This window comes from Methanoculleus sp. DTU007 (assembly GCF_001512385.1).
GTDB lineage: Archaea > Halobacteriota > Methanomicrobia > Methanomicrobiales > Methanoculleaceae > Methanoculleus > Methanoculleus thermophilus.
In genome coordinates this window covers 1-49,641 of record NZ_LFRO01000032.1, presented here as the reverse complement: position 1 = coordinate 49,641, position 49,641 = coordinate 1, and the positions used below count along the sequence as shown (strand labels likewise).

The 49,641-nt window shown below is 60.3% G+C and carries 52 protein-coding genes; 26 read left to right on the top strand and 26 right to left on the bottom strand.

Annotated features, from left to right (window positions below):
* Window positions 1–56: 56 nt before the first annotated feature.
* Complete coding sequence (locus ACI94_RS03435) at window positions 57–1,148, bottom strand: SufD family Fe-S cluster assembly protein (protein ID WP_066955889.1); 1,092 nt, start codon at window positions 1,146–1,148, stop codon at window positions 57–59.
* Between the two features lie 5 nt (window positions 1,149–1,153).
* Entirely contained in the window at window positions 1,154–1,885 is a 732-nt protein-coding gene (locus tag ACI94_RS03430) for an ABC transporter ATP-binding protein (protein WP_066955892.1), read from the bottom strand.
* 290 nt (window positions 1,886–2,175) lie between these two features.
* Here ACI94_RS03430 and ACI94_RS03425 point away from each other — a divergent pair, with 290 nt between their 5' ends.
* Window positions 2,176–2,331: a hypothetical protein gene (locus ACI94_RS03425; protein WP_161937569.1), complete on the top strand. Its 156-nt coding sequence runs from the start codon at window positions 2,176–2,178 to the stop codon at window positions 2,329–2,331.
* 40 nt (window positions 2,332–2,371) lie between these two features.
* Window positions 2,372–3,277, top strand: a complete 906-nt coding sequence (locus tag ACI94_RS03420) for a site-specific DNA-methyltransferase (protein WP_066955895.1) — start codon at window positions 2,372–2,374, stop codon at window positions 3,275–3,277.
* Here the strand turns inward: ACI94_RS03420 and ACI94_RS03415 are convergent.
* Complete coding sequence (locus ACI94_RS03415) at window positions 3,250–4,398, bottom strand: hypothetical protein (protein ID WP_286681096.1); 1,149 nt, start codon at window positions 4,396–4,398, stop codon at window positions 3,250–3,252. The genes ACI94_RS03420 and ACI94_RS03415 overlap by 28 nt on opposite strands.
* A gap of 5 nt (window positions 4,399–4,403) precedes the next feature.
* The gene (locus ACI94_RS03410; protein ID WP_066955899.1) at window positions 4,404–5,168 is read right to left on the bottom strand and encodes a TIGR01458 family HAD-type hydrolase; all 765 of its coding nucleotides are present in this window, start codon (window positions 5,166–5,168) and stop codon (window positions 4,404–4,406) included.
* Window positions 5,169–5,361: 193 nt separating this feature from the next.
* On the opposite strand from ACI94_RS03410, the gene ACI94_RS03405 reads away from it, so the two are divergent.
* The 3 genes from ACI94_RS03405 to ACI94_RS03395 are packed head-to-tail and all read left to right on the top strand — an operon-like array spanning window position 5,362 to window position 9,295.
* Complete coding sequence (locus ACI94_RS03405; RefSeq protein WP_286681095.1) at window positions 5,362–6,441, top strand: ribonuclease H-like domain-containing protein; 1,080 nt, start codon at window positions 5,362–5,364, stop codon at window positions 6,439–6,441.
* Entirely contained in the window at window positions 6,422–8,671 is a 2,250-nt protein-coding gene (locus tag ACI94_RS03400; RefSeq protein ID WP_066955902.1) for a DEAD/DEAH box helicase, read from the top strand. Before ACI94_RS03405 ends, ACI94_RS03400 begins: the two co-directional genes overlap by 20 nt.
* A gap of 54 nt (window positions 8,672–8,725) precedes the next feature.
* A complete protein-coding gene (locus ACI94_RS03395) occupies window positions 8,726–9,295 on the top strand; it encodes an archaemetzincin family Zn-dependent metalloprotease (protein ID WP_066955904.1) in 570 nt (189 codons plus the stop codon).
* Window positions 9,296–9,683: 388 nt separating this feature from the next.
* Here the strand turns inward: ACI94_RS03395 and ACI94_RS03390 are convergent, their stop codons facing one another.
* Window positions 9,684–9,890, bottom strand: coding sequence for a helix-turn-helix transcriptional regulator (locus ACI94_RS03390; protein ID WP_066955906.1), 207 nt, complete (start codon window positions 9,888–9,890; stop codon window positions 9,684–9,686).
* Window positions 9,891–9,939: 49 nt separating this feature from the next.
* The gene (locus ACI94_RS03385; RefSeq protein ID WP_066955908.1) at window positions 9,940–10,326 is read right to left on the bottom strand and encodes a hypothetical protein; all 387 of its coding nucleotides are present in this window, start codon (window positions 10,324–10,326) and stop codon (window positions 9,940–9,942) included.
* Between the two features lie 325 nt (window positions 10,327–10,651).
* On the opposite strand from ACI94_RS03385, the gene ACI94_RS03380 reads away from it, so the two are divergent.
* A complete protein-coding gene (locus ACI94_RS03380; RefSeq protein WP_066955910.1) occupies window positions 10,652–12,910 on the top strand; it encodes a bifunctional alpha,alpha-trehalose-phosphate synthase (UDP-forming)/trehalose-phosphatase in 2,259 nt (752 codons plus the stop codon).
* Here ACI94_RS03380 and sepS read toward each other — a convergent pair.
* The 8 genes from sepS to ACI94_RS03340 all read right to left on the bottom strand — a co-directional run bounded on the left by sepS (window position 12,885) and on the right by ACI94_RS03340 (window position 20,567).
* Window positions 12,885–14,480 carry an O-phosphoserine--tRNA ligase gene (sepS, locus tag ACI94_RS03375; protein ID WP_286681094.1) on the bottom strand — a complete coding sequence of 532 codons (1,596 nt, stop codon included), beginning with the start codon at window positions 14,478–14,480 and terminating at the stop codon, window positions 12,885–12,887. The two genes, ACI94_RS03380 and sepS, sit on opposite strands and share 26 nt — an antisense overlap.
* Window positions 14,477–15,370 (bottom strand): 4-demethylwyosine synthase TYW1, encoded by an 894-nt coding sequence (gene twy1 / locus ACI94_RS03370; protein ID WP_066955920.1) that lies wholly within the window; start codon window positions 15,368–15,370, stop codon window positions 14,477–14,479. The genes sepS and twy1 overlap by 4 nt, the downstream gene beginning before the upstream one ends.
* Window positions 15,351–17,015 carry an arginine--tRNA ligase gene (gene argS, locus ACI94_RS03365; protein ID WP_066956912.1) on the bottom strand — a complete coding sequence of 555 codons (1,665 nt, stop codon included), beginning with the start codon at window positions 17,013–17,015 and terminating at the stop codon, window positions 15,351–15,353. The genes twy1 and argS overlap by 20 nt, the downstream gene beginning before the upstream one ends.
* Window positions 17,016–17,017: 2 nt before the next feature.
* Complete coding sequence (gene prf1, locus ACI94_RS03360) at window positions 17,018–18,289, bottom strand: peptide chain release factor aRF-1 (protein WP_066955923.1); 1,272 nt, start codon at window positions 18,287–18,289, stop codon at window positions 17,018–17,020.
* A gap of 107 nt (window positions 18,290–18,396) precedes the next feature.
* Window positions 18,397–18,894, bottom strand: a complete 498-nt coding sequence (locus ACI94_RS03355; protein ID WP_318010067.1) for an NUDIX hydrolase — start codon at window positions 18,892–18,894, stop codon at window positions 18,397–18,399.
* Window positions 18,894–19,562, bottom strand: coding sequence for a 7-cyano-7-deazaguanine synthase QueC (queC, locus tag ACI94_RS03350; protein ID WP_066955929.1), 669 nt, complete (start codon window positions 19,560–19,562; stop codon window positions 18,894–18,896). Before queC ends, ACI94_RS03355 begins: the two co-directional genes overlap by 1 nt.
* Window positions 19,559–20,167: a radical SAM protein gene (locus ACI94_RS03345; RefSeq protein ID WP_066955931.1), complete on the bottom strand. Its 609-nt coding sequence runs from the start codon at window positions 20,165–20,167 to the stop codon at window positions 19,559–19,561. The genes queC and ACI94_RS03345 overlap by 4 nt, the downstream gene beginning before the upstream one ends.
* Window positions 20,154–20,567, bottom strand: coding sequence for a 6-carboxytetrahydropterin synthase (locus tag ACI94_RS03340; RefSeq protein ID WP_066956915.1), 414 nt, complete (start codon window positions 20,565–20,567; stop codon window positions 20,154–20,156). The genes ACI94_RS03345 and ACI94_RS03340 overlap by 14 nt, the downstream gene beginning before the upstream one ends.
* Window positions 20,568–20,740: 173 nt before the next feature.
* On the opposite strand from ACI94_RS03340, the gene ACI94_RS03335 reads away from it, so the two are divergent.
* The 3 genes from ACI94_RS03335 to ACI94_RS03325 are packed head-to-tail and all read left to right on the top strand — an operon-like array spanning window position 20,741 to window position 23,979.
* On the top strand, window positions 20,741–21,169 hold the full coding sequence (locus ACI94_RS03335) for a 30S ribosomal protein S12 (RefSeq protein ID WP_273258735.1): 429 nt from the start codon (window positions 20,741–20,743) through the stop codon (window positions 21,167–21,169).
* Window positions 21,170–21,174: 5 nt separating this feature from the next.
* Window positions 21,175–21,762, top strand: coding sequence for a 30S ribosomal protein S7 (locus ACI94_RS03330; RefSeq protein WP_066955936.1), 588 nt, complete (start codon window positions 21,175–21,177; stop codon window positions 21,760–21,762).
* 24 nt (window positions 21,763–21,786) lie between these two features.
* On the top strand, window positions 21,787–23,979 hold the full coding sequence (locus ACI94_RS03325) for an elongation factor EF-2 (RefSeq protein ID WP_286681093.1): 2,193 nt from the start codon (window positions 21,787–21,789) through the stop codon (window positions 23,977–23,979).
* Between the two features lie 87 nt (window positions 23,980–24,066).
* Here the strand turns inward: ACI94_RS03325 and ACI94_RS03320 are convergent, their stop codons facing one another.
* From ACI94_RS03320 to ACI94_RS03310, 3 genes are all read right to left on the bottom strand, one after another.
* Entirely contained in the window at window positions 24,067–24,837 is a 771-nt protein-coding gene (locus ACI94_RS03320) for a hypothetical protein (RefSeq protein ID WP_286681092.1), read from the bottom strand.
* A gap of 305 nt (window positions 24,838–25,142) precedes the next feature.
* Window positions 25,143–25,703, bottom strand: a complete 561-nt coding sequence (locus ACI94_RS03315; RefSeq protein WP_286681091.1) for a hypothetical protein — start codon at window positions 25,701–25,703, stop codon at window positions 25,143–25,145.
* Between the two features lie 163 nt (window positions 25,704–25,866).
* Window positions 25,867–26,313 (bottom strand): protease inhibitor I42 family protein, encoded by a 447-nt coding sequence (locus ACI94_RS03310; protein ID WP_066955944.1) that lies wholly within the window; start codon window positions 26,311–26,313, stop codon window positions 25,867–25,869.
* Between the two features lie 218 nt (window positions 26,314–26,531).
* Between ACI94_RS03310 and ACI94_RS03305 the strand changes: the two genes are divergently transcribed.
* On the top strand, window positions 26,532–27,131 hold the full coding sequence (locus ACI94_RS03305; protein ID WP_286681090.1) for a hypothetical protein: 600 nt from the start codon (window positions 26,532–26,534) through the stop codon (window positions 27,129–27,131).
* 3 nt (window positions 27,132–27,134) lie between these two features.
* Here ACI94_RS03305 and ACI94_RS03300 read toward each other — a convergent pair whose 3' ends face one another.
* From ACI94_RS03300 to ACI94_RS03280, 5 genes are all read right to left on the bottom strand, one after another.
* Entirely contained in the window at window positions 27,135–27,710 is a 576-nt protein-coding gene (locus ACI94_RS03300; RefSeq protein WP_273258734.1) for a class I SAM-dependent methyltransferase, read from the bottom strand.
* 90 nt (window positions 27,711–27,800) lie between these two features.
* Complete coding sequence (locus tag ACI94_RS03295; protein WP_286681100.1) at window positions 27,801–27,977, bottom strand: DUF1059 domain-containing protein; 177 nt, start codon at window positions 27,975–27,977, stop codon at window positions 27,801–27,803.
* A gap of 102 nt (window positions 27,978–28,079) precedes the next feature.
* Entirely contained in the window at window positions 28,080–28,760 is a 681-nt protein-coding gene (locus tag ACI94_RS03290) for an ABC transporter ATP-binding protein (protein ID WP_066955952.1), read from the bottom strand.
* A 4-nt stretch (window positions 28,761–28,764) separates the two neighbouring features.
* A complete protein-coding gene (locus ACI94_RS03285; RefSeq protein WP_066955955.1) occupies window positions 28,765–29,967 on the bottom strand; it encodes an ABC transporter permease in 1,203 nt (400 codons plus the stop codon).
* Window positions 29,968–29,973: 6 nt separating this feature from the next.
* Complete coding sequence (locus ACI94_RS03280; RefSeq protein ID WP_066955958.1) at window positions 29,974–31,236, bottom strand: COG1361 S-layer family protein; 1,263 nt, start codon at window positions 31,234–31,236, stop codon at window positions 29,974–29,976.
* Window positions 31,237–31,670: 434 nt separating this feature from the next.
* Between ACI94_RS03280 and ACI94_RS03275 the strand changes: the two genes are divergently transcribed.
* Both ACI94_RS03275 and ACI94_RS03270 read left to right on the top strand, forming a co-directional pair.
* On the top strand, window positions 31,671–31,892 hold the full coding sequence (locus tag ACI94_RS03275) for a hypothetical protein (protein WP_066955961.1): 222 nt from the start codon (window positions 31,671–31,673) through the stop codon (window positions 31,890–31,892).
* Window positions 31,893–31,984: 92 nt separating this feature from the next.
* On the top strand, window positions 31,985–32,662 hold the full coding sequence (locus ACI94_RS03270; RefSeq protein ID WP_066955964.1) for a hypothetical protein: 678 nt from the start codon (window positions 31,985–31,987) through the stop codon (window positions 32,660–32,662).
* Here the strand turns inward: ACI94_RS03270 and ACI94_RS03265 are convergent.
* The gene (locus ACI94_RS03265; protein WP_066955966.1) at window positions 32,657–33,043 is read right to left on the bottom strand and encodes a hypothetical protein; all 387 of its coding nucleotides are present in this window, start codon (window positions 33,041–33,043) and stop codon (window positions 32,657–32,659) included. The genes ACI94_RS03270 and ACI94_RS03265 overlap by 6 nt on opposite strands.
* On the opposite strand from ACI94_RS03265, the gene ACI94_RS03260 reads away from it, so the two are divergent.
* The 5 genes from ACI94_RS03260 (at window position 33,042) to ACI94_RS03240 (ending at window position 37,087) form a co-directional block, all read left to right on the top strand.
* Window positions 33,042–33,395, top strand: a complete 354-nt coding sequence (locus ACI94_RS03260; RefSeq protein ID WP_066955973.1) for a hypothetical protein — start codon at window positions 33,042–33,044, stop codon at window positions 33,393–33,395. The genes ACI94_RS03265 and ACI94_RS03260 overlap by 2 nt on opposite strands.
* Entirely contained in the window at window positions 33,392–35,005 is a 1,614-nt protein-coding gene (locus tag ACI94_RS03255) for a methyl-accepting chemotaxis protein (RefSeq protein WP_066955976.1), read from the top strand. Before ACI94_RS03260 ends, ACI94_RS03255 begins: the two co-directional genes overlap by 4 nt.
* Before the next feature lie 12 nt (window positions 35,006–35,017).
* Window positions 35,018–35,491, top strand: a complete 474-nt coding sequence (locus tag ACI94_RS03250; RefSeq protein ID WP_066955979.1) for a chemotaxis protein CheW — start codon at window positions 35,018–35,020, stop codon at window positions 35,489–35,491.
* 189 nt (window positions 35,492–35,680) lie between these two features.
* A complete protein-coding gene (locus tag ACI94_RS03245; RefSeq protein ID WP_224732714.1) occupies window positions 35,681–36,175 on the top strand; it encodes an SRPBCC domain-containing protein in 495 nt (164 codons plus the stop codon).
* Window positions 36,176–36,241: 66 nt separating this feature from the next.
* Complete coding sequence (locus tag ACI94_RS03240; protein ID WP_286681089.1) at window positions 36,242–37,087, top strand: MBL fold metallo-hydrolase; 846 nt, start codon at window positions 36,242–36,244, stop codon at window positions 37,085–37,087.
* On the opposite strand, the gene ACI94_RS03235 is transcribed toward ACI94_RS03240, so the two are convergent.
* The 3 genes from ACI94_RS03235 to ACI94_RS03225 form a co-directional block, all read right to left on the bottom strand.
* Window positions 37,084–39,930, bottom strand: coding sequence for a M1 family metallopeptidase (locus ACI94_RS03235; protein ID WP_286681088.1), 2,847 nt, complete (start codon window positions 39,928–39,930; stop codon window positions 37,084–37,086). The genes ACI94_RS03240 and ACI94_RS03235 overlap by 4 nt on opposite strands.
* Window positions 39,930–40,460: a HEAT repeat domain-containing protein gene (locus ACI94_RS03230; RefSeq protein WP_066955988.1), complete on the bottom strand. Its 531-nt coding sequence runs from the start codon at window positions 40,458–40,460 to the stop codon at window positions 39,930–39,932. The genes ACI94_RS03235 and ACI94_RS03230 overlap by 1 nt, the downstream gene beginning before the upstream one ends.
* Before the next feature lie 109 nt (window positions 40,461–40,569).
* Entirely contained in the window at window positions 40,570–40,917 is a 348-nt protein-coding gene (locus ACI94_RS03225) for a hypothetical protein (RefSeq protein WP_066955991.1), read from the bottom strand.
* Window positions 40,918–41,156: 239 nt separating this feature from the next.
* Between ACI94_RS03225 and ACI94_RS03220 the strand changes: the two genes are divergently transcribed.
* From ACI94_RS03220 to speD, 9 genes are all read left to right on the top strand, one after another.
* On the top strand, window positions 41,157–41,642 hold the full coding sequence (locus ACI94_RS03220; protein WP_066955994.1) for an ATP/GTP-binding protein: 486 nt from the start codon (window positions 41,157–41,159) through the stop codon (window positions 41,640–41,642).
* Window positions 41,643–41,682: 40 nt separating this feature from the next.
* Window positions 41,683–42,507, top strand: coding sequence for a hypothetical protein (locus ACI94_RS03215; protein WP_273258733.1), 825 nt, complete (start codon window positions 41,683–41,685; stop codon window positions 42,505–42,507).
* 266 nt (window positions 42,508–42,773) lie between these two features.
* Window positions 42,774–43,715: a polyprenyl synthetase family protein gene (locus ACI94_RS03210; protein WP_066956005.1), complete on the top strand. Its 942-nt coding sequence runs from the start codon at window positions 42,774–42,776 to the stop codon at window positions 43,713–43,715.
* Between the two features lie 33 nt (window positions 43,716–43,748).
* On the top strand, window positions 43,749–43,934 hold the full coding sequence (locus tag ACI94_RS03205) for a 2-hydroxymuconate tautomerase (RefSeq protein ID WP_066956008.1): 186 nt from the start codon (window positions 43,749–43,751) through the stop codon (window positions 43,932–43,934).
* Window positions 43,935–43,976: 42 nt separating this feature from the next.
* Window positions 43,977–44,324 carry a hypothetical protein gene (locus ACI94_RS03200; protein WP_066956014.1) on the top strand — a complete coding sequence of 116 codons (348 nt, stop codon included), beginning with the start codon at window positions 43,977–43,979 and terminating at the stop codon, window positions 44,322–44,324.
* A gap of 49 nt (window positions 44,325–44,373) precedes the next feature.
* A complete protein-coding gene (locus tag ACI94_RS03195; protein ID WP_066956017.1) occupies window positions 44,374–44,856 on the top strand; it encodes a DUF2124 domain-containing protein in 483 nt (160 codons plus the stop codon).
* Between the two features lie 266 nt (window positions 44,857–45,122).
* On the top strand, window positions 45,123–47,450 hold the full coding sequence (locus tag ACI94_RS03190) for an ATP-binding protein (protein WP_066956019.1): 2,328 nt from the start codon (window positions 45,123–45,125) through the stop codon (window positions 47,448–47,450).
* A gap of 44 nt (window positions 47,451–47,494) precedes the next feature.
* Window positions 47,495–48,091 carry a DNA polymerase ligase N-terminal domain-containing protein gene (locus ACI94_RS03185; RefSeq protein WP_066956921.1) on the top strand — a complete coding sequence of 199 codons (597 nt, stop codon included), beginning with the start codon at window positions 47,495–47,497 and terminating at the stop codon, window positions 48,089–48,091.
* Window positions 48,092–48,765: 674 nt separating this feature from the next.
* Window positions 48,766–49,212: an S-adenosylmethionine decarboxylase gene (speD, locus tag ACI94_RS03180; RefSeq protein WP_066956022.1), complete on the top strand. Its 447-nt coding sequence runs from the start codon at window positions 48,766–48,768 to the stop codon at window positions 49,210–49,212.
* The last annotated feature ends 429 nt before the right edge of the window (window positions 49,213–49,641 follow it).

Below are 49,641 nucleotides of genomic sequence, written 5' to 3'. Positions count from 1 at the left end.
CCATCTCTTCGCGCTCACGCGCGTACGGGTCGGCCTCCATCACATCTTCTCCCGAATCAGAAGCCTGATTCTGCTTTATCGATCGCGGCATCGATCTGGGCCTGCAGGACTGCAGGCAGACCGCTGATCTTTACATCCAAAAACCCGCGTATAATGGTTGCGGTGGCCTCCTCTTCCGAGAGACCACGGGCCATGAGGTACTCGATCTCGTGGCGGGCGATCTTACCGACCGCGGCCTCGTGGGAGAGTTCCGTGCCGGTCAGCGTCCCCTCAATCTCGGGGATGGCGTGGATGACACCATCCTTTAAGATCAGGCCCTTGCACTCGATGTGGCCCCGGGTGTTGTCCTTCTCGCCGAGGACATGGCCCCGGGAGATGACCTTGCCGCCGGTGGTGATGGCACGGGTGACGAGTTCGGCGCTTGTATGCTCGGCGGCGAGGATGGCCCGGGAACCGAGGTCGAGGGTTGAGCCGGGCGTCGCGACGACGATGCTTGAGAACCGGGCTACGGCGTTCTTCCCGATAAGGCGCGCTGTCGGGTACATGTTGATCCGGTGGACCGGCTGCATGCAGACGTAGTTTGAGAGGAACGTACCATTCTCCTCGATGATAGTGGCGCTCCGGGGGAAGACGCTGATCCCCGGGTTCCAGTTGTGGATCATCGTGGACGTGACTTTGGCGCCTTTGCCGACGTAGATCTCGGTCACCCCGATATGAGCGCCGTGCTTCTTCTGCCAGGAACTCGCACAGCCGGAGATGATGTGGATCTCGGAGCCTTCCTGTGCGATGAATATGTTGTGCACATGCTGCGCCGGCTCTTCTCGTAGAAAGAGGCAGGCCTGGAGGGGCATCTCGACCTTCGCACCAGGATGGGCGATGACGACGAGACCCTGCGGGCTCTCCTGCCTTGCCACGAATTTAGTGAACTTGTCCTTTTCCTTCGGGACGGCGTTCCAGTAGTAGTCCTTCAACCAGTCGTACTTCTCGAGGGCGGCCTTGATGGGGAGCATCTCGATCCCTTCGGCCCCGCAGGTGGTCTGGACAACGTTCTGGTCGATCTGGAAGAAACTCCCGCACCTGTTCTGCATCCCTACCTCAAGTCCGGTCAGGGCGAGGCGTTTTTTGTCTTCCTCCGAGAGATGCTCCATGTCGGTTATATCTGTTTGCAACGCAGACACTCTCCGTATCCTTTATCTTTGACTACACGCAGAATCTCGCGGGGATTCCCGTGACACCGGATCTGGCCGTCGATTAAGACATGGCCCTGATCGGCATCGAGGTAATCGAGGATATACCCGGTGTGGGTGATGATGAGACCGCTTCGACGTCTGTTGACGATGCGGACATCCTTCTCGAGCAAGGTTGCGATCTCTCTCCCCATCAGGTTCATATTCTCAAGGTCGACGCCGCTCTCCGGTTCGTCCAGCATGATGAAGTCGGGCTGCTGGGCCTTTAATTGCAACACTTCGCTCCTCTTTATCTCGCCGCCGGAGAACCCGACATTGATGTCCCGGTTGAGGAAATGCTCCATGTTGACCGACTGCGCGAGTGCCTCTATTGCCTCCCCTCCGAGGGTTGATGTCGCGGCGAGCAGTTTTCCGAGTTTCAGTCCGGATATTGCAGGCGGATGCTGGAACATCATGCCGATTCCGAGGTGAGCCCGCTCGTGAATCGGCATCCTGGTGATATCCTTCCCTTTAAAGACGATCGATCCTTCCGTGATCGTATAGCCGCCAAACCCCATGATGGCTTTGAGCAGTGTGCTCTTTCCCGAGCCGTTTGGACCCATCAGGACATGAGTCTCCCCCTGCCCGATGTGGAGGTTGATATCGTGGAGAACTTCGGTATCATCCACGCTCACGTGTAAATTACTGATATCCAGCATACGGCACCCCGTTTATGTTTCTCCTTGGGGGTACATTAACACTTGCAATGCAACACCAACCCTTACGATTGGTGGAGGATTGGCGCCCTTTTTCGGCTTTTGCCGGGCGGACACCCGGCTGATCGACCCTGGTCCGGCCGGTAACCGCCGCCGTGTCAGACTGCGGAGCGGTCTTTTTTTGCGCTTTCCGCGTCTGAAGATGGGCCTGCATTCCCGACGGCAGCCGTGCCTCATCACTTTCACCCCGCGCACGGCCTATGGTTAAATAATGCCCTCACCCCGTCTCATGTATGGAGCGATCGACATTTTCCACATTCGCCTGCCTCGCGGAGCGGGCTGCCCGGTATCCGACCATCATCCGGCGGAGCCAGATGCGTAAGACTGTGTTCCTCGCCGCGACCACCCTGCCGTCGCACCCTTCTTGCAAGGCGAGGGGCTATACTTAACATCTCCCGGGGTATTGGCACCTTCCGGTGATCGGACCGGATGCGGCGGAAAGGCATACCGAACCGGAATGAGAAAGGGAAGGTCCGGCAGGGCACGGGGAACGCCAGGCATACCGTCCAGACCCCTGAGCCTCCTGCCATCCGGCAGTTCACGAACAGCGTCATCTGCGGCGACGCGATGGCGGTGCTCCCGGCGATCCCGGACCGGAGCATCGACCTCATCATAACATCCCCGCCCTACAACTTCGGCCACCACTACGCAAACGATTCCATGAGCGACACCCGCGAGTGGAACGACTACTTCCGGAAACTCGGCGCGGTCTGGAGCGAGTGTTACCGCATACTCAAGCCAGGAGGTCGGATCGCGATCAATATCCAGCCGCTCTTCTCCGACTACGTCCCGACACACCATGTCATCTCATCGCAACTCCTGGGTCTAGGGTTTCTCTGGAAGGCGGAGATCCTCTGGGAGAAGAACAACTACAATGCCCGGTACACCGCGTGGGGGAGCTGGAAGTCGCCGTCGATGCCCTACCTGAAGTATACCTGGGAGTTTATCGAGGTCTTTGCGAAGGAGACGCAGAAGAAGGCCGGGAAGAAAGAGATGATCGATATCACCGGCGACGAGTTCAAGGAGTGGGTCTTTGCCCGGTGGGTCTTTCCGGCGGAGATCCGGATGCGTGACTACCAGCACCCGGCGATGTTCCCGGAGGAACTCCCGAGAAGGCTGATCAAACTCTTCTCCTACCGGGGAGACCTGGTGCTCGACCCCTTCAACGGTGCGGGGACGACGACGCTTGTTGCCAACCGGCTCAACCGGCGCTTCATCGGGATCGATATCTCCCCGGAGTACTGCAAGACCGCCATGGCCCGACTCTTGGGGGAGGAGGCAAAGGACGGCACCCGTGCTCCTCCTCGCTACATCGTCTGGGACCGACTCTCCTGAACTGGATGCGCATCAGAGTTCCCTTCGAGGTATGCCCGGGCATGGAGGTATGATCCGGGCCGGTCGTGGGTGTGGGTGACAAGATGATTGTGGAGGTTGATGACAGCCTCCGACTCCTCAAGCAGGGCGTTGTACTTCTCTACCGCATCATTGTACTCGTGGGCCTTCTCGTTGTATCTCCAGACGAGGCGGTTGTACTCCTGAAACTTCCCCGACTGAGCGAGTTCTGCCAGCCGTGCGTCGAGGGACTTGAGGGTCTCTCTCTGAACCTCCAGATCGGAGAAGCACTCCACGAGTTCTGAAGAGAGGTCTTCTGCCCGGTCGCGTGAGGCGGCAAGAGCGCGCTCGATCATCTCGATCTCGCCTGACGCCGTATAGATCCTCTGACCGTCCCCGATCGGGATGACCAGCGGGTCTGTGGTGAGGATGGTCCCGTCCGCAAGTTTGTCGGGTGGAATCCCGACGTAACTTGCGTTCGTGGTCTCGATGTAGGCGTAGCCGGTCTCGCGGTAGAGGTTCCCGTTGCTCTTTACACCGACGGCCATGTGTGCCTCGTCCTCAAAGTAGAAGAGCGCAACAGCATACCCCTCCCTGGCCAGGAGCCCGGCAAGGAGGAGGCTTTTATCGTCGCAGTCGCCCAATCCGTCGACATACGTCTCGATCGGGAACTTCGGCTCAACGATGGAGGTATCGGTGCTGTAGGGTATGGACTGCACGAAGGCGGTGACGAGCTCGAGATACCGGTCGCCATCGAGCCCTTTGCGGTCCCGGATCTCGCGGAAGGCGGCAAGGAGGTCGGCATAGAAGGGTTCCAGGCAGGGATCGTCGATGAACGCCCGGTAGTAGATGGGGACCCACTCCTCTTTTGAGAGATTTATTGAGAGGTGGAGTTTCCGGTCGGCCTCTTTTGCGCCGGCATAGACCGCAGGGTCAGGATCTATTCCGATCCTCTCCTCTCCGTCCTCGAAAGGGAATGTGTAGACCGGCACCCGATCGAGGCTCGCCCCCTCGATCGGCGTGATTGCCGGCGGGACGATCGGGGGCTGCAGGAAGCCTCCCAGGCATCCGGCCCCGAGAACTGCGACGACGATGATGGGTATGATGAGGGCCTGTTTCCACATGGTATTCAGAGGTATTCAGGGAGATTTGCAAGCGAGTCGATGATAAGATCCGGCGTGATCCCCGACCGCAAGACTGCCTCTTCTCGATATTTGCCGGTCCTCGTCAGGATGCCCTGCATCCCGCAGGCCTGGGCGCCGCCGACATCGGTGACGATATCGTCGCCGACCATCGCCGCCTCGTCCGGGCGCGCCCCGATCTCCCGGAGCGCCCGGAGGAAGAACGCCGGGGAAGGTTTTCCGATCACCTCGGCCTTCTTTTCGGTGGCATACTCGAGCGCGACGACGAAGGGGCCCGCCGAGAGCATCAGCCCGTCCGGTCCCATCCAGTAGCGGTCTTTCTCGAGCGCGACGAGGTCCGCCCCGTTCATGAGCAGGCGAAACGCCCGGTTCATCGAGGCGTAGGTGATCCCGTCGGCCGCATCGGCGACCACGACCGCATCCGCTCCCTCCTCTACTGCCACAATCCCGGCCTCCTCAAAGTCCGTCCGGGCATCCGGGGTGGTGAGGAGGAAGCACCTGGCACGATCGCTCTCCTTGAGGTGCGCCGCGGCGGCCACCGGGGCGGTGATGATCCAGGACTCCGGGATGGCGTAACCGAGGTTCTGCAGCCGCCGGGCAACCGAACGGCGGGAGCGGCGAGTGGTGTTTGAGACGAACCGATAGGGTATGCCCCGCCGGTCAAGTTCCCGGAGCGCCTGGTCTGCTCCGTCGATGGCCCGGTCGCCGACGTAGAGGACGCCGTCGATGTCGATCAGGACTGCACTGACCATACTGCTCTCTGTTGTCCGGATGGATATTTATACAGTGTGTGCGGGCACGACACTTCATCCGCAGTCTTACAAAAATCTCAGGGGTTTTCACGCCCCGTCCCTCTTTTGGCGTGAGATGATCCGGGGAGTCATTCACTTTCACCCCGCAACGGCTACCTTGAATGCCGCGAGGCTCTAACCCTCTGCCGGGAGAATGGTTCACCCCTTTGATCAGGCGGGTAAGTTGTGGCGTGTCCGGATTGACCGGGCCGGGGAGTATGAGGTCGTCGACGAGAGCGAAAAGCACCTTCCCGGCCCATGGTCGACGTTCATCCGCCGCTCCGACTACGATGATGCCCGAAGGCTTCAAAACACCCTTGTTGCCGAGTACCGGGGGCGGAGATTTGAGGATGCTTTCCGCGGCCGGGAAGTTGTCTGCTCCGCCGGGAGGTGCTGTCTCCTCGAATCTCGCAGAACCATGGACCTCGATGCCCGCGACCCGGACCGGGCGACTGAGGCAATCCTATCGGATCTCACATTGGTCCACGGCATCGGCAGGGTGACCGAGCGGCGATTGAAGAGGCGGGGTTATCAGACGATCGCCGATCTCGTCCGGCACCCCTGCTACCGCCAGGAAGCCTCAAAGGTCCTGGAACTCGTGGCGGAGGGGAATACCCGTGACCTCATGGAGCAGATCGGGCGGCGACACCGCCGAAGCGACCCGCTCCTCCTTGAGGCCTGCCGGTTCCATGCCCCGGAGGACTTTCTCTTCCTGGATATCGAGACGCTGGGGCTCTTCTCTCGCCCGATCATCCTCATCGGTCTTGCCCGGGCCCGGGGAGGATCGATAACCATCAGCCAGTACCTGCTTAGATCAGTTGACGAGGAGGAGGCGGCGCTCACCTCCGTCCTCCCCGAACTGGAAACGGAGAGCACGGTCCTCGTCACCTTCAACGGCCGGGCGTTCGACCTCCCCTATATCCGTGAGCGGTTAGGATACTACGGCATCTTGGCTGACCTTGATATGCCGCATGTTGACGTCCTCCACTTCGCACGACGCCGCTGGGGTGAGACGCTATCTTCCTGCCGGCTCTCTGCGCTCGAGGCGGAGGTCCTCGGTCTTGCCCGAGAGAATGATCTCCCGGGAGCGCTGGTGCCGGAGTTCTACGACACCTACCAGCGCACCGGAAATCCCGGTCCGCTCATCCCGATCGTGGAGCATAACCGTCAGGATCTCGTCTCGCTTGTCCGGCTCTTTGCGCTTCTCCGGGGGGATGGCAACGACTGTGCGTGAATTCCTCGACCTGCTCGCGGCGGACCCAAACGTCGTGCATACCAGGACCACGCCGCCCCGGGCGGCCCGGTACGGAATCCTCTTCCGTCCCCTCCCGGAAGGCCTCCGTACCTACTGCGAGGGAAGAGGGATCCGGCTTTATACCCACCAGGCTGCGGCGATCGAGCATCTGCGCGCCGGAGAGAACGTCATCATCACCACGCCGACCGCGAGCGGAAAGACGCTCGCTTTCCTCCTCCCGGTCTTCGAGCGTCTGGCGCTCGACCCCGCCGCGACCGCCCTCTTCCTCTACCCGACAAAGGCGCTCGCAAACGATCAGGTAAAGACCATCCGGGAGATAGAGGACGTTTCGGGAATACGGGTGGATGCGGCCATCTACGACGGCGATACGCCCGCCGGAAAGCGGCCGGCGATCCGGGATCGGTCCCGGATCATCCTATCAAACCCCCACGAACTCCACCAGGTCCTCGCCTGGCACATGAAGTGGAGCCGTTTTTTCCGAAACCTCCGGTTCGTGGTGGTCGACGAGGCGCATCGCTATCGCGGGGTTGCGGGATCTCATATGGCCATGCTCCTCCGCCGCCTTGCCCGCATTGCGGAGTACTACGGTGCCCGGCCGCAGTTCGTCCTCTCCTCTGCCACCCTTGCAAACCCGACCGAGTTCGCCGCCCGCCTGACCGGCGAGGAGGCGATCCTTATCGAGGATGACGGATCGCCGGCGGGTGAAAAGACGTTCATCCTCTACAACCCCTCTGTTGGAGACGGCGGACGATCGGTCCATTCTGTGACGAAGGACCTCCTCCTCGCCTCGGTGGAGAGCGGGTGCCGGACACTCTGTTTCACCCTCACCCGGAGGCTTGCCGAAGTGATCGCGGCCCGGTCCCGGGAGGTTCCAGGGATAAGCGCCTACCGGGCCGGCTACCTCCCGACCGTCCGGCGTGCGATCGAGGACGCCGCGAAGGACGGCAGCCTTCGCGGCGTCGTGACGACGAACGCCCTCGAACTCGGGATCGATATCGGGTCGCTTGACGGTGTCATCATATCGGGGTATCCGGGGACGATGATCTCCTTCCGGCAGCAGGCGGGACGGGCTGGACGCCGTTTGGGGGAGTCTTTTGCCGTCCTGGTCGGGTTCGAGAACCCTCTCGACCAGTATTTCATGCGCCACCCGGAGGAGTTCTTCTCCCGGCCCTGCGAGCACGCCGTCGTGGACACGGAGAACCCCTACATCCTCTCGGGCCATCTCCTCTGTGCGGCATCGGAACTCCCGGTCGACCCAAAGCGCGATGCCCGCTGGTTCGGTCCCGATATCGCGGAGATGCTTGCTGCGCTCGAGCGTGTCTGCCTGCTCCGGAAGGCTTCGCGGGGCTGGATCTATGCCGGGCGGAGACGGGCGGCGGAGATGGTCGGGCTTGATTCCGTTACCTCCGATACCTTCCGGGTGATGTATGAGGGCAGGCTGCTCGAGACGATGGATCGTGAGCAGGCCTTCCGGGAGGCTCACCCGGGTGCAATCCTCCTCCATCGCGGGGAGACCTACGTGGTGACCGAGATGGACCTTGAGCAGCGCACGATTCAGGTGGAGGAGACCGATACCGATACCTACACCCAGCCCCTCGTCACCACCGATGTTGCGGTCGTGCAGGAACTCCGGCGCCGCGACATCGGCGGCGTGGGAGTCTCGTTTGGGGACGTTACAGTCAGTCGGCAGGTCATCGGGTACACGGTGCGGCACTATGATCGGGTCGTGAGCCACCACCGGCTGGACCTCCCGCCGCTCTCCCTCGCGACAAAGGCCTTCTGGCTCACCATACCGGACCGGACGTTGGATACGATCACCGCTAAAGGGTTGGACGTTGCCGGTGGGCTGCACGGTGCGGAGCATGCCCTGATCGCAGTCATGCCCTACCATGTCGTCTGCGACCGCCGCGATATCGGCGGTCTTTCGACCCCTCTTCACCCTGCAACCGGTGCTCCGACGATCTTCGTCTACGACGGCTATGAGGGCGGGATCGGGCTTGCCGAGAAGGCCTCCACTCTCCTCCCCGCGATCGCCGGGATGACGCACGAACTGGTCCGCGACTGCTCGTGCACCGCAGGGTGTCCGGCATGCATCTACTCGCCACAGTGCGGGAACCAGAACCAGCCCCTCGATAAAGAGGCGGCCATTCTTATCCTCGACGACCTCGCCCGACGACTTGCGACGGGTACTTCCACTCCGGACGCCTGACCGATACTCTCAAGTCTCCTTGAGAACGATTACGCGATCACCGGTCTGCCTGTCATGAATATTGTTCTGGTCCCTATCGGGGCGGTCGATCCGGCCGAGTTGCGGATGCTTGTGAACCCCTTACGAGCAGTCTTCTCCCGGGACGTCGTGATCGGCGAGGGGGTGCCCCTCCCAAAAGCCGCACGAAATGATCCCCGCAGTCAGCATGACGCGGAGATGGTGCTTGAGTCCCTTGCCCTCTCCGTGGAGATGGAGCGTCACGATCGGGTGCTGGGAGTCACGAACGCCGATCTCTACCTTCCCGGAATGAACTTCGTCTTCGGGATCGCAAGGGAGCGATGGGCAATAATATCCCTGCACCGGCTCAGAGAGTCGTTTTACGGTCTTCCTGATGATCCGGACCTCTTTCGCCGCCGGGCTGTTGTGGAGGCCGTGCATGAGCTGGGACACACCTTCGGGCTTGCTCACTGCAAACGATCCCGGTGCGTCATGTTCTTCTCGAACACCGTCGCCGAGACCGATCGGAAAGGGCCGGAGTTCTGCATGAGGTGTCGTCTCCATCTTGCTTCCGAAGGGCTCGGCGGTCGGGCTCTTGCCTGGGGAGGCGGCCCGGTCGAATCGTGACGGCTCCACCTGTTCCCCGGGGGTGCGGCGCCCGTCGAGGGCCGGGCGAGAGAGCGGGTCCGGTTTGGAAATGACCTACACCTCCCTCTGGGAAACTGAAATAATCGTTCCATCACTCCGCGCTCTTTGCGAACGTTTGGATCGCCTCGAAAAATTATATTTTACGGTGCATAAAATTGTATATCCTCAATAAAACGTTAAATTATGGATTATATGGTTATTTAAAGGATATTCTAACGAATAAAAAATCGTAATGTTTTTAAATTCAAACTCCGACCTTAGAAATGCCCCCAATATCTTTTTATGACTCTACCGTTCTTCTGTTGCAACTCTTTTATCAATTGCACCTCGCCGGGAGCGATGATCGTTCTGCTCGCCTTCTTCCCGGTCACGCCAGATCCTCGTCATCGAAGGTGAAGACCTCCTCGATGGTGGAATCAAGCGCCCGGGCCACCTTGTAGGCGAGTTTTAGGGAGGGGTTGTACTTCCCTTTCTCAAGGAAGACAATCGTCTCGCGCCGGACCCCTACCTGCTGTGCCAGTTCCTCCTGGGTGAGCCCGGTCTTTGCCCGGAGTTCCCGGATCCGGGTCTTCATCCCGCATCCCCCTTCCAGATCTGGCGCTGGCCTCCTGCCCACGTTCGCCTCACGCCACATCTCCCTGCCGGAAGAGGTACCACTGGAAGAGGCGGGCCGAGAGCCCCATCAACAGGATGGTTGAGAGCAGCACTCCCTCGACCGTGAGGGTGAGGACCCCGAGGTAGTTTGCCCAGAAGAGGAGTGCGAGGAAGATGAGCGTGACGAGCCACGAGTAGGAGATGCCGTACGCCCCGATCTTTTGTGTCCGCTCATCCCTCTCCAGTTCGTCCCGGAACCTCCAGTGCCGGACGGCGGCCACCGCAATGATCACCATACCGATCGTCACCAGGATCGAGGAGAGCGCCTCTGTTCCTTCTCCAAGGAACGGGAGAATGAGGCCTGCTGCCCCGATGACCGCTCCTGCGCCAATCTGCAGCGCATATCGTCGCTTCATTCGTTCACCTGTTATGTATATCTAACATAGTGTTAGAAATAGATAACTAATTCGGTTCTTCCGGGATGGTCAAAGCCCCCTTCTCGTTCTGCCATCTTGTTCCCGGATCTGCTCATATCGGCTGCTGTTTTGGCAGAAAACGCGACAATAACTCCGCGGTTGGGCAAGCGCAAGGTCGTGCGGTGCTTACCGGCGGTGAAACGGCCGGGCAGAAGTGCTGTCCGTCCAGGCGGCGATGTCTATAATTATTCAGTATTTCGCCAAAAACTTAATTTTGGTTGAGAATCTTTGGGTGCTGATCAATCCCTCCAAATTGGGTTAAACCATGAACCGATTACTGATAGTATCAAACAGACTTCCAATCAGCATCTCCCGGAAAAATGGCGATATTCACCTGCAAAGGAGCGTTGGCGGCCTTGCAACCGGTGTTGGCTCATTCTACAAATCCTACGAGAGCCTCTGGATCGGCTGGCCCGGCATCAACGTCCAGAAGAAGCAGGATGACGAGAGGGACCGAATCGTAGATGTACTCCAGAAGGAGCAGTGCCACCCGGTCTTTCTTTCCCCCTACGATATCAAGCACTACTACGATGGGTTCTGCAACAACACCCTCTGGCCGCTCCTTCATTACTTCAACCACTTTGCCGAGTACAACCCAAAGACATGGCAGGTTTACCAGCGGGTGAACGAGAAGTTCTGCGACGCCGTGATGGAGGTAGTCCGGCCCGATGATATCATCTGGGTCCATGACTACCACCTGATGCTTCTGCCGCAGATGCTCCGCGAGCGTCTCCCTGATGCGGAGATCGGCTACTTCCATCACATCCCCTTCCCCTCGTATGAGGTCTTTCGGCACCTGCCCTGGAGGAAGGAGATCCTCTCCGGCCTTCTTGGGGCGGACCTCATAGGCTTTCATACCTACGGTTACGTCCGCCACTTCCTCTCCAGTGTTCGGCGGCTTTTAGGCTACGAGCACTCGTTCGGAGAGGTTCGGACCGGGACCCGCGTGGTGCGGACCGATCTCTTCCCCATGGGGATCGACTACCAGCGGTTTGCCGACGCTGCAGGCAGCACCCCCGTCCAGAAGGAGATCGCCCGGATACGGCAGATGTACGGGAAACGCAAAATAATCCTCTCGTTCGACCGCCTGGACTACACGAAAGGGATCCCCCTCCGGCTTGAGGCCTTCGACGCACTCCTCGAGAAGAAACCCGAGTATCGGGGTGCCGTCTCCCTTGTCCTCGTCGCGGTCCCGTCCCGGACGGGCGTCGATAGTTACCAGGCGCTCAAGAAACAGATCGACGAACTCGTCGGGCGCATCAACGGGAAGTACGGGACGACCGACTGGACTCCGGTCAGTTACTTCTACAACTTCCTCCCGTTTGATACACTGGTGGCGTTCTACAGCGCTGCCGATGTCGCGTTGGTGACACCGCTCCGTGACGGGATGAACCTGATGGCGAAAGAGTACGTCGCCACGAGGACCGACGGCACCGGGGTGCTCATCCTCTCCGAGATGGCGGGAGCGGCCGAGGAACTCGGTGAGGCGATCATCGTCAATCCAAACGACCAGGACGCGGTGATCGAGGCGATTGAGGCTGCACTTGCCATGCCGGAGAAGGAGCAGATCGAGCGGAACCGGACGATGCAGAAGCGGCTGATGCGCTACGACATCGAGCACTGGGTCGGCGACTTCCTCACACGCCTCGGTGATGCCCGGGCTGTCCAGGTCGAGCGCTCCGAACAGATCATCACACCCGACATCAGGGAGGAACTGGTCGCAGATTACGCTACCGGAGAGGACCGGCTCCTCCTCCTCGACTACGACGGAACCCTGGTGCCTTTTGCCGCAAAACCACAGAAGGCGGTCCCCGACGATGCCACCCGAAAGTTACTCGAGGCCCTCTCCCGGGCTCCGGGAAACGAGGTCGTGGTAATCAGCGGCAGAGACCGGTATACCCTGGATGCCTGGTTCGGGGCGATGGATATTGGGCTCATTGCCGAGCACGGGGTCTGGATAAAAGAGCGGTCCGGAGAGTGGCGGATGTCTGAGGCGCTCTCGGATGAGTGGAAGGCGGAGATTTACCCGCTCCTTGAGCTCTACACGGACCGCACGCCCGGCGCCTTCATCGAGGAGAAGGACTACTCCCTCGTCTGGCACTACCGGAGGACGGAGCCGCTGCTCGGTGCACAGCGGGCAAAGGATCTCAAAGACGATCTCCTGCACCTGACCTCCAACCTGAATGTCGGCGTTATGGAAGGCAACAAGGTCATCGAGATCAAGAACAACGTCGTCAACAAAGGGAGAGCGGCGCTGAACTGGGTCACCCAGCGGGCCTGGGACTTTATCCTCGCCATCGGCGACGATCGGACCGATGAAGACCTCTTTGAGGTGCTGCCGCCCGAAGCCTACTCGATCAAGGTCGGGCTCGCCCCGAGCAGGGCACGCTTCAACCTGGTTGAGCAGCGGGACGTGCTGCCGTTGCTCTGGAGGTGCATCGAGTGCGACAGGGACGGCGTGACCACAAAAAAGAAGAGACAGGGGCGGGAAAAGAGCCTTATTGAGTCGGTTGCCCCAGGATGACGGACCTGACCGTCAAAAAGACCGGTCCACGGAGGTCCACCTTTCTGTTGTGGTCGGTGATATACCGCATCGCGTACTCCTCGATGCGCAGGTTGATGTCCGAGGGGAGTTTTGACATCTTCACCTGGATATGGGCCTCCTCTCCGCACCGTGCGGCCTCCTCGATCCGGGCGGCGGCGAGGTTTGCAACGGCATCGAGATACGTGATGCCGGTGGAGACGCCCTCTGCCCTGACCTTCGCCCACTTCTCGGTGTCCGGGACCCCGAGCACCGAGCCGTCGTGGACGTAGACCTCGTTTGCACAGGCAGGGCCGCAGAGTTTCGTGTTGGACTCGGGCTCCTCGACGATGACTTCGATCTCCCTTCCTGCAATCTCACCCTTCCACGCGGTAAACGCACACGGCCCGGGGGCCGTCGCGTGCTCGGCGGCCGTAGCCCGGATTGCCTCGGCCATCTGCTTTCCAAGAACGGATCTCGGCTCCTCGCGGAGGTGGATGGCGCCGGCGATATCCCGGTCCGAGACCTCCTGCGGGAAGAATTGCGGGAAGCTGAGCTGGCGGATATCGTTTGACTGGTAGACGATCATCGCTAGCCTCTCCACCCCAAGACCGAGGTTCATCACCGGCACGCCGATCCCGTACTCCGCGAGCGCCGAGGGGGAGTAGATGCCGAACGTGGCGACCTCGACCCACCCAAGGACAGGGTGGCGGGCGTAGACCTCCGTCTGGGTCCCGGGCATGTAGTACTTCGACCGCTTCTCGTCGGGCTGGAACCGGAACTCGGTAAACCCGAAGGCCGAGAGGAGGGCCTCGCTGACGGCTTTCCCCTCCTCGAGGGTGACGTCTTCGCCCGCGACGACGCAGGATGCCGAGTGGTAGGCCATCAGGCGGGTCGGCCCCTCCTCCTGCTCCCGCCTAAAACACCGGTCAACCGAGAAGAGCCGGATGGGGAGGCGGCGCTTCTCCCAGAGGGAGGAGAGTGTGAGGAACCAGCCGCTCGTCATGTGGCTGCGGAGGGTGTTTCGCGACGACTCAGGTGCGAGCGCCTTGAATTCGGGGAAGACGGCATCGAGGATGTGCACCACGGTTGCATCGTCCGCACCAAGGACGGTGGCGAGTTCGTGCGTCAGCTCGTCTCCGTCGATCGTTCCCTTCTTGTAGCCGTGGAGAGTCTCGCGGAGCCTCTCTTCGGTCTCGTTCGGGATTGTGCGACCAAGGATGGCCTCGATCTCCTCGACCTGCTTACGTGCAATCCCGACATTCGGACGGGGCAGCCCGCCGAGGTAGAAGACCCGGTCGAGGACGGCCATGGCTTCAGGCCCGAACTGTCGATAGATATCGGCTTCCTCGACGATGATGGGGTTCATCGCCTCGTCAAACCCCATCGAGAGGTAGGTCTCGCGGAGCCGCTGCGTGATCTCAAAGATCGGGTGGGCCGTAGCCCGGGTGTACTTCAGCCGGGGGTATCGCTCCTCAATCCCGGCCGGGGTCAGGACCGACGGCCCTTCGTGCCAGGCGTGTTCGAAGTCTTCTCTCGCTCTCTTTTTGAACTCTTCCACATCGAATCTCATATCTTCCGCTCCAGACAGACGACCCGGCTTGCCGGGCTCTCATCCTTGATGGTATAGTCGCAGTGCTCCGTTATTTTCTCGGCGAACGCCCGAATTTCGTGATGTTCCGGCATTCGGTCCCTCTCCAGTCGATTCCTACTGTACCCCAGATGCATATAACCCTTTACTTCGATGAACCTGGCCCCGGAGTCCTGGTAGATCGCCGCATACCGCTCGGGGGAGAAGTCGTTGTAGCCGCGCACCACGGTGGTCCGGATGGCGGATCGCCGGCCGGCAAGCCCGGCGAGACTCTCGAGGATATGGTCCCAGTAGTCCTCTCTCGGGCGACAGAGGGAGAGGTAGGTCTCCCGGTCGGGGGCATCGAGCGAGACGTAGGTCTGGTAGGGCCGGCACCGGGAGAGAACGTCCGGCCGGGTCCCGTTCGAGACGAGGAACGTTGTGTAGCCTTCGGCGTTGAGACCATCGATGAGTTCCGCAAGGCGCGAGTAGCAGGTCGGCTCTCCCGAGAGGGATATCGCGACCATCGTGGGAGCGAGGGCCTCGGCAAACCGCTCCGGCGCGACGTAGGGCGAGACCTTGTAGCCCGAGAGGGCTTTCTTCTGGAGGCGGCGGAGGTTCGCGATGATCGCTTCCGGCGGGCACTCCTCATCCTCCACAACCTCGTGCTCGAAAGACCGCCAGCAGAAGAGACAGTGCTGGTTGCACTTGAGGGTCGGGGTCATCTGGACGCAACGGTGGCTCTCGATCCCGTAGAACTGCGCCTTGTAGCACATCTCGCCGCCCTTGAGCGCCCGTTTGTTCCACATGCAGGGCTTGACGGCCGCCGAAGAGGCAGGGCTGACGAACTGGTAGCCCTGCCTCTTTAAGGCCTTACATGCTTCTGAGTGCATCGATACCGAGTATCTCTAACGACTCCTGCAGGGTGTTTCTGACTGCATCGACAAGCGTGAGACGGCTGTTGCGGGTCTCGCCTTCGCTCTTCAAGACCGGGTCGTAGTGGTAGAAGGCGTTGAAGAGGTCGGCGAGTTCGCGGGCGTAGTTGGCGAGGAGATGCGGCCGAAGTTCCTCCACGGTCTGCTCGATGACGGCCGGGAACCGGGCAAGGTGTCGGGCGAGCGCGACCTCGTGCTCGGTCTCATAGGTAAACATCGGCGTAAACTCTCCGGCCTTCTCGAGGATGCTGCAGGCCCGGGCGTGAGCGTACTGGATGTAGGGTCCGCTCTGCCGCTCGAAGTCCAGAGCCTCCTTCCAGTCGAAGACCGTGCTCTTCTCCGGGGAGACCTTCACGATGTCGTAGCGGATGGCGGCGATGGCGACCGACTTTGCGATCGAGCGCCGTTCCTCTTCGGAGAGTTCCGGCCGGCGGACGGTCACCTCCTCGTATGCCTTTGAGGTCACCTCCTCGATCAGTTCGTCTGCCGAGACGAATTTGCCTGCCCGGGTGCTCATGGAGCCCTCGGGGAGGGAGACGAACTCGAAGAAGACGATCTCGGGCGGCCGCTCGCCGAGCAGTTCCAGGGTGGCCTGGAGTTGGGCGCCGATCAACTTGTGATCTGCTCCGAGGACGTCGATCATCCGGTCGTAGTTGCGGGCCTTCCAGGTGTGGTAGGCGAGGTCGCGGGCGCTGTAGACCGATGTGCCGTCGCTGCGCCGGAGGATGTACTTCTTCTCAAAGCCTCTCTCCGAGAGATCGACCCAGAGGGTCTCGTCCTCATGGGTCTGAGGCAGGCGCCGGATCCGCTCAAAGATCCGATCCACATCCCCGATCCGGACAAAATCGCTCTCCCAGACGAACCGGTCGTGGTGGGCATTCATTGCGGCGAGGGTCGCCTTGATCCCTTCGGCACAGAGGGAGACGACTCTGCGGAACTTCGCGACGGTCTCCGCGTCGCCCTGCTCCACCTTCTGCATGAGGTGATCGATCTCCTTGGTTATCTCCGGGTTCTTCTCGATCTCACGGTTTGCCGCGACGTAGACCCGGGCGACGTAATGGTCCTCCTTCTCGCCCTCGCTCCGGGGGATATCGAGGCGGTCAAATCCCCATGAGACGATGGCGATCTGGCGGCCCATATCGTTTAAGTAATACTGCACCTCGAGTGGATACCCGGCTTTGCGGAATGCCCGGGCAAGGGTGTCGCCGATGACCGTGTTTCGGATATGCCCGACATGAAGGGGCCCATTCGGGTTTGCGCTCGTGTGCTCGAGTATGACCCGGACGGAGCGGCGGGAATGTTTCCCGTAGCCGGGCTCGAGCGCCTCTCTTACCGCCTCTCCGAGGAGTGACGGGCCGAACCGGAAGTTGATGTAGGGACCGGCGGCCTCAACCTGCACGTCGCCGAGTTCTGGGTCTTTGGAGAGTTTCTCCACGATATCGGCGGCGATCTTCTGGGGAGGGCGCTTCTCCTTCTTCGCAAGTTTGAACGCTATCGTCGAGGCGAGGTCGGCGTGATCCCCGCCTGTCGTGAGGAGGACATCCTCTTCACCGGTGCATGCGCGGAGCATGCGCTCAATCTGGTGGTACTTCTCCTGAAACATCATCAGTATCCGGTCCTGTAACGCAGGATTGCAGCAATCCCGCCGAATGCATTATAGAGCATCGAACCTTCTTCGAAATCATCGGAGATGATCTTGACATCTGTGCTGCTCTGGTCGGCGAGCGCGGTCAACTCGTCGATGATGTCGCTCTCCTCCGCCACATAGAGCTGCCCGCCGTCGTTTGGACAGGTGCCGAAGTCGAGATCCTTGATGTGCTTGCCGGGCTCGAGGCTGATCGTCCGCTCCTCGGTGTAGTCGCTGTTCGGACAGGCAAGTTTCACCCGTGCTCGCCGGAGCCGCTCGGAGAGGAGGAGCGTGTCGACGGCGCCGAGCTCCAGGTTCTTCCTGACGCTCTCCTCGCCGTAGGCTGCAGCCCCGTCGTCCTTGACCAGTTCCTGGAGAAACCGGTTCATCACGTTCTTCTCCTTGATGATATCAAGGCCTTTTAAGGCGTCCGAAGCGTTCTCAACAAGTTCGGCAAGCCCGGACTCGTTCGTATACGAGACGTCGAAGAGCCCGATGATCCGCTTCTGAAGTTCGTGGTGGAGGTAGCCGCCCGCCTCGAACTCCTCTTTGGTCGGGGTCGGGCCGCCGATCAGCACGCCCTTGAACCGCTCATAGAAGTCCTTCTCGGCGAGGAAGACCTCGGTTGCGAGATCCCCGACCTTCTTGTAGAACTCGTTGATGGCGATCAGCCGCAGCCGCTGGAAACGGACGCTCGACTGCCCGCCTTTCCGCTGCTTGCCCGGAACCGTCGAGGTGACGCCGCGGACCGGCTCGATCCGGTTGCCCCTAAGAAAGCCGACGTAGGCTTCGCGCCGGTCGATGACGATGAGGCCGTAGACCTCCTTCTCACCGAGCATCTGCTGGAGGGGTTCGAGTTCGAAGGAGGAACTGCACCGGTACATGTACGTATTGAGCGGTTCGGGCGGTTCGATGATCTCGCACTGAAGGTCGGTGCGGTCGCCTCCGATGTTGATCGTGCCGCAGAAGACGGCTATGCCGTTCTCCGGCGGGCGCTTGTAGTATTTGAGACGGGAGAGGATGGAGGATATGGCACTCTGAACGTTTGTCCGGGTCTGCTTGCTTTTGATGTTTGAGCACTGCCCGAACTCGTCACGGAGCTGGGCGGTCACGTCGGATATCTGCTTGTCCGGGGGTATATAGAGTGTGATCAGCTCGGTACCGCTCCCTTCCTTCTCCGCAAGTCTCTCAAGCGTCTTTTTAAATTCATAGCGCTTTCGCGCCATATCCATCTCTTGCGTCTCTTCCATGGAGTTCACCAAGCTATTTTAGTAATAGTGTTCATATCTCGAAGCTACTATGTGTTTCTCTGGAGAAAGCATAAATATGTGCACACCCCGGTTCTCTTCATCTCCCCTCACTGCAGGCACCGGCAGATGAGGCAGATCGTCTTCGCATCGACGATCCTGCCGTCGGTGATCATTTCCTGGAGATCTCCGATCGGGGTGCGGACGACCTCGATCACCTCATCATCGTCTTTCTCGTAGTCACTGCAGGGTGAGAGCCCCTCTGCGAGGTAGAGCCAGATCCGCTCGTCGGTGTAGCCGGGAGAGGGATAAATCCAGCCTTTCGGGGTGAATCTCTCCGCCTTCATCCCGGTCTCCTCGATCAGTTCCCGGTACGCGGTCTCATGCGGCTCCTCACCCTCGTTGATGGTTCCAGCCGGTGCCTCGAAGATGTAATCGTCGATGGCGAACCGATACTGCCGGATCAGGTAGCAGGTCTCCCCCTCGACCGGGAGGATTGCGACCGCTCCGCCGGGGTGGATGATCACGCGCTCTTTCTTCTCTCCGCTTGGAAGGGTTACCTCTTTCTTCTCAACCGTGAGCCGGCTACCCCTGTAGATCTCCATCATTACTCCTCGTATTCGATCGGGTCCTCGAGTCCGAGCTCTCTAAACGCCTCCCTCCGATAGTGGCAGGAGGAGCAGATGCCGCATGCCCGGTCGTTGGCCTGGTAGCAGGACCAGGTATGCTCGTAGGGCACGCCGAGGCGAAGCCCCTTCTCGATGATATCCACTTTCGACATCTGGACGAAGGGCGTCATCAGTCTGATCCGCGGTTTGGCTGCCGTCCCAAGATCGATCGCCCGCTGGAACGCCTCGATGAACTCCGGCCGGCAGTCGGGGTACCCGGGGTAGTCTCCGGTCTGGACGCCGATGAAGATCGCCTCCGCGTGGCGGGCCTCCGCGAGACTGGTCGCGATGGCGAGGAGGTTCGCGTTCCGGAACGGGACGTAAGTGTTTGGGATCCCCTCTTCTTCTCCGACATACTCCTCGACCGGGATGTTCTCGTCGGTCAGGCTCGAGGCCCCAATCTTCTTGAAGTGTTCAAGGCCGATCTCGACGAACTCCACCGCACCGAGCAGGCGAGCAATCTCTTTGGCGCACTTGCGTTCTTTTACCTCTGTCCGCTGGCCGTAGGTGAAGTGGAGCGCGATGATATCGTAGCCCATATCTTTTGCAACGTAGGCGAGGGTGGATGAGTCCATCCCGCCCGAGAGAAGGCATACCGCTTTCTTCATTTTATCCCCAGGATCTTGTGGAGTTGGACCTGGAACCTCACCGGGAGGTTCTCTTTTACAATCTGCTCTGCGATTGCGCGGCGGTCGGTCCCCTCCACCGGGGAGATGAAGACCTCGCCGCGAATCTCGCACCGGTTCATCACTGCCCGGGCGTAGAGGAGGTCGTCCTCGTCGGCCACCACGAACTTGACGGAGTCGCGGGGGGTGATGTGGGCGAGGAGCCGAAGATCGCTTCTTGCGCCGGACGAGGGGCATTTCACATCCATGCAGATGGAGGCATAGGGTTGCATCTCGCGGAAGTCGCGGGTGCCGTTTGTCTCGATCTCGACGGAATATCCATGAAGGCTGAGTTTCTTTAAGAGTTCGAGAACCTCGTCGTGCTGCAGGAGCGGCTCCCCGCCGGTGATACAGATATGCTTCCCGTTCTGCAGCCAGACCCGGTCGAGGACCTCCCCGACGCTCATATTGCGCCCCCCTTCCTGGGCATAGGAGGTGTCGCACCAGGCACACCGGAGGTTGCACCCTGCAAGCCTGATAAACGTGCAGGGCCGCCCCTGGTTTTTCCCCTCCCCCTGGAGGCTCCGAAAGATCTCACTGACGAACATAGGTGCGCTCTGCGTAACTGGATGCCGACTCCCAGACCCGGATCTTGGCCACGCGGGCGTCAGATCCCTGCTGTGCAGCCATAGCATCGATCATCTCTGCTATCAGCCCGGCAAGGAGTTCGCTCGTTGGATCGCCGGAGGTGGTGATAACCGGGTGGAACTTCTCGATGCATTCTGCCATCGGATCGGCCTCGTTCAGGATCACCTGGTGATCGAACCGGCCGACGACCTCCTTGATGGTGTTGTAGTCTAAGACGATCCCGGTGCGCTCGTCTGGTGTTCCCTCGATCCAGACCTCTACCCGCCACTGGTGGCCGTGCAACCGGAAGCACTTCCCCTGGTAATGGATCAGGCGATGGGTTGCCTCGAAAAAGACCTCCTTGTATATCCGGGTTGTCATCATTGAAGGTTGCCTGTCAGGATATAATATATATCAGCTCAGGATCAAATAACTAGGGCGAAAGATCGGCGTGCAGACGGGTTTCCACAATATATAAATCCGTAACGCGCGTTGTTTTATAGCACACCAGGAGTTACTCCTATCCACAAATTCAACCTATACGAGGGTATTCGATGGGAAATGGTAAATTTGCAGCCCGAAAGCTGAAGCGCGACTCAAAGAAAGGCCGGTGGCATGATCCAGTCTACGCCCGGCGCCAGCTCGGACTCGATGTAAAATCCGACCCTCTTGAGGGGGCACCGCAGGCGCGCGGGATCGTACTCGAGAAGATTGGTGTTGAGGCGAAGCAGCCGAACTCTGCAATCCGGAAGTGCGTCCGTGTGCAGTTGATCAAGAATGGTCGTCAGGTGAGCGCATTTGCCGTCGGCGACGGTGCTATCAACTTCATCGACGAGCACGACGAGGTCGTGATCGAGGGTATCGGCGGCAGACTGGGTCGGTCGATGGGTGATATCCCCGGCGTCCGGTACGTCGTGACCAAGGTCAACAACGTCAGCTTACACGAGATGGTCATCGGACGCAAGGAGAAGCCGCGGAGGTAAATTGTATGGAAGAAGCAGAAGCAGTGACTCAGCCGCAGCTCCTCTTTAACCGGTGGGACATGAGCGAGGTGGTGATCCAGGATCCAAGCCTTGCTCGTTACGTGAACCTGCATACGATGATCGTACCGCACTCCTGCGGCAAGCTCGCCGGCCAGCAGTTCAACAAGAGCAACATGCTGATCGTCGAGCGCCTGATCAACAAACTGATGCAGACCGAGCACAACACCGGCAAGAAGGAACTCGCCATCCGCATCGTCCGGGAGGCCTTCGAGATCATCAACAAGAAGACCAAGAAGAACCCGGTTCAGGTGCTGGTGGACGCAGTCGCCAACGCAGGCCCCCGTGAGGAGACCGTCCGGCTGAAGTACGGCGGCATCAACGTCCCGAAATCGGTCGATACCGCCCCCCAGCGGCGTGTCGACGTCGCCCTGCGGTTCATCACCGACGGTGTCCTGCAGGCGAGCCACAAGAAGAAGAAGAGCGTGAGCGAGGCGCTCGCTGAAGAACTGATTGCAGCCGCAAACGGCGATACCCGCTCATACGCCGTCTCAAAGAGAGAAGAGAGAGAGCGTATTGCAAAGGCTGCCCGTTGATACCCTATTATTTTTTGGTGAAGCATGACCCGACGAAAGAAGATGGTTGAGCGGGTAACGGAGCTGATGGACAAGCCGGAGCGGATCCGGAACATCGGTATCGTTGCCCACATTGATCACGGAAAGACTACACTCTCAGACAACCTGCTTGCAGGAGCAGGCATGATCAGCGAGGAGCTTGCGGGTAAGCAGCTCTTCATGGATTCCGACGAGGAGGAGCAGGCGCGCGGTATCACCATCGATGCAAGCAACGTCTCGATGGTCCACGAGTACGATGGCAAGGAGTACCTGATCAACATGATCGATACCCCCGGCCACGTGGACTTCGGCGGTGACGTGACCCGTGCCATGCGTGCGGTCGACGGGGCCGTCGTCGTGGTGGACGCGGTCGAGGGCACCATGCCTCAGACGGAGACGGTGCTCCGGCAGGCTCTCAAGGAGGGTGTCCGCCCGGTCCTCTTCATCAACAAAGTCGACCGGCTGATCAACGAACTGAAGGTGGACGAGCAGGAGATGCAGATCCGCCTCGGGAAGGTGATCGACAAGGTCAACAAGTTGATCAAGGGCATGAACGAGAAGATGTACAACGAGGGCTGGAAACTCGATGCCGCAAAGGGCACCGTTGCCTTCGGCTCCGCGCTCTACAACTGGGCCGTCTCCGTTCCCTTCATGAAGAAGAGCGGTGTCTCGTTCAAGGAAGTCTACCAGAAATGTAACGCCGGCGAAATGAAGTGGCTGGCAAAGAACAGCCCGCTGCACGCTGTCCTCCTCGATATGGTGGTCAAGCATCTCCCGAACCCCATCGAGGCCCAGGACCGGCGTATCCACATCATCTGGCACGGCGACTACAACTCCTCCGAAGGTAAGGCCATGATCAACTGCGACCCGAACGGGCCGGTCTGCCTGATGGTCACCGATATCTCGTTTGACCCGCACGCTGGCGAGGTCGCCACAGGCCGTCTCTTCTCGGGGACGCTGCGCCGCGGCACCGAGTGTTACATCATGGGTGCGGCAAAGCGTGTAAACCGCATCGCCCAGGTCGGTATCTTCATGGGTGCCGAGCGGATCGAGGTGGATGCGCTCCCGGCCGGCAACATCGCCGCCGTGACGGGCCTCAAGGATGCCATCGTCGGTTCGACCGTCACGACGCTCCTTGAGATGACCCCCTTCGAGTCGCTGAAGCACTACTCCGAGCCGGTCATGACCGTCGCTGTAGAGGCAAAGAACATGAAGGACCTCCCGAAACTCGTCGAGGTCCTCCGTCAGGTGGCGAAGGAAGACCCGACTGTGCAGGTCTCGATCAACGAGGAGACCGGCGAGCACCTGATCAGCGGCATGGGCGAACTCCACCTTGAGATCATCACCGGGCGCATCAAGCGTGACAAGGGTGTCGATATCATCACCTCCCCGCCGATTGTCGTCTACCGCGAGACGGTCACGGGCAGGGCCGGCCCGGTTGAAGGCAAATCGCCGAACCGCCACAACCGGTTCTATATCGAGCTCGAACCGATGGACCCCGCTATCGTGCAGCTGATTCAGGAGGGTAAGGTCTCGATGAACCAGCAGGCAATCGAGCGGCGTGACATCCTCGCTGAAGCCGGTATGGACAAGGAAGAAGCCAAGAACGTCAAGGCGATCGAGGGGACCAATATGTTCATCGATATGACGAAGGGTATCCAGTACCTCAACGAGACGATGGAACTGGTCCTCGAGGGCTGGCGTGAGGCGCTCCGCGGCGGTCCGCTTGCCGACGAACAGGTCCAGAACCTGAAGGTCCGGCTGGTGGATGTGAAACTCCACGAGGACGCCATCCACCGTGGTCCCGCTCAGGTCATCCCGGCGGTTCGGAGTGCCGTCAAGGCAGGCATGCTGATGGCCGGCGACTCACTCCTTGAGCCGACCCAGAAGATCCAGATCACGGTCCCGAGCGAGCAGATGGGCGCGGCAACCTCGCAGATCCAGGGTCGGCGCGGCCAGGTCTATGATATCCAGAGCGACGGCGATACGATGACGATCATCGGCAAGGCCCCGGTCGCCGAACTCTTCGGGTTTGCCGGGGATGTCCGATCCGCTACCGAAGGGCGTGCGATGTGGAGCACGGAGTTCGCCGGGTTCGAACTCGTTCCTGGTGGCCTGGTCGACGAAGTGGTCAAGGGTATCCGCCGGCGCAAGGGTCTGAAAGAACAGATCCCCCGGCCGGAAGACTACCTGGAGTAATCACCCCCGATACCCTCTATTTTTCGATCTCCGTTCTGGCGAGCGGACGCTGTGCGCTCTGCTACCTTACCCACCCAAACGGGCTGATCAGTGAAGGGGAGGAATGAACGGCGTCGGGGTTATGACGAAGACCGACGGATCGCTGATATCTCCGGGTCTTGATACTACTGGAATCGTTGGCGTGACCCGGGTCAATCCACCGCTCCTCGGTGTCCCGTCGTCTGATCCGGGCGTAGGTGTTGCCTCTTCCGGTGTCTGGGTGGCTGTCGGTGTCTCGCCGGGCGGCAGGGTCGTCGTTGCGTTCGTCGGAGATGGTATCTCTGGCACCGAAGTCACTCCCGGCGCGGGCGGAGCGGGAGGCTCGGCCGGTCCCGGCGCGGACGGCGCCGCCTCATCGGGCGTCCAGGCGTAGATATCCCAGTTGCCGTTCCGGTAGTCGTTCCAGACGATCATGCTCTCCGTGACGGCGGGGCTCATCTGTGCGCTCTCGTTTGTGGTGATCCGGGTCTCCTCTCCCGTGGCGATGTCGTAGAGGTAGATGTCCCAGTTGTCGTTTCGGTCGTCCTGCCAGACGATTCGGTCGCCGCTCATCATCATGCCGGCAGGGAGCGCCGTCGCGAACTGGTCGGTCTCCGGCGGCGAGAGCACACGCTCGCTTGCTTCCGTCAGGTTGTAGAGGTAGACGTCGTAGTCCCCGGTCCGGTTGTCGGACCAGAGGATGCGATCATCGAGGACCGTTGCATAGACCTGATCGACCGTGGCGTTGGTGATCTGATGCTCGGCCGCTGTTGCGGCACCGACGAAGAGGGCAAGGACGATCAAGCTGAGTATGGGTGCACGGAGGTTGCGTCCACTCATGGTTTATCCCTCCAGGTGGTTTCCAAAAAGGCGTTCCGTCAGGAGGTGCCTTCTTGAAATCCTGTGGTTTGGAGAAAGGATCCCGGAGAGTTCTGCTGTAACCAAACTCTAGCGCGAGAGAGCGAATCCGTTGAACATGGATGATCATGAGGGGGCAGGGCGTACGGGTGTTCCTTCCTCGGGCCGGGGAGTATGCACGGTAGTATATAATACCGACCGCGGTCGTGAGGGTCTCAATGAATGGCCCTTTGGGATGATATGTCCCATCCAAAAGAATGTGAGGTTCTTCTGCTGGCCCAAAGACTCTACTCTCGTCGTATGGTCGCCAAGATCAGCCCCAGGATCCCGATCGCGATCACCGCGATCACTCCGGGGAGTGGTGCCTGTGTCGGGTTCGCGGTGGCCGTCTCTTGCGCCCTCTCGGTCCCGGTTGGCGTCTCCATCGCCGTGGTACTGGTCTCGACCGGTCCGGTGGGGGTTTCTGTCGGAGCGGGGACGAACGTTATGCTGCTATGCTGGATCAGGCCGTCCTGTTTGCTGAACGCGAAGTATCGCCCGTATTTGCCGTTGAGTGTGTGCGCATTGATCGTAAAGTAACCGTCTTTCGGCACGCCGATGGTCCGGATGATCTGCTTCGTGGGATTATCTTCGCGGTAGTGGCGGAGTTCCGTGATCGGGTTGAGCGTATCTGCGTTCCGGAGATTGACGAGGTCGAGGACAAGGGGTTCGCCCCCAACCTCGATGGTCTCACCTGGTTGTACCACCCGCGGGGTGGTTCCCTGTGCGGCTGCCGGGACGATGAGAGCCAGAGCAAGGACCCCGAGAAGAACAAGAGTGCACGAGGCTTTAATTCTCACATCTGTCATAGTTCCACCCTTGTTTTCGCGATATATATGCGTATTGAAACGCCGCCGGGGCGTTTTGGATAAAGATCGGATCATTGATGCAGGGTGAGTGCATCCCGCACCGGGTGCCGGACCCCTCTGAAGCGGGGGCCTTTTGCCTGCTTCTTTTAAAAAAGGAATCTGGTTACTCGATGGTGAAAGCCATCGAGAATGTGGTCTCGTTTCCGGTCACGTTCTCCCAGGGCCGCATGTAGATCGCGGAGAACTCGGCAGCACCGGGCTCGGCCGCGGTGTACTCCCAGATATGAACTCCGGGAGCACCCAAGAGTTCGGTCTGGGGTGCATCGTGCGTCTCATTCACGAGCTGGAGTCCGGCGGACGAGGTGACGTTCCACTCGTACCCCGTCGACGGGTTCTCGACGAGGCTGATCGTGATCGCGCTTCCGGCCGGGAGCGTGACGGTCTCGTTGTTGTTCGTCTCGTTGAAGAAGTAACCCTCCACCGGGGTTGGGGTTGGGGTGGGGGTCGGGGTCGCCGGCTCTGCCGGCTGCGACGTGCAACCGGCGCCGAGCATGCAAAATACCAGGAATCCTGCTAGGAGGATACCAACGATGTTCTTTTTCTGAACCATGCGAAAAGGTATCCTGGAATAGGTAAATACTTTTCTTAAACCCCTGGAAATGATATTCGTTCTCCGGGCGTATGGGGATTTGATCATTCCAGAATCTGTCATCTAGCTGAGGATTCATGCATGCCTAAATCGATTTTCGACTGATCAGATCGGCTGTCAAACCAAAATGGAATCTATAAATATTCATTGGGCATTCTGGTCGTCCAGAGGGCACCATTATGAGAATGATATCTTCAGCAGTGATTCTGGGACTCTTTGCGCTGCTCGCGCTCTGCCTCATGACGACGGGCTGTACGGGTACGTCGGATACGACCGACGAAACATCCTCCGGAACCACTCCGACGGCCACCGCCGGCGCGACCGGCGTCTCCGGGGCTGCAAAGGGAAGCGTGACCGCAGTTCCGTTTACGGCGTTGATCCCGTTCCTCCCGGATGCGCCGGCAGGATGGACCGCAGAAGATCCAGTTGGGGCATCGACGACAATAGAGGACGCCCAGTGGACCTGGGTGTCCCGTGACTACAGCAAGGACGATGCCCGGGCGACTGTCGTAATTCAGGACTCAGCCTACTACGACGTGGGTTACTGGGAGATCTGGAACTCGCTTTTCTCGATCGAGACGACCGAAGGCTACTACAGGCGGGGCACGGTCTCCGGCCATCCATCCTGGGAGTCCTTCAGCAAACCCGACTCCTACGGAACCTGGGTCGGCGTGAACGACCGGTTCATGGTCTACGTCAGCGTCGAAGGCGGCTCCAAGCAGGATCTCGATGCGTTCGTGAACGCCGTCAACTACGGCGGCCTTGCAAACCTGAAGTAACCCCTAACCCTTCTTTTTGTCCGGCACGGCGGTGACGATGTAGTGGTAAGGTCCCGAATCCGCGATCGCCGTGACCCGGATCCCTGCCTTTGCCATCAGCGACACCACATACTCCGTGTCGAACTTCTTTTCCGTCGGCGGACCGAGAGGGAGCGGCTCCTTCTTCCAGTCCAGATCAACGATCAGGCCGCCGGGGGCTGCCATCTTCTTCGCGTTTAGAAGCACCCTGACCGGGTCAACGAAGTCGTGGAGCGCGATCCCGAAGAAGACGAAGTCGGCGCACCCGTCGCAGAGGACGGTCTCCTCGGCAGTCCCCTCATGGAGGACGACGTTATCGAGCCCTTCGCGGAGAGCCTTCTCCTGCAGGATATCGAGCGCCTCGGCGTCGATATCGATCCCGCAGACCCGGCCGTGCGGCCCGACCATCCGCGCCGCCGGGAGGGCAAAGAATCCGTCCCCGCACCCGACGTCGATGAACGTCTTACCGGGTGCAAGCCCGAACCCCTCAAGGATAGACTCGGGGTGCTGCCATCGTCTGCGGGCGGCCTCGTCCTCCGGTGTATGCCTTCCACAACGCATACGATGCACCCTATAGACCGCGACGGCGTTTCCTGGAGGAGAACCTGTTTTTCTTCCTGCTAAAAAAAGGCCAGTGGGGGTGGAACCCCCTCATTTCATCGCTTTGCGGACTTTCTCCTGCACTTCGGGCTGTTCCGGGTTCATCTGGTGAGCGGTCTGGATGTGCCCCTCGATGCGCCTCATCAGCTCGTTCTCGTCCTCTGCCTTCTCCTCAAACTCGCACGCAAGACCGAGGTCCTTGCACCTGAATGTCTTTTGCTCCTGCATACGTCTCACCCGGCGGGGTGTATAACAGGTTCAATATAAAAATATTGCCGCTGCTTTTTCACACACAGGGTCCGGCGAGGCCCGGTTGAGAACCTGCGCGGATTATCTGCACTCCGTCACACTCTCGATCAACCCGTCCCGCAGGGTGACCACCCGGCAGAAGTACTCCTTGTGCCAGTCTTCGTGCGAGACCATCACGATCGTCTGGTCCAGGTCCTCGTTTAGCCGGGCGAAGAGGTCGAGGATGCTCTTTGATGTCTGGCTGTCCAGGTTCGCGCAGGGTTCGTCGGCGAGCAGGATGCTCGGACTGTTCACGAGAGCCCGGGCGATCGCCACCCGCTGCTGCTCTCCGCCCGAGAGTTCGCTCTGCCGGTGGTGGATTCGGTCTCCAAGCCCGACCCGCTCCAGGATCTCGGTGCTCTTTTTGAGGTACTCCTCCTTTGGATCCCCCCGGACAAGCGACGTCAGGTAGACATTCTCGAGCGCCGTGAGCTCCCCGATGAGAGCGTAGTCCTGGAAGACGTAGCCAAGCCGGTTCAGCCGAAAGAGAGTCCGACGGTGGTCGGAGAGGGAGAGAACATCGGTCCCGTCGATCGTGACCGCGCCGGTTGTGGGCCGGTCGAGGAGCCCGAGGATATGGAGGAGCGTTGATTTGCCGCTTCCGCTCGCCCCCATAATCCCGACAAACTCGCCCTTTGCGACCTCAAGCGAGACGCCGCCAAGAGCGCGGACCTCCACCCTTCCCATGGTGTAGACCTTCGTGAGATCTTCTGCAACGATCACGTCTTCACCCCCTGATTGCGGAGAGGATCTCCTCCCGGGCGATCTGCCAGGCGGGGATGTACCCTGCCACTATCGAGACCGCAAAGAGGCTTGCGATGCTCTGGAGGATTGATGACACTTCCACATCCGGATAGACCGGGCCGCCGGGGAAGACGAGCGGATAGGCAGTCAGGTAGGTCGTCACGCCGGCGTTGAGCGCAATCCCCACGAGCGCTCCGACGCCGGTGATGAAGAGCACCTGGAGGACGTATGAGTTGATGATGATCTGCTGGTCGATCCCGATCGCCTTGAGAATCCCGATCTGTCGCCGCCTGTTCACGGTGTTGATGAAGATCACGATGAAGATCACCACGATGGCGATGATCAGGCTGACGAGTGTCGAGATGGTGTTGATGATGTTGAAACTCTGGATCGCCTGGTCGACGAACCCCCCGGCCTTCTCCCTGAACGTCCAGACGTTCTCCTGGATGCCATAGGAGAGGATTTCGGTCTTGTACTCATCCTCCCTGCCGTTCTCCTCGGTCTTGACCAGGATCATGGATGCCTGATCCTGTAGCCCGAGCACATCGCTCATCTCCTGGCTGGTAACGAAGGCTGCCGTGTCGACGCCGAACGACTGTGTCTCGAAGATCCCTTTCACCCGGTAGATTCTTGTTTCCCCGTTCGGGTAGGCCACCTCCACCGAGTCGCCGACCGTGACCCCCTCGAGCGTGGGTAGACCGCCCCCTTCTTCTCCCTCTCTCCCCGCGAGGGTTGCGCCTATGACGATTGCGCCGGTATCCCCGTCCGAGAGAAACTCTCCTTCGATCATATACTCGGCGATCCTGGTCACCGACCGCTCATCCTCCGGGGTTATGCCATAGAGCGTGCTTGCGGCGTTCCGGCCCCGGTAGAAGTAGGTCACCCCGGCGGCTATTCGGGGCGATGTGCCGGTAACCCCCGGGATACGCTCGACCTTCTTCTGTAGTTCGGTTGCATCGTTGATGTACTGGCTGCCCTCCCGGGGCTCGATGACCAGGTTTCCCAGATCGAACTCGATCGACTGTGTATCGAAGGTCTTGACGACCCCCGAGATGATGGAGGGGAGGAAGACCAGGTTCACGAAGATGAGGGCGATGATCATGATGGTGAGGATTAACGTCCCCTTGCTCCCGCGCTGGATGGCCTTCCACGCGAGGAATGCAGAGACCTTGAGGCCCTCAAACACGAAATGTCACCCCTCCTGCCGTCTCCGGTACCAGAGGACCGCGATCACAACGGCGATGATGAGAACCGCTGCTGCGATGGCGATCGTGGGTATCGTATTTGATGCCGCGACGGTCAGGTTCAGGTCCTGCCGGGTGGTGTGCACTCCGTAATCATCGGTATACTGAATGGTGAGGGTATAGGGATACTCTCCCTCCTGATCGGCCTGCAGGGTGAATACCGCAGGCCCGTCGTTCCCCGGCTCTATTGTCCCAAGAAAGGCCTCCCTGCTCCCCGGGAGTGGCAGACCGTCGATGGTTGCCCGGACCGACTCGGCGTCCGCCGTCCCGGTGTTCTCTATCCGGATCGTCAGGTCCACCGGGTCTCCGGCGGTGACCCGGGCCGGATCGGTCCTGATGGAGGCGACCCCCATCTCGGCGCGGCCGACGATGGGGACACCGATCGTCGCCACCTGCCGAAACGCCGCGAGATCGGCGCTCCGGTAATCGGTGATGACGAGAACCGGGGTGAGTCCGAGGGGCGCATTTGTATCGGTCTCAAACGAGAGATTCAGCACCGTCTCCTCTCCGGCCCCGAGTTCCGGGATGTAGTAGTTCTCCGAGGTCCGTGGGGTGATCGCGTTAGAGGTTGTGTTGATGGCAACGGTGATGTCGTTTGCACTCGCCTGGCCGTCGTTAATGAGCGTGAGCGTGACGTTGAAGGGAGATCCCGGGTCGACGGTTGTCGGGACGGTCCTCTCCACCCGGAGCGCCGGTTTCTTGGCAAGGGCGTAGGCCGAGTTGACATTCACCGGTATGGGGTAGCGCACATCGGCCGCATCCCGCACGCTGACCCAGATCTCCGGGAAGTAGATCCCTTCTTTTCCCGGAGCGCGTATCTGGAAGGTGAGCGGGATGGACTGGCCGGGACCGATCTCGCCGATATCCTGGAAACTCCCTGTCAGGACCTCGACGCCTTCGCCGTTTACGAGCACGCTCTCGATGTAGGCGTTCTGTGCGGTCTCTGTTGATGTATTCATGTCCAGTCGGATCTCAAGCGGCGATCCGGATGCTGCCGGAGCAGTACTTGTGAGGACCACCGTGATCGTTCCTTCGTCTCCGGGCATCAGGACGGGAGGGGTAACGGTGTAGTTGGAGACGATCACCGACGGTGCCTGTGCGGTTGCCGATGCCGGGATGAGCACCAGGATAAGTATGAGTACGATCGCGACGCAGCCGATCGCTTGCCTCCCCGTGCCTCCCCGGGGGTTTGCCTTGGCCTCCAGGACCATCTCTCTCCTCCAGAATATGGTTCTCTGGAGCCCGAAATTTCTGATGTTTGTATATATGCGTTGTGTCTGTCTCACACTGCCGGATCTAGACGGTGCAATCTGACCTGGATCTCCGAAAATATTTTATTTTGTATGAATTATATTATGGTCGGGGTGCGGATGGGTCAGTGCGGGACTGATTAACCAGATGAGTTGTCGCACTATACCTCCATTGATACAACTGCAACGCTCTACACCTCGCCATACGTCAACTTCCGGGCGTATCCCGAACATCGTGCTGGCCCTCCGTTCTCGTACTTCATTTCAGTTTTTTTGCATGGAGACTGTGCGGATGCACCTTCGTTTCATCGGAGATGGGGGGTGGGTGGTCTTTCGGATGAAGGTCTCTTGATGATGAGCTGCCTTTATCACCCCCGTGGAGGTATACCCCGTCCATGCTACGAGGTGGGGAAGAGACAGAAACGATCCAGTGGTTGGTGACGCTGACGTTTCGGGTGACGGTAAGTGGTGTCCATGCAAAGGATGACTCGGTGGCTGTGGGCCTTGAGCAACTCAAACGGGATCTCTGCAGCGGCGAAGATGTTCCGATGGAGGCAAGTGTACGAAGGGTCACAAATATCGTCGAGGAGGAGCCGATCTTCGGTGTGAAGTGGTGAATCCCGTCTGTTCCGAACCGGGTGCGGTCTGACGGGGGTTGCCGATCCCAAAGGATAACCCTTTTCTATCGCTGTCGCCTGATCAGCCCTCCATGCATGAACTTCCCGATACAGTTGCCATCGACGTTGTCCTTCTGCCGCCGAGACCTATTATGGATACGGCGATCGGCGTGAACCGGACTCTGCTCGCCGGCGCCCCGGACGGTGGGATACGCCTGGGCTGGGAGGACTGCCTCCCGCATATCTCAGTTGCAATGTTCCCGGCAAAGCGAGACGACCTTCGAGAGATCACGAGAACCGTGGATAAGATCTCCCGGCAGTGCTCCCCGATGAGCCTGACGATCGATGCCGTCGCAAAACGCCGCACAGGCGCCGGGAGAACCGTCTCCGTCTTTCACATCCTTCGGACGGAGATCATCCAGCTCTTCCATAAGACGGTGATGAATGCTTTAAAACCGTATTGGGCACTTGATGTGGGACCTGAGAGTTTTGCGGGTGGAGCGTCGGGGTCATCCATCGATTGTCTTACCCGGTTCCCGAAGTTATCCGCGTATGAGCGCTACTCGCCGCACATCACGCTCGGCTACGGTGATCTGCCTGAACTCATCCCCGGAGTCGATCTCCCGCTCCGGTTTGAGGCAACGAAGGCCGCCATCTGCCACCTGGGTGAGCATTGCACCTGCCGGCACGTCCTCGCCGAGTTTGATCTCGGGAACCGGACGCCGGTCCCGCGCAACTGGACTGCCCGAACCCGGGCGGGCAGGCTATAGTAGCAGCCCCTTCACGTACGGCCTTGTGCACAGGACGCACCCGGAGTAGCGGTTGAGCGTTCCGGTCTCCAGAACCTCAACGGTCGGAGGCTCGCTCTGCATCCGTTCTGCAAACTCCGGATCGCGCTCTGTAATCACCCGGAGGAAGACCGCAAGCGGCATGAACGGCCGGGCCTGGACGGGGACGATCTGGAAGTCTGCATAGTCGGCGTCGAGCGTCGAGCTCCGTGCGAGGTCTTCATCGAAGTAGAGGATGACCTCGAATCCTCTGTGTTCCTGCAGGTCTTTTAAGCGGTCGAGCCCGAGCCGCATTCCGGCCGCAAGACCGACCGGTCCGGGTTTTCCCGGTTCGTCGGGGGAGAAGGTTGCATGTTCTGTCATGGAAGACTCCGCGAGAGTTGTTCTGTACGAAGAGATTTCAGTCCTCCGGCGCGTCGGCAGGATCGCCGGCCCGAAGGAGCATCCGCTTTTTCCAGCAGATGGTATGCTTCTCCCGTATTATCCGGCATACTTGAAATTAACGAATGATCGTGATCGAGAAGTATTAATTCTAAAGCCTTGGATACATCAAATACTTCACGATATTCCTGGCGATGTCGAAATAATCTCCCAGAAAGGCCTAGTTTTCGATACAGGCCTTGTTCTGCCGGATATCTCGAAGGGATTACCCGGCCCCGCCGGGTGCCGGGCGACCGGCAATGCGGGTGCCGGGGGTGAGGATGAGCAGAAATGATAAACGCTACACCACCAGAAAACCCGGCGAAGGATGCCGGAGCGTCCGGTGATGAACTCACCCGGTACAGACTTCTCGTCCAGGGGCTTGATTCGATCGAACTTCCCATGCACCTGGTCGACACCGAGTATACGATCCTCTACATCAACAAAGCGGCAGCGAACCTCCTCGGGATGAGGCCGGAGGATGCCGTCGGGAAGCGGTGTTACGACCTCTACCGGACCGGCAACTGCAAGACGGCGCAGTGTCCGTGCAGGGTCGCGATGGAGCAGCGGGTCATTTACCGTTGCGACAACACCTGCGGCGACGTGATCATAGACTGCACCGGGGCCCCGCTGACCGACGAGCGGGGAAGGGTCGTGGGGGCGATCGAGTACTTCCCGGATGTGACCGAGAAGAAGCGTGCGGTCGCGGATATCCTCCGCGTGGCTGCGGAAGCGCGAGAGGGGAACCTGAAGGCCCGTGCCGAGGCAGAGCGGTACACGGGCGATATCCGGCAGATCGCCGACGGGATAAACGGGATCATCGAGGCGGTGACGGAGCCGCTCGAGGAGGCGATGAGGCTTGCCGACGCTTTTGCCGCCAGGGATTACACCGTCCGGTTCAACGAGGAGATCCATGCCGCCGGTGAGTTCGGCAAGTTCAAGGAGGCGCTCAACCAGATCGGGATTGCCTTCTCCACGAACTTCATGGAGCTCAATCGTGCCGTAAACCGGCTGGAGGCCGGAACGTCGGAGATGACCAAAGGTTCCGACGAGATCGCGAAGGCCTCGGAGCAGGTGGCGCGGACTAGCCAGCGCTGCGCGGACCTTGCGAAACAGGTCCTTGCGGAGATCGAGGGTGTCAACCGGCAGATCGCCGATCTCTCCGCATCCAACGAGGAGGTGGCGAGCACTGCTCAGGACGTATTCGAGCGGGCTCAAAGGGCCGCGTCCCGGGGCAAAGAGGCTCAGGCTCTCGGGAACGAGGCCGAGAAGAAGATGGCCGAAGTCGAGAAGATCACGGAGCAGAGTGTTGCGGAGATCAAGCATCTCGACGCTCAGATCCACGAGATCGACAAGATCGTCAAGATGATCAACGACGTCGCGAGTCAGATCAACCTTCTCGCGCTCAACGCCGCGATCGAGGCTGCCCGGGCAGGAGAGCACGGCCGGGGATTCGCTGTCGTCGCGGGAGAAGTGCGGAACCTTGCCGGGGAGACGAAGAGCGCGACCAACCACATCGAACAGGTCATCGATGCGATCCAGGTCAGCAGCGAGAAGACGGCGTCTTCAATCCTCTCGGCGAGCGTCGAGATCGGTTCGGGAGTCGAGAGCGTGAACCGGACAATCGGGGCCTTGAACGAGATCATCGACGAGACGATGGCCGTGACCCGGAGCATCGCGGAGATCGCGAAGGCGACGGAGGACCAGGCGGGGACCGCGAACCGGGTGGTGCAGGCCATGAGTGAGGGGACCCGACTGACCAACGAGATGCAGTCGCAGATGGAGAGCCTCGCAGCGCTCGCCGAGGAGACGAGCGCCTCGGTCGAGGAGATCGGGAGCGTCACGCACGAGATTGGTGAGATGACGGGGCACCTTCGGGAAACGATGAACGGTATCAGGATCTAGGGGGACGGGCGGGTGGCAGCGCTCATCGACGTGGTGGAGTTCGAGATCGGGAACTCCCTGTATGCTCTCGATATCGGTGTCGCTCGTGAGATCGTCGAGATGATCCCGATCACCCCGATCCCCCGCTCCTCCCCGTACCTCGCCGGCATCATCAATCTCCGGGGAGAGATCACGAACATCATCAACCTCGCACTCCTCCTCGACCCGGCATCGGCCGCGGAGATCTCCGACGACCAGAAGATCATCGTTCTGGTCCCGGATGCGGCCGCGGGCTCGAACGTCGGAGTGATCGTGGATGAGGTCCACAGTGTCATCAAGGTCTCCGAGGAGGATATAGAGGTCATGGACGACTCGATCTCACATATGGCGTGCATCAAGGGGGTCATCAAACTCAGCCGCGGCGAGGGTGCCGGGCAGACGGGGAGGGATCTCGTGCTCTGGATCGATATCGTCAAACTCCTCGGGGATCTTGTCGCCCACGACTGAGGGGCGGTATAACCCGCCTGCGGGGGACGACCCCCATCCCTTTCCTCCGATCCTCGCCGTCGTCTGCATCTTCCGGCCGGACTGTGGGATAGTACATCGTGCCTGATCTCGTGAAAGGAGGTGTTGTACCACAACCGTCCCGACGGGTAAGCCTTTTTTCCCATCTGGTCCATTCGAAGCGATCGTACGATGAGCATGATTCCATCCCCGGCGGCATGCTTCGGGTCCCTGGTCCGTGAGATCCGGGCGGAGACCGTCATCGCCGCCCCGCCAGAGGCTGTCTGGCGGGTGCTGACTGACTTCGCGGCCTACCCCGACTGGAACCCATTCATCCGGTCGATCGAGGGGAAACCCTGGGTGGGGACCCGTCTCTCGGTCGAGATCCGCCCGCCGGGCATGAAGAGCATGCGGTTTCGGCCGAAGGTGCTGCGGGTCGCGAAAGGTCACGAGCTCCGGTGGGTCGGCCGTGTCCTGATTGCGGGGCTCCTCGACGGCGAGCACCGGTTCACCATCATTCCCGAGGGCGACGGCTCCCGGTTCGTCCAGGCCGAGGTCTTCACCGGGCTGCTGGTACCCATCGTCGCCCTCACTGAGACCCTCCGGGCGACGCAGCTTGGGTTCCTGCTGATGAACCGGGCGCTCAGGGAGCGGGTGGAAGGGAGCGCCCTCCGGAAACCTTCTTAACCGCTCTGTGCCCACTATCTGCATGGATTCGTGCGCGGTGAATGCGGCGTTCGGGAGGCGCTGCGGATGAGGCTTTCGGTCCTTGTCGATAACGTCGCCCTCACCGATCGCTACTTCCTCGCGGAACCCGGGCTCTCGATCTACCTTGAAGACGGCGAGACCCGGCTCCTCTTTGATGCCGGCTACTCGGGCATTCTCGTTCCCAACGCCCGGAAGATGGGGATTGACCTCCTCAACGTCGAAGAGATCGTCCTCTCCCATGGTCACCTCGACCACACCTGGGGCCTTGACGCCCTCATCAGGCTTCATACCGAGGCAATCCTTGAGGGTCAGAGGCGCGTTCCGCCCACGTTCGTCGCCCATCCCGACGCGTTCCTCACCCGGAGTTGCGACGGCGTCGGAGAGATCGGATGCCACCTCTCGGTCGAGGAACTCTTCCGGCACGGTAAGGTCCTCCTCACGACGGGCCCTCTCTGGTTGACGAAGAACCTTGTCTTCCTCGGGGAGATCGAGCGGCGGTTCGAGTTCGAACAGACGCCACCGATAGGCTACGTCTACACACCGGACGGCATCCGGGACGATACCGTCGTCGACGATACCGCGCTCGCCTGCAGGACTCCGGAGGGGCTTGTCGTCATAACCGGGTGCTCTCACTCCGGCATCTGCTCGATCGTCGAGCAGGCGCGTGAGGTCTGCGGCGATGACCGGATCCTCGACGTCATCGGCGGGTTCCACCTCCTCAACACCCCTCCTAAGCAGATGCGCGGAATCCTCGACTACTTCTCCGAGGTGCAGCCGGCTGCTCTTCATCCCTGCCACTGCACCGACCTTGCGGCAAAGATTGCACTTGCAAAGGTTGCGAACGTCCGCGAGACGGGTGTCGGGCTGACTCTCGAGTACGGGTTCGGCTAAGTCCTCTTGAGTCCCGGAATCTCGCCGTGTTCCGCCTCATACGCCCGAGCGGCCTCCGGGGCTCCGAGGAGGAAGCGGCGGATGTTGTTGTAGACCGATGGGTGCGCTAGAAGATCGATCGAAGTGAGGAGATCCGCGAGGACCGCGACGGTCGGCACCCGGTGCTCTGGCTCCATCGCGTCGATGAACGCGAACGCATCGAGAACCCGGACGGTGCTGTACTCGTTGATCGGGGCAAGCCGCCTGAGGATCTCCGAAAGGTAGGTCCGCCCTTCATCGGTCTCAAGCGACCGCTTCCTGTTTAATGCAAACCGCCCGTAAAGGGCCCGCTGCTGGTCTGCCTGCTCGATCGCAAAGGCGGGCGACGACTCGATCCGCTGCAGGATTGGGACGAGGTCATCGCAGTCGCTCCCGGCGACGGCGGCGAGGAACGACTCCCAGGCAACCGGGTTTTTACTCGATTCGGCAGCAAACTCCTTGAGAACCTCCAGTCGCTTTGGGGCGCTGCTCTCAAGGATCAGCCGGAACGCGGTGAGGCGGTCGGTTGCGTTCGTCGCCTCCTCAAACTGTCCAAAGAGCAGTTCGTGGATCGTTGGCGAATCCAGGGTCGCGAGGATGGCGAGGCAGATGTTCTTCCTCTGCCGCCGCCGGATTGTCGCGGCCTCTGCCTCCAGGCTGGCCGACCTTCCGGGAGCGCTCTCTGCCGCCGCCTGCCGGTAGATCGCGAGGAGGGCATCCTCGCCCCGTGCGGCGATCGATGCGTATATCTTCTGCCGGGCATCGTAGAGCGCCCGGTAGCGGTGGCGGAACCGTTCGTCCTCGACCGAGGGGAAGATGGTCAGGAACTGCCCGCCTGCCTCGCCCATGAGGCGATCGTCGCCGAGGAGCGCGATGCAGAGGTCGGTGAACCGCTCCGAGACCTCTGCCTCCGGGTCTTTGAGCAGCCTGAGCATCTGCTGGTCGGCGAGCGCAAGGAACGCGGTGAACCGGCCGACGATATCGCCATCCCTCGTCACCTGTAGGTAGAGTTCGTCCTCCGGCGGCCGGTATGCCACCTTCCCGTAGAAGGAGTAGCCGCGGTTGAGGGAGAGGAATGCGGGTTGGTCGACGTCATCGAGGACGATCTCCCCCTCTTCGTCCGCGATCCGGACTGTCCGCTCCAAAATATTCCGGCCGCTCTGTTCGACGAGCGCGAACCGGAACGGGAACTCCCAGATGCGGCCGCCCGGCGAGCGATTCTGCCGGTAGGAGAGGGTGAGCCGCCGGAACTCCGGGTCGTAGGTCCGCGTCACGGCAAGGACCGGATACTCTTTCTCCTTCAGCCAGACCGCCGCCATCCGCGAGAAGTCCTGGCCCGAGACCTCTTCCATGCAGCGCATCCAGTCGGCCCGCGAAGCGTTCGAGTGCCGGAACCGGTCATGGTAGCGGGCGAGCCCTTCGGCAAACGTCTCCTTCCCCATCAGCGTCTCGATCATCCTGACGAACTCGGGGGCTTTGACGTAGGTGACGCCGGTGATGAGGTCGTTTGGGTCGTTGAAGCCGTCCGGCTCGATCGGCATCGAGCCCGCGCCCCGATCGAGCGTGAGCGTCCCGGCCGCAGGGTCAAGGAGGTCGAGGACGGTCTGGAGGCGCGAGTAGGCCTCCCCGAAGAGGAAGGCATGGTGCTGGTTCTCGATATGGACCGTCACGGCCTCATTCAGCCAGATCTCGAACGGGCTCCACCCCGTCACCTCGGAGCCGTTCTCGTTGTGGTAGTACTCGTGGACCTTCACCCGGATCATGTACTCGAATGCCGGGTCGGTCGTATCGGGTCCGGGCATGAGCCGGTTTGCAGCGATCGTCGTGTTTCCGACGTTCTCCATCCCGCCGAAATCGGAGTTCTGCATGGCTATCTCCCGGTAGACCGCACCGGTGTAGGCGTAGCCGGGGGTGATCTTTGTAATCAGTCCGGCGAGCCTCTTTCTCGTCTCTACAAGTGTCTCCTGATCCCCGGAACGTTTTGCCTCGTCCCGCACCCGCGTAAGACGCCAGATCTCCTGGCGGATCTCCCGGTCGCGGTACTGCTCACGGCCGGTGAAGAGGTGGACCCACATCACGGCGTCCGCGAGGATATCGAGCGCCCGCTCCGCCCCTTCGGGATCGGAGCCGGGTTTTGCGAGGAGTTCCAGCGTGAACGTCCGGCCGTCGGGGTACTCGAACTCCCGCCGGTAGGCATCGTAGCACCCTACCCCGAGGAAGAAGAGGTAGGGTGCCATCGGAGTTGTGGTGTTCTCGTATCTCTGGATGGATCGGCCGGGAGCGCAGGGGATCCGTGGTCCCACCGGGTCGCCGTTTGATATGGTATTCGTGTACCCGTTATCGGCGATGATCGTCGTCGTGTAGGTGCACTTCGCGGTCATATCGTCAAGACAGGGGACCAGCCGCTGGAACCCCCACTGCTGGCACTGGGTGATCTGGGTGGGCGGTCCTCCAGGGCAGAGTCCGTCGTAGTAGAGCCCTTCAAGGACGTGGCTGCTCGGGCGGCAGATCGTCTCGGTCTCGAGGGTGAACCGTGTTCGGGGCGGGACGGGGGTCTCGAAGGCGACGGTGAGGATCGCGGCTTTTCGGTCGTAGGTATGGGTGACGGGGTACTCGGCGCACTCGACCCGGAGAATGGCCAGGTCCCGGGCGTTCAAGGCGAGGGACGAGAGCGGTGCATCGAGGCTCTCGGCAGTGAGGGCTGAGACGACCCGGGTATGGCCGTCGTAGACGTCGAAGATGAGGTCCATGTGGACGACCCGAACGGGGAGCGCCCCAAAATCCTCCGGATAGTAGCGAAAGAGCCGCTGCTCTACGTAGTCCATCAAAGTTCCGCCTCGCCGGTGATCTCGCGGAGCGCACGCCGGATCGCGGTCCTGACCTCGGGCTCCTCCTCATCCTCGAGCGCTGCTGCGAGGGCCGGGACGGCACGCGCATCGTGGAGTTTCCCGAGGGCCTCGGCCGCGGCGGACCTTACATCCTTCTTTTTATCCGATAGAAGTGGACAGAGCGGTTCGACCGCGCGGATATCACCAAGTTCGCCAAGCGACCAGGCGGCTCCGCGCCGCGCCCACCGGTTGGAGTCGGCGAGGAGGAGAAGGAGCGGCTCAACCGCCCGGGGATCTCGGAGTTTCCCGAGTGCCTGTGCCGCGACCCAGCGGACCTCGTTCTCCCGGTCGTTGAGGGCGGCAATCAGCGGCTCGACCGCCCGGGGATCGGCGCACCCCGCGAGTGCCTCGGCCGCCCGGAGCCGGTATGGGGTGCTTTCGTCGGAGAGCTGCTCGATGTATTTGCCGATGTACTCTTCACGCCGCTTCTCTTTATCTTCTATGAGGCGTTTTACTGAGCGTTCCATCTCATCTCACCAGTGGATGCTGCATGGGAATATCACTTGCCATATATATGTGCCGGGCACGAGGCCCTCAAGCGCGGCAAGTTATGAGTTATGCCGCCGCTTGAGGTCATCATACATTCTCGTCCTCGTCTATAACGTCGAATGCCACGACTCTATAGTTGTAATACCTTCCATCGGGTGCGGTGAATGAGAGGAAGACCATCAGTCCGTGCTCGTCCGATATCCAGAGTTCTCCATCGTCATCAACGGTGTAGTACTCGAAACCGAACTCGGTGAGAGCCTCCTCGATGGCATTGTCGACCTCCATCTCCTGGACCATCTCAAACGTCGTAGCCAGGGGATACTGCCGCTCTTCGAGGGCAGAGATCTGGAGTTTTGCACGTTTCTCTGCAAGGAAAAGGCTATCGAGAGTGGCTATGATCTCCTGCGCGACGGCATTGGTCTCCTCGGACCCCATATCGGTACCCTTGGATCTATCGGTATATCTTTCTTGAGACTCGGGGTGGGCCATCACCCCCAAGGAGCCGGATGCTGGCAACCTGGTGCAGACGCATCCGCTGGACCCGGGAACGATTTCACCTCCCTTCCCCTGGGCGGTGGAAAAAACCGTTACTGACCGGCCGGAACAGAGATTTATCCCGCCGAACGCGCTCGCATAACGAAACCCTAAAACATCTCCGCGCCGATACAAGGCTGATGGCAGAAGGCAGGCTCAAGATTGTCGTTTTCGGTTCATTCAATGCAGGTAAATCCAGTCTCATCCAGGCACTCGATCCCCAAAGCCGCCACATTGAAGCGGCCTCAAGTGAGGGGCCGACAACCGTCGCCTTCGATTTCGGCAGACTGCAGGTAAGAGATCAGATGGTCTACCTCTTCGGAACGCCGGGGCAGGAACGCTTCGAGTTTGTCCGGCAGATCCTCTCGCGCGGAATGGACGGCGCGATCATCGTTGTGGATGCAACCAGGGGGGTGGACGCCATGACGCGCCACCTGTATGCGCAGCTGAAGGCCCTCGGGGTGCCGCTTGCGTTCATGGCAAACAAGTGCGACTGCCCGGGCGCAATGCCCGAGGCCGTCAGCCAGGCTCTCCCCGGGGAGATGGTGCACCCCATCTCGGCACGGAACGGCGAGAACGTCCATGCAGCGCTCGATGCCTTCATCACAACCCTGATCGCCCGGTAGCGATCACTTTTACTCCCTCCGGGTCGTTCTTTCTAAGACAATGATCCGCAAAGAGAACTATATCAGGGAGGTTGTCGGGTTGATTTCGGGGCTCCTCGTGAGCGGGGAGGCCGCGGATCTCCTCGCCTACCTGGTTGCGGAAAGCCGTCTGCCGGGAGTGCGGGCGAACCTTGAGCTTGCCGGAGCCTTCAGCGAAACCGTGCGCGAGTTTGCTGCTGCTGATTCCGACATCCGGCACGTGCTCTGGGACCTCTGTGTCGAGTTCGCTTCTGTTGACCCCGAGGATGCACCGGCAGATGACCCGCATGAGTTCCTCTCGATCTGCGGCGTCCTGGGGATCGGGGCGATCGGATCCGTATCCCCGGCGTGTGCGGATAAGGCGGTCGCATACCTTGTGGAGGCCTCCACCGATCCGCGGTGGCGGGTTCGAGACGCGGTGGTGACGGGGGTCCGGGATCTTCTTGCCCGGCAGCGCGATACAGCCGTCCCCAGACTTGAAGGCTGGGTGGAGGGCGGTTCCTGGCTTGCGATGCGGGCTGCAGTTGAAGGTGTGGCCGCACCGGATCTGCTCGCCGAGCCGGAACTCGCAGAGATGGCGCTGCGGCTCCACCGGAAGGCGTTGATACGTGTATATATGGCGAAGGAGAGGGGTTCCGATGATTTTCTCGCGCTCAAAAGAGCGCTTGGCTCTACGCTCAGCCAGGTCGTCACCGCTCTCCCCGGGATCGGCTTTGAGTACCTGCGGCAGCTTGCGACCCTCGATGATCAGGATATCCGGTGGATTGTGCGGGAGAACCTCAAAGAGGATCGGCTTGCGAACCGGTATCCTGAGACGGTGGAGCATATCCGGGCACAGCTGACTTAAGAGGAGTGCGGAGAGCGCCTCGTGCCCAAAGGTGCATGGGGTGTTCTCCAGCAGCCGCAGGAGATTGTCCTCTCTGAAGCCGGGAGAATGGTCCCGATGGGCATGCTCTCTCCTCTGCCGAAATGCGCTCGTCGCCCTCACACCCCGTATCGCTGCCATGCCTCCGTAACGTGCGGCGCCTTCATCCCAGGTTAGATGAATGTACCCCGGGCATGTCGACCCACACCTTTTTACGCGGCGGTATCTTAGGGGTGCACGCTTGCCCCATGATGCCGTTTCGCCAGTTCCTGGAGTTTGTCAAACCTGCCGTCAACCAGCGGATCGAGGAGGTCGCGAGAGGTGAGGGGGATATCGACCCCGCCGTGCTCCCTCTCCTTACCAGGGGAAAGCGGATGAGGGCCGGGCTCCTCCTCCGTATCTACGCTTGCCTTGTCCCGGGATGGCGTACCTCCCTCCGCCAGGTGCTCGATCTCGCCTGCGCCGTCGAGTTTGCCCACGCAGCAAGCCTGATCCTCGACGACATGCTGGACGGCGATGCCACTAGGCGCGGTCTCCCTTCTCTCCATCTCACCCGGGGAGAGGGGCGGGCGGTCCTCGAGACCATCGGCATCCTTGCTCTTCCCTACGCGCTTGCCGCGCCCTACGGTGCCGGATACGTCGCGATGCTCGCATCGGCTCAGCGGCGCATGGCCCGTGGAGTGGCCTGGGAGATGCTCGGGGGGCCGGATCTCCCCGCATCGGAACGTTACGATGCGATCGTCACCCGAAAGACCGGGTGTCTCTTCTCGCTTGCTGCGGCCTGGGGCGGCATGGCGGCGGGAGCTGATGGTGAGGTCGTTAGGGCGCTTGCTCGGTACGGTCTCTCCACCGGGAAGGTGATGCAGATCGCAGACGATATCACGGACCTGGATGCGCTTGCTAACGGCGTCCGCCAATCTCGTCCGGGATCTGAGTCGCTTCTCCTCCAGTCCGTCATGGAGCGCTCCCATCCGCCGGGGGCCAACGGCACCCGGGAGGCACTTGAGCGGGTGCTTGAGCGGGAGATCCGTGATGCGGCCGCCGGGATCACGGGTGATGGCTGGGGGCGGGTGCCCCTTGAGGCAAAAGTGGCTTTCCGGGCGACGATCTACGATATTGTGGGGCTTACTCTCGGGAAGGAGGGGCCGATTGGTGGGGATACGCCCCGCGCTCTCTTCCCGCAACGCTAAATACCACTCTGCCCAACACTCTTTCCGAGATACATGCCGGTTGTAACCATTCGTATGGCAAGCGGAAGAACGCTTGAGCAGAAACGGATTCTTGCCGCCGAGATCACCGCCGCGATAACGAGGACGCTCGGTGTCGACCCGGAACAGGTTTTCGTCTTCTTTGAGGAACACGATAAGGAGAATATCGCACAGGCGGGGAGACTCTTCTCGGAGTCGTAGTTCTTTTACCGGAGGCCTTCATCCTTCCGGGAGTGAACGGATATGGCACGTGAACTTGACGAGAGGGATTTTGCTATCCTGCGTAAACTGGCCCCCGAGTACAGCGGCATCCTCTGTCCGGAGTCCGGGCACGAGTTCCGCTCGGTCCTCCCTCCGGTCTCAAACCACATCGCCGTAGACGCAGAGGACTTTGCGGAGCGGGTGGGTCGCCTCTCGGATGAGGATTGGGGTTACCTTGCCGACCAGATCCTCTCCGGCCGGGAGGACCTCGGATGTATGCCCGAGGAGGATATCGATACCATCCTCGCCCGGATCCGGGAGGCTGTCTCCGAGGAGGCGGCGAAACAAATAGAGAGGCTGTACCACCTCTCTGGATGCGGATTGCTGTAGAGATTGGCTACCCCAAAGCAGAATATGTCTCGGGGACAACAGATTCCTCATGGAACTGATTGAAGAACTCTCCGGCGTCCCCGGGATGCTGCGGCCATTCAAGGCATATCTCCGTGAAGCCGGGCTTGGTGCGGGCGACCAGGTCGCATACTATGGCTGCCCCGGCACCTGCACTCCCTTCATCGAGCTTCTGGGGTTCGCCGTCCGGGACCTACCTGTCGAACAGGTGTATGTGCCCTACGTTGACGAAGCGCAGGCAAGGGCGATCCGCCCGGTCGAGGGTGTCGGGATGCAGGCCTCGTCCGATGTGGTTAGAGTCGACCCGAAGGTGATCGTCCTGATGGGCGGGCTTGCCATGCCCGGGGTCCCGGTCACGAAAGAAGCGGTCCAGTCGGTCGTCGGCGCCCATCCCGGCGCGAAGATCGTGGGTATCTGCTTTATGGAGATGTTTAAGAAAGGGGGATGGCTTGATGCCTTCGACTTTGACCTGATCATCGATGCCACCCTCAAGCCGGTCAGGATCTGGCGGTGAGCGCTCTCCCGGGCGGCGGTGCATCCCGGGAGAGTGCCCTCTGAAAGACCGGAGATCCTTTGTACCGGAGTAGGGGGGGCAGCCCCCGTCCTCCCTCTCCCGACCAATGAGAAATTCTCCTGGATGCAGCCGATTTTTACAAATGACCTATTTTTTATAGGTTGTAGAATGAATCTATTCTTACAGTCCGCTTCACTGAAGCGGTAGCGTGCCGCCGCTCGCCCGTGAAATCCCGGTGCCACAAGAACGCATCCTCTGGTGAAACCGTGTTGACAGACCTTGCCAAAGCTCTCAAAGCGATGGGGTATAACGATGCCGAGATACCGACCCTGGTGAGATCATTCCCTCCCGCTGTCACCCGGTATCTGCAGGACTTCCGGTTGCAGGAGGTCCGCGACATTGTCGAGACCCTCCTCTACATCTACATTGCGCAGAACAGTTCATCGTCCCGAGGGGAGGGCGTGGGCGTGGTCGAGCAGAGTTGCTACGCCTATACGTCGGGGCCGCTCTTCGTCCTTGCGCAGGCCGGCCTCATAGACTCCGTCTCCTGGCACGGGATGAAGGTGATCAGCGCAACGGCCGCAGGAGTTGAGATTGCCCGCCCGCTTGTCGAGGCCCGGATTCGGGCGCTGGATATCGAGAGCCTTGCCCATGATATCCATGAGGTTGTCCCGACCCTCCTTGCAGGGACCGTGCGGGGGTCATACGTCAACAAGACCTTCCCGTCCACGCTTCCCCGCACCGAAGAGACATTCATCGGTTTTCTACTCAACAATTGTCCGGGGCTCTTTATCGAGTGCGAGCGGTTCGCGGCCCGGCTTAAGGACGCCGGATGTGCGGTCCTTGCCTATGCTTACGATCTCGACACGGTCGCGCCTGATGGCGTCGTCTATACCTTCCCCCCGGAGTTTGCCTATATCCTCAAGAGGATGCTTGAAGCGATCGATCCCGATCTCCGGGAGCACTACGATATGCTCCTCGAATCGTTCTGCTCGACATTCACTGTTCTGCGTTATCTTGCCACTGGCGAGGACTACGACCGTATCCGGGCGTCACCGGGCCACCGACGGGAACTCTCGCGGGTGCTTTCGGTCCTTTCCGACGCAATCTACGTCCTCGAGCAGGTGCCCCAGGCCGATGGGGTCGACCTCTCCCGTTTCATCATCAAGGACCGGGACCTCTACGACGCGCGCCTTCGCGACCTCGGGCGGGAGTTGATGGCCGAGGTCGCAGAGAAGATCGTCATAGACCGATCCACCCCGGAACCCGTGGTAGTACCGGCTCTTTGCAAGGGCGAGGTCAGCCCTGCTCCTGACCCTGCTCCTGAGAGTCTCCCGGTCGCGCCGCCCATACCCTCTGTTGAGGCGGAAATGGAGGACGAAGAGGAGGACGAAGAGGACGCGTGGGACGACGTCTCCTTTGGAGACGAAACGGATGAAGAGGAGGTTGAACCGATACCCCCGGATATCGTGCTGCCCGACCCTTCCCCCTCGACCCCGGCTCCGGCGGTCGTCCCCCGCCCCGGCGGCCTCGATATCTTCCTCGGTTACGCCCAGGACGGGCGACGGGTTTACTGGTCGCCTGGGCGGCTCAACAACGGCCACATGATCATCCTCGGCGGTTCGGGGGCCGGCAAGACCGAGACGATACGGTGCATCGCCTCGGAACTGGCGGCACAGGAGATGCCGGTCGTCCTGATCGACTTTCACGGGGATATGGCCGCGAACAGCGGGAATATCCGGTCCTACAAGATCCGCGAGGGCGGGCAGTACTACTTCAACCCGCTTGAACTCGATCCTTCGATCGACGAGATCACCCCGCTCCGGGCCACTTCGGACTTCGTCGATGCAATATCGATCAACTTCCCGACGCTCGGGATCCAGCAGCGCAGGAAGATCAAGAATATCATCAAGGACTGTTACCGGATGTCCGGGATCACGGGAAAGACAGAGACCTGGACGCGGGTGCTCAATTTCGACGACATCGAAGACGAGATCATGAACTGCGAGGATGAGGCGATCCCGGCCTACCTTGAGGATATCTTCGACTACAAGCTCTTCTCGGGTGAGGAGAAGATCTCGATCCCCACGATCCTCTCCGGGGGAATCACCCATATCAACCTAAACGCCCTTCCGGAGAACCTGCGCTACCTCTTTGCGGACCTCTTTCTCAGACGGATCTACTACACCCTCCAGGCGATGGGCGAGATTCCGCGTGGGACGCCGGACGAGCGGGCGAAGTTCCGCCTCTTTGTCATCGTCGACGAGGCAAAACTCCTGGTGAGCCAGAAGAGCGGCTCAAAGACGGCGATCAAGGCGGTTCTCAACAAATATGCGACCGAGATGCGGAAGTTCGGGGTCTCGCTCATCCTCGCCTCGCAGCTCATCGCCCACTTCAACGAGGAGATCCTCGCAAACATCGCCGTGAAGTTCTGCATGCGCTCCGAGAATAAGAAACAGGCCCAGGAGAACGCCAAATTCTTCGAGGTGAGCGAGAAGGATCTCCTCAACTTCCAGCCCGGGGAGGGTATTCTGATCATCGGTTCGGAGAAGATGAACGTCAGGATCGTCCCCTCGACCGAGCGGAACCTATAGACCCGGGAGAACCCTTATTCGGTATCCCGGTGGAATACCTCTTCATGACAGGACCGGATACCCTCGATGAGTACCGCGGGAAGAGAGACTTTTCCCGAACGCTGGAACCTCCGGGTGATGCGGAGGCCGTGCTTCCGTCTCCCATCTTTGTCATCCAGAAGCATGATGCGAGCACGCTCCACTACGATTTCCGCCTGGAGGTCGATGGTGTCCTCAAATCGTGGGCCGTCCCGAAAGGGCCGTCTACGAACCCGAAGGAGAAGCGTCTTGCGATCCCGACGGAGGATCATCCACTTGGCTATGCCGGCTTTGAGGGCGTCATTCCTGAGGGTAGTTACGGGGCCGGGACGGTTCTCGTCTGGGACCAGGGAACCTACCGGAATCTCACGCAGAAGAGCGGTCGGGAGATCCCGGTTGCCGAGGCCCTCCGGCAGGGCCATGTATCGGTCTGGCTCGAGGGGAAGAAACTCCGGGGCGGGTTCTCTCTCACCCGCTTCAGGACCGGAAAAGGCGAGGCCTGGTTGCTTGTGAAGAAGGACGATGCCGAGGCGGATCCTTCCCGGGACCCGGTTGCGGCTGAGCCCCGATCGGTCCTCTCTGGCCGGACGCTAGAGGAGGTCGCGGCGGGGAAGGATGAGTGACGGGCGAGCCGCCGCAGGGGAGAGGGACCCGATCTCTTAGCGCTGAATGAGTTTCTCAATCCGGCCATTGCGCCGGGCACCGGCGCGCGCCCGAGCGTCTCCCGATGGCCCGACGGGGGGGTGGAGGCGTGCGGCAGGCCTATCGGGGGTTTCCTTCAAGGCGCGGAAGTGATAATCCAGAGTGCGCGGCGGGCGACAGAGATCACCCCTCTTTTGGTCCGGCAGAGGTGGCCCTGTAGTCACCGCCCCCTCTGGCTTTCGGTCGGAGTACTGGCAGGTGCGGCGGTAAAAATTTCAAACATCGGCTTAATGATTTTTATGGTGGGAAATGGGACCAGAATCCCTTACTGGAAAAAGTACTTTCTCTGGCGGCCTTGATCGTTCCTGAACCCCAGGATCTGGGTTCATGGGTCAAGGCCCGGGGGATGGGGATATTCGCATTTTGTGTTACGTAGATCATACTTTTTTCATACTTAAACACGAATTGGCCAATTAAAGTCACCAATTTCAAAAACTGTCAAAATTATGGCGCAGATTTCTGGAGATTCAAGGATTAATCTTGCCGAACTGCGAAATAACGGTTATTCTTCATGAGCACTATGGATAGTTTTAAAATCTGAACTATCAAAAACTACAGAGATCATTCGATCAGAGTTTGTCTCGAAGGTGAGATCATGGCAAGTAAGGTAATGACAAACAACGCTGCCGCAGGCGGCGCTGTGACACAGGCATTAAGCGACGCAGAGATTGTTGCACAGTTCAAGCAGCGTGGTTGCTGGGGGCTGTACACAAGCGTGGATTTGAAGGGATGCGATCCGGCATCGATAAGAGATCCAGAAAAGATTCACCAGTTCATCATCGAACTGTGCGACCTCATCGACATGAAGAGATTCGGCGAACCGCAGATCATCCACTTTGGCCCAAATGAGAGGGTAGCAGGATTCTCCATGACTCAGCTCATCGAGACATCGCTGGTCTCCGGCCACTTCGCGAACGAGACCAACGCAGCCTACCTCGATATCTTCAGCTGCAAAGAATATGAGCCTTCGAAGGCAGCCGAGTTTTGTAAGGACTTTTTTGGAGCACAGTCAGTGACCTACCAGGTACTGTTCAGGGACTAAATACGAACAAGGCACCCGGCAAACGCATTAATAATACTCTGTGACGGCAAAGAGCCGCTGCCATCTCCCGCCGGTCTAACTGGAAGCCGCGGCGAGGCGGCCCCCACCCTCGATTTTCTTGGAGTAAAGCGGTCCGGACGGTCGGGTCTACGTAGCTGGAGAATCTGACAGGTCTGTTTTGTAAATACCCCGCTGCACGAATTCTGCGGAGATATCGCCATTAGTGGTGTGCGACGTTCCGCAGGAACGGACTTGAGCACCGCTAGGTGCACTTAACAGTGCTCGAACTCCAGTTGTTTCAGCAACCTTACTGCAATGTTCGAGTTGCTGCTCTCCCTGACTTGCTGATTCCCGTTGATTAAACCAGGCACGGATTCCTACCGGACATCGCATTACAGGGGGGAGGGGACAGGGGAGGGGCTGTCTCTT

What these genes read in the sequence shown, in the direction of transcription:
- ACI94_RS03330 (WP_066955936.1), top strand. Translation starts at nt 21,175, where the DNA reads ATGGAAGAAGCAGAAGCAGTGACTCAGCCGCAGCTCCTCTTTAACCGG.
- ACI94_RS03315 (WP_286681091.1), bottom strand. Translation starts at nt 25,703, where the DNA reads ATGACAGATGTGAGAATTAAAGCCTCGTGCACTCTTGTTCTTCTCGGG.
- ACI94_RS03270 (WP_066955964.1), top strand. Translation starts at nt 31,985, where the DNA reads ATGCATGAACTTCCCGATACAGTTGCCATCGACGTTGTCCTTCTGCCG.
- ACI94_RS03405 (WP_286681095.1), top strand. Translation starts at nt 5,362, where the DNA reads ATGGTTCACCCCTTTGATCAGGCGGGTAAGTTGTGGCGTGTCCGGATT.
- ACI94_RS03215 (WP_273258733.1), top strand. Translation starts at nt 41,683, where the DNA reads ATGATCCGCAAAGAGAACTATATCAGGGAGGTTGTCGGGTTGATTTCG.
- prf1 (WP_066955923.1), bottom strand. Translation starts at nt 18,289, where the DNA reads ATGGAAGAGACGCAAGAGATGGATATGGCGCGAAAGCGCTATGAATTT.
- ACI94_RS03425 (WP_161937569.1), top strand. Translation starts at nt 2,176, where the DNA reads ATGGAGCGATCGACATTTTCCACATTCGCCTGCCTCGCGGAGCGGGCT.
- ACI94_RS03390 (WP_066955906.1), bottom strand. Translation starts at nt 9,890, where the DNA reads ATGAAGACCCGGATCCGGGAACTCCGGGCAAAGACCGGGCTCACCCAG.
- ACI94_RS03340 (WP_066956915.1), bottom strand. Translation starts at nt 20,567, where the DNA reads ATGACAACCCGGATATACAAGGAGGTCTTTTTCGAGGCAACCCATCGC.
- ACI94_RS03235 (WP_286681088.1), bottom strand. Translation starts at nt 39,930, where the DNA reads ATGGACTACGTAGAGCAGCGGCTCTTTCGCTACTATCCGGAGGATTTT.
- ACI94_RS03230 (WP_066955988.1), bottom strand. Translation starts at nt 40,460, where the DNA reads ATGGAACGCTCAGTAAAACGCCTCATAGAAGATAAAGAGAAGCGGCGT.
- ACI94_RS03355 (WP_318010067.1), bottom strand. Translation starts at nt 18,894, where the DNA reads ATGATGGAGATCTACAGGGGTAGCCGGCTCACGGTTGAGAAGAAAGAG.
- ACI94_RS03225 (WP_066955991.1), bottom strand. Translation starts at nt 40,917, where the DNA reads ATGGGGTCCGAGGAGACCAATGCCGTCGCGCAGGAGATCATAGCCACT.
- ACI94_RS03320 (WP_286681092.1), bottom strand. Translation starts at nt 24,837, where the DNA reads ATGAGTGGACGCAACCTCCGTGCACCCATACTCAGCTTGATCGTCCTT.
- ACI94_RS03345 (WP_066955931.1), bottom strand. Translation starts at nt 20,167, where the DNA reads ATGTTCGTCAGTGAGATCTTTCGGAGCCTCCAGGGGGAGGGGAAAAAC.
- ACI94_RS03300 (WP_273258734.1), bottom strand. Translation starts at nt 27,710, where the DNA reads ATGCGTTGTGGAAGGCATACACCGGAGGACGAGGCCGCCCGCAGACGA.
- ACI94_RS03240 (WP_286681089.1), top strand. Translation starts at nt 36,242, where the DNA reads ATGAGGCTTTCGGTCCTTGTCGATAACGTCGCCCTCACCGATCGCTAC.
- ACI94_RS03430 (WP_066955892.1), bottom strand. Translation starts at nt 1,885, where the DNA reads ATGCTGGATATCAGTAATTTACACGTGAGCGTGGATGATACCGAAGTT.
- ACI94_RS03275 (WP_066955961.1), top strand. Translation starts at nt 31,671, where the DNA reads ATGCTACGAGGTGGGGAAGAGACAGAAACGATCCAGTGGTTGGTGACG.
- ACI94_RS03220 (WP_066955994.1), top strand. Translation starts at nt 41,157, where the DNA reads ATGGCAGAAGGCAGGCTCAAGATTGTCGTTTTCGGTTCATTCAATGCA.
- ACI94_RS03185 (WP_066956921.1), top strand. Translation starts at nt 47,495, where the DNA reads ATGACAGGACCGGATACCCTCGATGAGTACCGCGGGAAGAGAGACTTT.
- ACI94_RS03200 (WP_066956014.1), top strand. Translation starts at nt 43,977, where the DNA reads ATGGCACGTGAACTTGACGAGAGGGATTTTGCTATCCTGCGTAAACTG.
- ACI94_RS03205 (WP_066956008.1), top strand. Translation starts at nt 43,749, where the DNA reads ATGCCGGTTGTAACCATTCGTATGGCAAGCGGAAGAACGCTTGAGCAG.
- ACI94_RS03280 (WP_066955958.1), bottom strand. Translation starts at nt 31,236, where the DNA reads ATGGTCCTGGAGGCCAAGGCAAACCCCCGGGGAGGCACGGGGAGGCAA.
- ACI94_RS03420 (WP_066955895.1), top strand. Translation starts at nt 2,372, where the DNA reads ATGCGGCGGAAAGGCATACCGAACCGGAATGAGAAAGGGAAGGTCCGG.
- ACI94_RS03195 (WP_066956017.1), top strand. Translation starts at nt 44,374, where the DNA reads ATGGAACTGATTGAAGAACTCTCCGGCGTCCCCGGGATGCTGCGGCCA.
- ACI94_RS03395 (WP_066955904.1), top strand. Translation starts at nt 8,726, where the DNA reads ATGAATATTGTTCTGGTCCCTATCGGGGCGGTCGATCCGGCCGAGTTG.
- ACI94_RS03245 (WP_224732714.1), top strand. Translation starts at nt 35,681, where the DNA reads ATGAGCATGATTCCATCCCCGGCGGCATGCTTCGGGTCCCTGGTCCGT.
- speD (WP_066956022.1), top strand. Translation starts at nt 48,766, where the DNA reads ATGGCAAGTAAGGTAATGACAAACAACGCTGCCGCAGGCGGCGCTGTG.
- ACI94_RS03210 (WP_066956005.1), top strand. Translation starts at nt 42,774, where the DNA reads ATGATGCCGTTTCGCCAGTTCCTGGAGTTTGTCAAACCTGCCGTCAAC.
- ACI94_RS03260 (WP_066955973.1), top strand. Translation starts at nt 33,042, where the DNA reads ATGGAAGACTCCGCGAGAGTTGTTCTGTACGAAGAGATTTCAGTCCTC.
- ACI94_RS03400 (WP_066955902.1), top strand. Translation starts at nt 6,422, where the DNA reads ATGGCAACGACTGTGCGTGAATTCCTCGACCTGCTCGCGGCGGACCCA.
- ACI94_RS03255 (WP_066955976.1), top strand. Translation starts at nt 33,392, where the DNA reads ATGATAAACGCTACACCACCAGAAAACCCGGCGAAGGATGCCGGAGCG.
- ACI94_RS03325 (WP_286681093.1), top strand. Translation starts at nt 21,787, where the DNA reads ATGACCCGACGAAAGAAGATGGTTGAGCGGGTAACGGAGCTGATGGAC.
- ACI94_RS03305 (WP_286681090.1), top strand. Translation starts at nt 26,532, where the DNA reads ATGAGAATGATATCTTCAGCAGTGATTCTGGGACTCTTTGCGCTGCTC.
- ACI94_RS03335 (WP_273258735.1), top strand. Translation starts at nt 20,741, where the DNA reads ATGGGAAATGGTAAATTTGCAGCCCGAAAGCTGAAGCGCGACTCAAAG.
- argS (WP_066956912.1), bottom strand. Translation starts at nt 17,015, where the DNA reads ATGTTTCAGGAGAAGTACCACCAGATTGAGCGCATGCTCCGCGCATGC.
- ACI94_RS03310 (WP_066955944.1), bottom strand. Translation starts at nt 26,313, where the DNA reads ATGGTTCAGAAAAAGAACATCGTTGGTATCCTCCTAGCAGGATTCCTG.
- ACI94_RS03415 (WP_286681096.1), bottom strand. Translation starts at nt 4,398, where the DNA reads ATGTGGAAACAGGCCCTCATCATACCCATCATCGTCGTCGCAGTTCTC.
- queC (WP_066955929.1), bottom strand. Translation starts at nt 19,562, where the DNA reads ATGAAGAAAGCGGTATGCCTTCTCTCGGGCGGGATGGACTCATCCACC.
- twy1 (WP_066955920.1), bottom strand. Translation starts at nt 15,370, where the DNA reads ATGCACTCAGAAGCATGTAAGGCCTTAAAGAGGCAGGGCTACCAGTTC.
- sepS (WP_286681094.1), bottom strand. Translation starts at nt 14,480, where the DNA reads ATGAGATTCGATGTGGAAGAGTTCAAAAAGAGAGCGAGAGAAGACTTC.
- ACI94_RS03295 (WP_286681100.1), bottom strand. Translation starts at nt 27,977, where the DNA reads ATGCAGGAGCAAAAGACATTCAGGTGCAAGGACCTCGGTCTTGCGTGC.
- ACI94_RS03435 (WP_066955889.1), bottom strand. Translation starts at nt 1,148, where the DNA reads ATGGAGCATCTCTCGGAGGAAGACAAAAAACGCCTCGCCCTGACCGGA.
- ACI94_RS03385 (WP_066955908.1), bottom strand. Translation starts at nt 10,326, where the DNA reads ATGAAGCGACGATATGCGCTGCAGATTGGCGCAGGAGCGGTCATCGGG.
- ACI94_RS03410 (WP_066955899.1), bottom strand. Translation starts at nt 5,168, where the DNA reads ATGGTCAGTGCAGTCCTGATCGACATCGACGGCGTCCTCTACGTCGGC.
- ACI94_RS03265 (WP_066955966.1), bottom strand. Translation starts at nt 33,043, where the DNA reads ATGACAGAACATGCAACCTTCTCCCCCGACGAACCGGGAAAACCCGGA.
- ACI94_RS03380 (WP_066955910.1), top strand. Translation starts at nt 10,652, where the DNA reads ATGAACCGATTACTGATAGTATCAAACAGACTTCCAATCAGCATCTCC.